52 protein-coding genes, 1 tRNA gene and 2 pseudogenes (1 of these 55 only partly in view) are annotated in these 55352 nt (G+C 71.8%); 28 read left to right on the top strand and 27 right to left on the bottom strand.

Annotated elements, in window-relative coordinates; all coding sequences use genetic code 11:
• From ACWCP0_RS29150 to ACWCP0_RS29125, 6 genes are all read left to right on the top strand, one after another.
• A protein-coding gene (locus ACWCP0_RS29150; RefSeq protein ID WP_451081749.1) for a CitMHS family transporter crosses the window boundary here: on the top strand, positions 1-290 show its 3' portion. The gene continues 1132 nt to the left of window position 1, outside the view; 290 of the gene's 1422 nt are visible here — the last part of the coding sequence; its start codon lies beyond the left edge, outside the window; the stop codon is at positions 288-290.
• Positions 291-306: 16 nt separating this feature from the next.
• A complete protein-coding gene (locus tag ACWCP0_RS29145) occupies positions 307-1551 on the top strand; it encodes an MFS transporter (protein ID WP_451081748.1) in 1245 nt (414 codons plus the stop codon).
• Positions 1552-1561: 10 nt separating this feature from the next.
• Positions 1562-1897, top strand: coding sequence for a hypothetical protein (locus ACWCP0_RS29140; RefSeq protein ID WP_451081747.1), 336 nt, complete (start codon positions 1562-1564; stop codon positions 1895-1897).
• Positions 1898-2290: 393 nt separating this feature from the next.
• Positions 2291-3682 carry an aldehyde dehydrogenase family protein gene (locus ACWCP0_RS29135; RefSeq protein ID WP_451081746.1) on the top strand — a complete coding sequence of 464 codons (1392 nt, stop codon included), beginning with the start codon at positions 2291-2293 and terminating at the stop codon, positions 3680-3682.
• 68 nt (positions 3683-3750) lie between these two features.
• On the top strand, positions 3751-4830 hold the full coding sequence (locus ACWCP0_RS29130) for a Zn-dependent alcohol dehydrogenase (protein ID WP_451081745.1): 1080 nt from the start codon (positions 3751-3753) through the stop codon (positions 4828-4830).
• A gap of 238 nt (positions 4831-5068) precedes the next feature.
• Positions 5069-6403 (top strand): MFS transporter, encoded by a 1335-nt coding sequence (locus ACWCP0_RS29125; protein WP_451081744.1) that lies wholly within the window; start codon positions 5069-5071, stop codon positions 6401-6403.
• Here ACWCP0_RS29125 and ACWCP0_RS29120 read toward each other — a convergent pair.
• The 4 genes from ACWCP0_RS29120 to ACWCP0_RS29105 form a co-directional block, all read right to left on the bottom strand.
• On the bottom strand, positions 6366-7325 hold the full coding sequence (locus ACWCP0_RS29120) for a DMT family transporter (protein ID WP_451081743.1): 960 nt from the start codon (positions 7323-7325) through the stop codon (positions 6366-6368). The genes ACWCP0_RS29125 and ACWCP0_RS29120 overlap by 38 nt on opposite strands.
• A 50-nt stretch (positions 7326-7375) precedes the next feature.
• Positions 7376-8065 carry an ArsR/SmtB family transcription factor gene (locus ACWCP0_RS29115; RefSeq protein WP_451081742.1) on the bottom strand — a complete coding sequence of 230 codons (690 nt, stop codon included), beginning with the start codon at positions 8063-8065 and terminating at the stop codon, positions 7376-7378.
• 18 nt (positions 8066-8083) lie between these two features.
• Positions 8084-8488, bottom strand: a complete 405-nt coding sequence (locus tag ACWCP0_RS29110) for a HEAT repeat domain-containing protein (protein ID WP_451081741.1) — start codon at positions 8486-8488, stop codon at positions 8084-8086.
• A 72-nt stretch (positions 8489-8560) separates the two neighbouring features.
• Entirely contained in the window at positions 8561-9250 is a 690-nt protein-coding gene (locus tag ACWCP0_RS29105; RefSeq protein WP_451081740.1) for a TetR/AcrR family transcriptional regulator, read from the bottom strand.
• A gap of 65 nt (positions 9251-9315) precedes the next feature.
• Here ACWCP0_RS29105 and ACWCP0_RS29100 point away from each other — a divergent pair, with 65 nt between their 5' ends.
• From ACWCP0_RS29100 to ACWCP0_RS29090, 3 genes are all read left to right on the top strand, one after another.
• The gene (locus ACWCP0_RS29100; RefSeq protein ID WP_451081760.1) at positions 9316-10467 is read left to right on the top strand and encodes an acyl-CoA dehydrogenase family protein; all 1152 of its coding nucleotides are present in this window, start codon (positions 9316-9318) and stop codon (positions 10465-10467) included.
• A gap of 60 nt (positions 10468-10527) precedes the next feature.
• A complete protein-coding gene (locus tag ACWCP0_RS29095; RefSeq protein WP_451081739.1) occupies positions 10528-10815 on the top strand; it encodes a YiaA/YiaB family inner membrane protein in 288 nt (95 codons plus the stop codon).
• A gap of 67 nt (positions 10816-10882) precedes the next feature.
• Complete coding sequence (locus tag ACWCP0_RS29090) at positions 10883-11518, top strand: TetR/AcrR family transcriptional regulator (RefSeq protein WP_451081738.1); 636 nt, start codon at positions 10883-10885, stop codon at positions 11516-11518.
• On the opposite strand, the gene ACWCP0_RS29085 is transcribed toward ACWCP0_RS29090, so the two are convergent.
• Positions 11506-11967, bottom strand: a complete 462-nt coding sequence (locus ACWCP0_RS29085) for a MaoC family dehydratase (protein WP_451081737.1) — start codon at positions 11965-11967, stop codon at positions 11506-11508. The two genes, ACWCP0_RS29090 and ACWCP0_RS29085, sit on opposite strands and share 13 nt — an antisense overlap.
• Before the next feature lie 116 nt (positions 11968-12083).
• On the opposite strand from ACWCP0_RS29085, the gene soxR reads away from it, so the two are divergent.
• On the top strand, positions 12084-12563 hold the full coding sequence (gene soxR, locus ACWCP0_RS29080) for a redox-sensitive transcriptional activator SoxR (protein ID WP_451081736.1): 480 nt from the start codon (positions 12084-12086) through the stop codon (positions 12561-12563).
• 17 nt (positions 12564-12580) lie between these two features.
• On the opposite strand, the gene ACWCP0_RS29075 is transcribed toward soxR, so the two are convergent.
• From ACWCP0_RS29075 to ACWCP0_RS29040, 8 genes are all read right to left on the bottom strand, one after another.
• Positions 12581-13294: a YoaK family protein gene (locus ACWCP0_RS29075; protein ID WP_451081735.1), complete on the bottom strand. Its 714-nt coding sequence runs from the start codon at positions 13292-13294 to the stop codon at positions 12581-12583.
• Between the two features lie 180 nt (positions 13295-13474).
• Positions 13475-14575, bottom strand: a complete 1101-nt coding sequence (locus ACWCP0_RS29070; RefSeq protein ID WP_451081734.1) for an RNA ligase (ATP) — start codon at positions 14573-14575, stop codon at positions 13475-13477.
• Between the two features lies 1 nt (position 14576).
• The gene (locus ACWCP0_RS29065) at positions 14577-15362 is read right to left on the bottom strand and encodes a 3-keto-5-aminohexanoate cleavage protein (RefSeq protein ID WP_451081733.1); all 786 of its coding nucleotides are present in this window, start codon (positions 15360-15362) and stop codon (positions 14577-14579) included.
• Positions 15363-15420: 58 nt separating this feature from the next.
• Complete coding sequence (locus ACWCP0_RS29060; protein ID WP_451081732.1) at positions 15421-16032, bottom strand: hypothetical protein; 612 nt, start codon at positions 16030-16032, stop codon at positions 15421-15423.
• 407 nt (positions 16033-16439) lie between these two features.
• Positions 16440-17645, bottom strand: coding sequence for a serine-threonine protein kinase (locus tag ACWCP0_RS29055; protein ID WP_451081759.1), 1206 nt, complete (start codon positions 17643-17645; stop codon positions 16440-16442).
• A 128-nt stretch (positions 17646-17773) separates the two neighbouring features.
• Positions 17774-18913 (bottom strand): ABC transporter substrate-binding protein, encoded by a 1140-nt coding sequence (locus tag ACWCP0_RS29050; RefSeq protein ID WP_451081731.1) that lies wholly within the window; start codon positions 18911-18913, stop codon positions 17774-17776.
• 242 nt (positions 18914-19155) lie between these two features.
• On the bottom strand, positions 19156-21960 hold the full coding sequence (locus ACWCP0_RS29045; protein ID WP_451081730.1) for a SpoIIE family protein phosphatase: 2805 nt from the start codon (positions 21958-21960) through the stop codon (positions 19156-19158).
• A gap of 227 nt (positions 21961-22187) precedes the next feature.
• The gene (locus tag ACWCP0_RS29040; RefSeq protein ID WP_451081729.1) at positions 22188-23429 is read right to left on the bottom strand and encodes an exo-beta-N-acetylmuramidase NamZ family protein; all 1242 of its coding nucleotides are present in this window, start codon (positions 23427-23429) and stop codon (positions 22188-22190) included.
• A 189-nt stretch (positions 23430-23618) separates the two neighbouring features.
• Between ACWCP0_RS29040 and ACWCP0_RS29035 the strand changes: the two genes are divergently transcribed.
• From ACWCP0_RS29035 to ACWCP0_RS29025, 3 genes are read left to right on the top strand one after another with little or no spacing between them, the layout of a single operon-like run.
• Positions 23619-24383: an SDR family oxidoreductase gene (locus ACWCP0_RS29035; protein ID WP_451081728.1), complete on the top strand. Its 765-nt coding sequence runs from the start codon at positions 23619-23621 to the stop codon at positions 24381-24383.
• Complete coding sequence (locus ACWCP0_RS29030) at positions 24380-26041, top strand: class I adenylate-forming enzyme family protein (protein ID WP_451081727.1); 1662 nt, start codon at positions 24380-24382, stop codon at positions 26039-26041. Before ACWCP0_RS29035 ends, ACWCP0_RS29030 begins: the two co-directional genes overlap by 4 nt.
• A gap of 47 nt (positions 26042-26088) precedes the next feature.
• Positions 26089-26682 (top strand): TetR/AcrR family transcriptional regulator, encoded by a 594-nt coding sequence (locus tag ACWCP0_RS29025; protein WP_351223837.1) that lies wholly within the window; start codon positions 26089-26091, stop codon positions 26680-26682.
• Between the two features lie 66 nt (positions 26683-26748).
• Here ACWCP0_RS29025 and ACWCP0_RS29020 read toward each other — a convergent pair whose 3' ends face one another.
• Positions 26749-27963: an acyl-CoA dehydrogenase family protein gene (locus ACWCP0_RS29020; RefSeq protein WP_451081726.1), complete on the bottom strand. Its 1215-nt coding sequence runs from the start codon at positions 27961-27963 to the stop codon at positions 26749-26751.
• 8 nt (positions 27964-27971) lie between these two features.
• On the bottom strand, positions 27972-28994 hold the full coding sequence (locus ACWCP0_RS29015) for a phosphotransferase family protein (protein ID WP_451081725.1): 1023 nt from the start codon (positions 28992-28994) through the stop codon (positions 27972-27974).
• A gap of 131 nt (positions 28995-29125) precedes the next feature.
• On the opposite strand from ACWCP0_RS29015, the gene ACWCP0_RS29010 reads away from it, so the two are divergent.
• The gene (locus ACWCP0_RS29010; protein WP_451081724.1) at positions 29126-30415 is read left to right on the top strand and encodes a glucarate dehydratase family protein; all 1290 of its coding nucleotides are present in this window, start codon (positions 29126-29128) and stop codon (positions 30413-30415) included.
• Positions 30416-30578: 163 nt separating this feature from the next.
• On the opposite strand, the gene ACWCP0_RS29005 is transcribed toward ACWCP0_RS29010, so the two are convergent.
• A complete protein-coding gene (locus ACWCP0_RS29005; protein ID WP_451081723.1) occupies positions 30579-31490 on the bottom strand; it encodes an MBL fold metallo-hydrolase in 912 nt (303 codons plus the stop codon).
• Between the two features lie 74 nt (positions 31491-31564).
• On the bottom strand, positions 31565-31861 hold the full coding sequence (locus ACWCP0_RS29000) for a hypothetical protein (RefSeq protein WP_451081722.1): 297 nt from the start codon (positions 31859-31861) through the stop codon (positions 31565-31567).
• 173 nt (positions 31862-32034) lie between these two features.
• Between ACWCP0_RS29000 and ACWCP0_RS28995 the strand changes: the two genes are divergently transcribed.
• Complete coding sequence (locus ACWCP0_RS28995; protein ID WP_451081721.1) at positions 32035-32970, top strand: NADP-dependent oxidoreductase; 936 nt, start codon at positions 32035-32037, stop codon at positions 32968-32970.
• Positions 32971-33003: 33 nt separating this feature from the next.
• Here ACWCP0_RS28995 and ACWCP0_RS28990 read toward each other — a convergent pair whose 3' ends face one another.
• Complete coding sequence (locus ACWCP0_RS28990; protein WP_451081720.1) at positions 33004-33324, bottom strand: DUF202 domain-containing protein; 321 nt, start codon at positions 33322-33324, stop codon at positions 33004-33006.
• Positions 33321-33710 carry a YidH family protein gene (locus ACWCP0_RS28985; RefSeq protein ID WP_451081719.1) on the bottom strand — a complete coding sequence of 130 codons (390 nt, stop codon included), beginning with the start codon at positions 33708-33710 and terminating at the stop codon, positions 33321-33323. Before ACWCP0_RS28985 ends, ACWCP0_RS28990 begins: the two co-directional genes overlap by 4 nt.
• Before the next feature lie 51 nt (positions 33711-33761).
• Between ACWCP0_RS28985 and ACWCP0_RS28980 the strand changes: the two genes are divergently transcribed.
• Positions 33762-34502 carry a hypothetical protein gene (locus ACWCP0_RS28980; protein ID WP_451081718.1) on the top strand — a complete coding sequence of 247 codons (741 nt, stop codon included), beginning with the start codon at positions 33762-33764 and terminating at the stop codon, positions 34500-34502.
• On the opposite strand, the gene ACWCP0_RS28975 is transcribed toward ACWCP0_RS28980, so the two are convergent.
• Positions 34472-35029, bottom strand: coding sequence for an NUDIX hydrolase (locus ACWCP0_RS28975; protein WP_451081717.1), 558 nt, complete (start codon positions 35027-35029; stop codon positions 34472-34474). The two genes, ACWCP0_RS28980 and ACWCP0_RS28975, sit on opposite strands and share 31 nt — an antisense overlap.
• A gap of 144 nt (positions 35030-35173) precedes the next feature.
• On the opposite strand from ACWCP0_RS28975, the gene ACWCP0_RS28970 reads away from it, so the two are divergent.
• From ACWCP0_RS28970 to ACWCP0_RS28950, 5 genes are all read left to right on the top strand, one after another.
• Positions 35174-36829 (top strand): FAD-binding dehydrogenase, encoded by a 1656-nt coding sequence (locus ACWCP0_RS28970; RefSeq protein WP_451081716.1) that lies wholly within the window; start codon positions 35174-35176, stop codon positions 36827-36829.
• Between the two features lie 1038 nt (positions 36830-37867).
• Positions 37868-38827 (top strand): hypothetical protein, encoded by a 960-nt coding sequence (locus ACWCP0_RS28965; RefSeq protein WP_451081715.1) that lies wholly within the window; start codon positions 37868-37870, stop codon positions 38825-38827.
• A gap of 23 nt (positions 38828-38850) precedes the next feature.
• Positions 38851-40422, top strand: a complete 1572-nt coding sequence (locus ACWCP0_RS28960; protein WP_451081714.1) for an APC family permease — start codon at positions 38851-38853, stop codon at positions 40420-40422.
• Between the two features lie 85 nt (positions 40423-40507).
• The gene (locus tag ACWCP0_RS28955; RefSeq protein ID WP_451081713.1) at positions 40508-41251 is read left to right on the top strand and encodes a molybdopterin-dependent oxidoreductase; all 744 of its coding nucleotides are present in this window, start codon (positions 40508-40510) and stop codon (positions 41249-41251) included.
• A complete protein-coding gene (locus ACWCP0_RS28950) occupies positions 41193-41858 on the top strand; it encodes a cytochrome b/b6 domain-containing protein (protein WP_451081712.1) in 666 nt (221 codons plus the stop codon). Before ACWCP0_RS28955 ends, ACWCP0_RS28950 begins: the two co-directional genes overlap by 59 nt.
• Before the next feature lie 3 nt (positions 41859-41861).
• Here the strand turns inward: ACWCP0_RS28950 and ACWCP0_RS28945 are convergent, their stop codons facing one another.
• The gene (locus tag ACWCP0_RS28945; protein WP_451081711.1) at positions 41862-43259 is read right to left on the bottom strand and encodes a GntP family permease; all 1398 of its coding nucleotides are present in this window, start codon (positions 43257-43259) and stop codon (positions 41862-41864) included.
• Between the two features lie 9 nt (positions 43260-43268).
• Entirely contained in the window at positions 43269-43778 is a 510-nt protein-coding gene (locus ACWCP0_RS28940) for a gluconokinase (RefSeq protein ID WP_451081710.1), read from the bottom strand.
• A gap of 161 nt (positions 43779-43939) precedes the next feature.
• On the opposite strand from ACWCP0_RS28940, the gene ACWCP0_RS28935 reads away from it, so the two are divergent.
• From ACWCP0_RS28935 to ACWCP0_RS28925, 3 genes and pseudogenes are all read left to right on the top strand, one after another.
• On the top strand, positions 43940-44641 hold the full coding sequence (locus ACWCP0_RS28935; RefSeq protein ID WP_451081709.1) for a FadR/GntR family transcriptional regulator: 702 nt from the start codon (positions 43940-43942) through the stop codon (positions 44639-44641).
• A gap of 41 nt (positions 44642-44682) precedes the next feature.
• Positions 44683-45714, top strand: a pseudogene (locus ACWCP0_RS28930) (amino acid permease); the annotation flags it as partial.
• A 119-nt stretch (positions 45715-45833) separates the two neighbouring features.
• A pseudogene (locus ACWCP0_RS28925) lies at positions 45834-46948 on the top strand (S-(hydroxymethyl)mycothiol dehydrogenase).
• Between the two features lies 1 nt (position 46949).
• Here ACWCP0_RS28925 and ACWCP0_RS28920 read toward each other — a convergent pair.
• A complete protein-coding gene (locus ACWCP0_RS28920) occupies positions 46950-47876 on the bottom strand; it encodes a pseudouridine synthase (RefSeq protein WP_451081708.1) in 927 nt (308 codons plus the stop codon).
• 79 nt (positions 47877-47955) lie between these two features.
• Positions 47956-48043 (bottom strand) — tRNA-Leu (locus tag ACWCP0_RS28915).
• A 207-nt stretch (positions 48044-48250) separates the two neighbouring features.
• Here ACWCP0_RS28915 and ACWCP0_RS28910 point away from each other — a divergent pair.
• From ACWCP0_RS28910 to ACWCP0_RS28900, 3 genes are all read left to right on the top strand, one after another.
• Entirely contained in the window at positions 48251-49576 is a 1326-nt protein-coding gene (locus ACWCP0_RS28910) for a M20/M25/M40 family metallo-hydrolase (RefSeq protein WP_451081707.1), read from the top strand.
• 176 nt (positions 49577-49752) lie between these two features.
• The gene (chpH, locus tag ACWCP0_RS28905; protein ID WP_351223877.1) at positions 49753-49986 is read left to right on the top strand and encodes a chaplin ChpH; all 234 of its coding nucleotides are present in this window, start codon (positions 49753-49755) and stop codon (positions 49984-49986) included.
• A gap of 136 nt (positions 49987-50122) precedes the next feature.
• Positions 50123-50914, top strand: a complete 792-nt coding sequence (locus ACWCP0_RS28900; protein WP_451081706.1) for a chaplin — start codon at positions 50123-50125, stop codon at positions 50912-50914.
• A gap of 67 nt (positions 50915-50981) precedes the next feature.
• Here the strand turns inward: ACWCP0_RS28900 and ACWCP0_RS28895 are convergent, their stop codons facing one another.
• Positions 50982-51170, bottom strand: coding sequence for a DUF5703 family protein (locus ACWCP0_RS28895; protein ID WP_451081705.1), 189 nt, complete (start codon positions 51168-51170; stop codon positions 50982-50984).
• 47 nt (positions 51171-51217) lie between these two features.
• Here ACWCP0_RS28895 and ACWCP0_RS28890 point away from each other — a divergent pair, with 47 nt between their 5' ends.
• Positions 51218-51889, top strand: a complete 672-nt coding sequence (locus ACWCP0_RS28890) for a hypothetical protein (protein ID WP_451081704.1) — start codon at positions 51218-51220, stop codon at positions 51887-51889.
• Between the two features lie 226 nt (positions 51890-52115).
• On the opposite strand, the gene ACWCP0_RS28885 is transcribed toward ACWCP0_RS28890, so the two are convergent.
• Positions 52116-54212 carry a helix-hairpin-helix domain-containing protein gene (locus tag ACWCP0_RS28885; RefSeq protein ID WP_451081758.1) on the bottom strand — a complete coding sequence of 699 codons (2097 nt, stop codon included), beginning with the start codon at positions 54210-54212 and terminating at the stop codon, positions 52116-52118.
• A 53-nt stretch (positions 54213-54265) separates the two neighbouring features.
• The gene (locus ACWCP0_RS28880) at positions 54266-55249 is read right to left on the bottom strand and encodes an aldo/keto reductase (protein WP_451081703.1); all 984 of its coding nucleotides are present in this window, start codon (positions 55247-55249) and stop codon (positions 54266-54268) included.
• Positions 55250-55352 lie beyond the last annotated feature (103 nt).

Genomic DNA, 55352 nt, shown 5'->3' with positions numbered 1-55352 from the left:
TGCTGAGCCTCCCGCTCACGTACTTCATGTCGAACGACGGCTTCTACTTCGGCGTCCTGCCCGTCCTCGCCGAAGCCGGCGCCGCCCACGGTGTTTCCCCGCTCGAGATCGCCCGCGCCTCGCTCGTCGGACAGGCCCTGCACATGTCGAGCCCGCTCGTCCCCGCCGTGTACGTCCTCGTCGGCATGGCCAAGGTCGAGTTCGGCGACCACACCAAGTTCACCGTCAAGTGGGCCGCGCTCACTTCGCTGGTGGTGCTGGGCGCCGGAATACTCTTCGGAATCATCTGAGCCGGAATCACCAGAGATGACCCGGAGTTGGCTGCTGCGCCTCGTCATCGCCTTCAGCTTCGCGCAGGGGGCGGTGTCGATGGCGCGTCCGGCCGTCTCGTACCGCGCCCTGGCCCTGGGCGCCGACGAGGGGGCCATCGGGGTCATCGCGGGTGTGTACGCGCTGCTTCCGCTCTTCGCCGCCGTACCGCTCGGGCGCCGCACCGACCACGGCAGGTGCGCCCCGCTCCTGCCCGTCGGCGTCGTCCTGATCTCCGGCGGCTGCGCGCTGAGCGGGCTCGCGGACTCCCTGCTCGCCATGGCGGTCTGGAGCGGGGTCATGGGCCTCGGCCACCTGTGCTTCGTGATCGGTGCGCAGTCGATCGTCGCCCGTCAGTCGGCCCCTGCCGAACAGGACCGCAACTTCGGACACTTCACCATCGGGGCCTCGCTCGGCCAGCTCGTCGGACCGGTCGCGGCGGGCGCGGTGATCGGCGGCGACATGGCCCGTACGAGCGCACTCGCCCTCCTCGTCTCGGCGGCCGTCGCCGCCGTCTCCCTCACGTCCCTCTGGCGCATCGAGCACCAGGTGCCACGGGCGGCGGCCAGGGCGAGGACGAAGGTGCCCGTCCACCGCATCCTGCGCACGCGCGGCGTGCCCGCCGGGATCTTCGTCAGCCTCGCGGTGCTGTCGGCGACGGACATCCTCACCGCATACCTCCCGGTGATCGGCCAGCACCGGGGAATCGCCCCGTCCGTCATCGGGCTGCTGCTGAGCCTGCGCGCCGCGGCGACGATCGCCTGCCGGCTGGTCATGACCCCGATGATCCGGGTCCTCGGCCGCACCGCTCTGCTCACGGTCACCTGTCTGCTCGCCGGACTGCTGTGCGCGGGCGTGGCGCTGCCCGTCCCGGTGTGGGCCCTCGCCGTGATGCTCGCGGTGCTCGGTTTCTGCCTCGGCGTGGGCCAGCCGCTGTCGATGACGACGGTCGTCAGGGCCGCCCCCGCCGAGGGCCGCTCCACCGCGCTCGCCCTGCGCCTCACCGGCAACCGTCTCGGCCAGGTCGCCGCACCGGCGTCGGCGGGTCTCGTCGCCGGGATCGCGGGAACGGCGGCGCCGTTCGTGATGCTGGGGGCCCTGCTGCTGGTCGCGGCGGGACTGGGGCTGCGGGCGGGCGGCTCTGAACGGGGCGTTGAACACGGGACGCGCACGGTACGTACTACTGGCCGTCCGGAGAAGCGTCCCTGCGTCAACGACAGGAGCGGCAATGAGCGAAGGTGACGGTCCGATCATGAAAGGCCTCCCGGACGGAGGCGCCGAACTGTCGGTGGTGCTGCGGCTGCGCTGGGACGATGTGGCCGCGCTCGGCCGCGAGGCGAGTCGGCTGGCCGAGCAGCGCGGGGCGCCCGTGAGTCTCGACGAGGCGGCCAGCCATCGGCTGCGCACGTGGTCGTCGGTGGCGAAGACCCCCGACGAACGGGGGCAGGCCCAGCCGGTGAACCCGCCCACCGCGGCCGCGCCCCACGCGATCGTGAGCACCCCGGCGGCGCGTGTCACGTCCATCTCTCCCCCCACGGTCCGCCCGGCCCAGCCGCCGACGACGGCCCTCGGCCAGGCGCCTGCCTGACCGGGGGCTTCTCCCCACCCCGCCTTCCCGGTCGTGTCGACTCGCGGCTCCGCCGCGTGGGGGCACGCTCCCGGACCCCCCGGGACGTGCCCGGTACCGCTGGAAATGGTTCCGGTACCGGCGAGTGGGCCCGGGTGGCCGTCCTGAAGCGCCGGGCGGGCCGGAAAGGGCCCCGGCGCCGATGTGCACCCGAGGGCGGAGCCCGGAGCGGGGTCCGGGGGCGAAGGCCTCCCGCCACGGGGCGGAGCCGCAAGTCGGGGCAGCCGGGAGGCGCGGGTGGGGGAAAATCCAGGGCCTCTGCACCCGGCCCGCCCTGGCGCGCAGGAAACTAACACCGCTAGTTTGGACGTGGACGACGGACGAGCACCGAGTCACGCCCGAAGGAGACAGCGGATGAAGGCCCACGACGGCATGTACATCGGCGGCACCTGGCAGCCCGCCGCCGGCGCCGACACCATCGCGGTGGTGAACCCCGCGGACGAGCAGGTCATCGCCCACGTCCCGGCCGGCACCCCGCAGGACGTGGACGCCGCGGTACGCGCCGCGCGCGCCGCCTTCCCCGGCTGGGCCGCCACCCCGCCCGCCGAGCGCGCCGCGAAGCTCGTCGCTCTCCGGGACGTCCTCGCCGCCCGCAAGGACGAGATCGCCGAGACCGTCACCGCCGAGCTCGGTGCGCCGCGGAAGCTCGCCGAGGCCGTCCACGCGGGCCTGCCCCTCCTCGTCGCGGGCTCGTACGCCGAGCTGGCCGCCGCGTACTCCTTCGAGGAGACGATCGGCAACTCCACCGTGCTGCTGGAGCCGGTCGGCGTCGTCGGCGCGATCACGCCCTGGAACTACCCGCTCCACCAGATCGTCGCCAAGGTCGCCCCCGCACTCGCCGCCGGCTGCACGGTCGTCCTCAAGCCCGCCGAGGACACCCCGCTGACCGCGCAGCTCTTCGCCGGTGCCGTGCACGAGGCCGGGCTGCCCGCGGGGGTGTTCAACCTGGTCACCGGCCTCGGACCGGTCGCGGGACAGGCACTCGCCGAGCACCCCGGCGTCGACCTCGTCTCCTTCACCGGCTCCACCGCCGTCGGCCGGCAGATCGGCGCGACCGCGGGCGCCGCCGTCAAGCGCGTGGCCCTCGAGCTCGGCGGCAAGTCCGCCAATGTGATCCTGCCGGGCGCCGATCTCGCCCGCGCGGTCAACGTCGGTATCGCCAACGTCATGTCCAACTCCGGCCAGACGTGCAGCGCCTGGACCCGGATGCTCGTGCACAGGGACCACTACGACGAGGCCGTGGCACTCGCCGCCGAGGCCGTCGCCAAGTACACGCCCGGCGAGCGGCTCGGCCCGCTCGTCAACGCCCAGCAGCAGCGGCGGGTCCGCGGCTACATCGAGCAGGGCATCGCGGAGGGTGCGCGGGTCGTGGCAGGCGGCCCCGAGGCGCCGCGCGAGACCGGCTACTACGTCGCGCCGACCGTCTTCGCCGACGTCACGCCCGAGATGACGATCGCGCAGGAGGAGATCTTCGGCCCGGTCGTCTCGATCCTGCGGTACGAGGACGAGGACGACGCCCTGCGGATCGCCAACGGCACGGTGTACGGCCTCGCGGGCGCGGTGTGGGGAGAGCGGGAGGAGGCCGTCGCATTCGCGCGGCGTATGGAGACCGGCCAGGTCGACATCAACGGCGGCCGCTTCAACCCGCTGGCTCCGTTCGGGGGTTACAAGCAGTCGGGTGTCGGGCGGGAGCTCGGGCCGCACGGCCTCGCCGAGTACCTCCAGACCAAGTCCCTGCAGTTCTGAGCCGTTCCGAACCGGCCCGATTCCAGCCGCCCCGTTCTGTCACGATCCGTTCCGAGGAGCCCGCAACCGTGGTCCGCGCCGCCGTACTTCCCGCCGTCGGTTCCCCGCTGGAGATCACCGGCATCGAACTTCCCGAGCCCGGCCCCGGCCGGGTGAGGGTCCGCCTCGCCGCCGCCGGGGTCTGTCACTCCGATCTGTCCCTGTCCAACGGGACGATGCGGGTGCCCGTGCCCGCCGTCCTCGGCCACGAGGGCGCGGGCACGGTCGTCTCCGTCGGCGAGGGCGTCACGCACGTCGCGCCCGGCGACGGCGTCGTGCTCAACTGGGCGCCGTCGTGCGGACAGTGCCACCACTGCTCGATCGGCGAGGTCTGGCTCTGCGCCGACGCCCTCACGGGTGCGGGCAGCGTGTACGCCGTCACGGAGGACGGCACGGAGCTGCACCCCGGCCTCAACGTGGCCGCGTTCGCCGAGGAGACCGTCGTCGCGGCCAACTGCGTCCTGCCGGTCCCGGACGGTGTCCCGCTCACCGATGCCGCGCTCCTCGGCTGCGCGGTCCTTACCGGCTACGGGGCCGTCCACCACTCGGCGCGCGTCCGCGAGGGCGAGTCGGTCGTCGTCCTCGGCGTCGGCGGGGTCGGCCTCGCCACGCTCCAGTCCGCGCGGATCGCGGGGGCCGGGCCGATTGTCGCGGTCGACGTGTCGCCGGAGAAGGAGGACCTCGCGCGCCGGGCCGGAGCGACGGAGTACGTCGTCGCCTCCGCCACCACGGCGAAGGAGATCCGCAAGCTGACCGGCGGTCACGGCGCGGACGTGGCCGTCGAGTGCGCGGGCCGCGCCGAGACGATCCGCACGGCCTGGGACTCGACCAGACGCGGCGGGCGTACGACGGTGGTCGGCATCGGCGGCAAGGACCAGCAGATCACCTTCAACGCGCTGGAGCTGTTCCACTGGGGCCGTACGCTCTCGGGCTGCGTGTACGGGAACTCCGATCCGGCGCGGGACCTGCCGGTGCTGGCGGAGCACGTCCGGGCGGGGCGGCTCGACCTGAGCGCGCTGGTCACCGAGCGGATCGGTCTGGACGGGATTCCGGCGGCCTTCGACAACATGCTGGCGGGCAGGGGCGGTCGGGCGCTGGTCGTGTTCTGACGCCGCCGACCGGGCCACGGCGCTCACCGGGCAGCGCCGACCGGGCCCCACCGCCTCACCGGTCACCCCGGCCGCACACCCTTGCGGCCGGGGTGCTCGTGCTGCTGTCCGACGCAACGGTTACCAGCGGGTAATGATCGAGCAAAAACTCCTGCTGCGCGACCCGTTGACCGTCATACCCACCGGTCGGTACGGTCCCCGCACTCCTCGTCCCCCGCACCCATCGGAGTGTGCACCCATGGACACGGCTCCCCCTTCCCCCGTCGCCGGTACGTCGCACGCGACCGCCCCCACCGACCGGCACCGCCGACGCGTGGCCACCGCGGCCGCCCTCGCGTCCGCCGTCGAGTGGTACGACTACTTCGTCTTCGGCATCGCCGCCGCCCTCGTCCTCGGGGATCTCTACTTCCCCGCGGGCAGCGCGTCGGCCGGAGTGCTCGCCGCCTTCGCCACCTTCGCGGTCGGCTTCCTCGCCCGCCCCGTCGGCGGCATCATCGCCGGCCAGCTCGGCGACAAGCGCGGCCGCAAGCCGATGCTCGTTCTCGCGCTCACCCTGATGGGTGTGGCCACCGCCGGTATCGGCCTCCTCCCGACGTACGAGACGATCGGCATCGCCGCGCCGGTCCTGCTCGTGCTGCTCCGCGTCATGCAGGGCATCGCCGTCGGCGCCCAGTGGGGCGGCGCGATGCTGATGGCCACCGAGTACGCCCCCGAGGGCAAGCGCGGGCTGTACGGCAGCCTCGTCCAGCTCGGTGTGCCCATCGGTGTGGTCACCGCGAACACCGTGTTCCTCGTCGCGGGTTCCCTCACCGACGACGCCACCTTCGCGTCCTGGGGCTGGCGGGTGCCGTTCTTCATCGGCTTCCTGGTCCTCGCTCTCGCCTGGTACATCCACACCCGCGTCGAGGAGACCCCCGAGTTCCGCCAGGCCGAACGCGCCCTGGCCGAACAGGAGAAGAGCGAGGCCCGCTCCCCGCTCCGGACGATCCTGCGCAAGCACCTCGGCACGGTGTTCCTCGCCGGCGGCTCCTTCGCCGTGAACACCGCGACGTTCTACATCATCATCACCGGGGTGCTGGACTACTCGACCCGCGAACTCGGCATGGAGCGCAGCGCGGTGCTGACCGTCTCGCTCGCCGTCAGCCTCACCCAGCTCGCGCTGATACCCGCGTCCGCCGCACTCTCGGACCGCATCGGACGGCTGAAGATCTACGCGTTCGGCGCGGTCGGCCTGCTGGTCTGGGCCGTTCCGCTCTTCCTGCTCATCGACACCAAGTCGCTGCTGTGGCTGGCCGTCGGCACCTTCGTCACCAGCTGTTTCCTCAGCATCATGTACGGGCCGCAGGCCGCGCTCTTCGCCGAGCTGTTCACGGCCGAGATGCGCTACACCGGCGCCTCGCTCGGCTACCAGATCGCCGCGGTCTTCGGCGGCGGCCTGGCGCCGTTCGTCATGGTGCTGCTGCTGGAGGCGACCGGCACCTCAATGGCCGTCTCCGGCTACATCATCGGCCTGGCCGTCATCGCACTCGTGTCGATCAGGGTTCTCGCGAAGCGGGCGGCTGCCCGCGAGTGATCCCTGCCGCCGAGGCGGCTTCCGTGGCGCCGGTCCGGTCCTCCCGGACCGGCCCGCGGGACCTCGAGCGCGACACGGCCACACCCGCCAGGCACACCACACCGCCCAGCAGGGTCAGCCGGCCCGGCACCTCGTCCAGGAACAGCCAGGACATCAGCACCACCAGCGCGGGCACGGCATACGTGGTCGCGCCCATCTTCCCCGCGGTCGTACGGGCCAGGGCGTACGCCCACGTCGTGAAGGCCAGCGCGGTCGGGAACACGCCCAGGTAGACCATGTTGAGCGTCGCGGACGCCGAGGCGTCGGCGGCCTCGCGGAGCAGCACCCCCGCGAACGGCAGACACGCCACCGCCCCGATCACACAGCCCCACGTCGTCACCTGGAGCGCGGACGCGTGCCGCAGCGCCGGCTTCTGGCCCACCACCCCGCCCGCGTACGACACCGCGGCCAGCAGGCACAGCACGACGCCGAGCACCGACGCCGAGCCCTCGCCCGACATCGACAGGCCGACCAACGCCGCGCCCGCGAACGACACGCCCATCCCGGCGAGCAGCCGCGGCGGCAGCCCTTCCTCGAGCAGCCACCCCGCGAGCAGCGCCATGACCAGCGGTCCGACATTGACCACGAGCGCCGCCGTGCCCGCGTCCACCTTCTGCTCACCCCAGTTCAGGGCCACCATGTACAGCCCGAACCAGAGCAGTCCGGAGACCGCGATCCCCGGCCAGGCGGCCCGGGGCGGCAGCCGTTCCCGGCGCACGGCACATATCGCTCCCAGCACCAGGGCCCCGGCGAGCAGCCGGCCGAGGGCGAGCGCGCCGGGGGAGTACTCCGCACCGGCGCTGCGGATCGAGACGAAGGCCGAGGCCCAGAGCACGACGGTGGTCCCGGCCGCCGCGAAGGCGCGCCACTGCGTGTTGGTCATGCGGCGACCGTACGCCGCCGACTCTTCGGTGCCCACCGGCACATGTCTCATCACAGCGCCGCCGCATCGATGCCGAGCAGCACGCCGAGGGCCTGCTCACCGTCGGCGGTGACCTTCACCGCCCGTTCGGAGCCGATGCGTACGCACCAGCCGGAGTCCAGCGCGTGCCGGCACAGCCGGGCGCCCGCGACCCCGGCCAGGTGGGGACGGCGCTCCGTCCAGTCCAGGCAGGAGCGCGCGAGCGGGCGGCGGCCTCCCGTCGGCAGCGGCATCCCGGCCTCCACGAACCAGCCGAGGCCTGTGTCGGTCAGCGCGAATCCGGTGTCCTGGCGCAGCAGGCCGCGGGCCTCCATGGCATCCGTGATCGCGATGCCGAGCCGCCCCGCGAGATGGTCGTAACACGTCCGGCCCCGGGCCATCGCACTGCGTGTGCTCGCCGCCCGAAGGCCGCGCGGCGGCTCGTCGGACGGGGCGGCGTGCGCGGCGAGGACTTCCACGAGACGCGCGGCCGGCTCCCCGGCGAGCCGTACGTACCGGTGCCTGCCCTGCCGCTCCTCGGCCAGCAGCCCGCCCGCGACGAGCTTGCCCAGATGCTCACTGGCCGTCGACGGCGCCACCCCCGCATGACGCGCGAGCTCACCGGCCGTCCAGGCCCGCCCGTCGAGCAGGGCGAGGCAGAAGGCGGCACGGGTCTCGTCGGCGAGCAGCGCCGCGAGGGCGGCGACATTCCTGGAAGCCATGTGTCCAGGGTCGCGCACTCACTGTTCGGCGGTGGCCGAACCATCCTCCCGCCGCCATCGCCACCGGAAGAGCTCGCCGGGCCGGTGGTCGTCCTCGAAGCCGCGACCGAGCGGTCCCACCCGCGCGAACGCCGCCTCGGTGCGCGGATCGTCGCGCCTTGTGAGGCCGAAGGCGGCCTCCGGACGGACCAGTTGGTCGTCCTCGTCGAGCGGCGCCGGCAGGGCCTCCGTCACGGCGCGCGTCCGGTCCGGGGACGCGGCGAGCACCTCCGCGGCTGCCCCCCGCACTCCGGCGTGCGGATCCCGGACCAGGGAGAGCAGCGCCGCGGAGACCTCGGGGGTGAGGTCGTACCACGTGCCGAGCGTCCTGCCCACGCTGCCGCGGACCTCGGGGTCGGGGTCGCGCACGAGGGCGAGCAGCACGGTCCTGGCCGTCGGTGGTGGCCCTCCTCGAGCAGGGCCGCCACCGCATCGGCGTCCCCGCCCGTACGGCCGCTACGAGCCGCCCTTCGAGTCCTTCGCCGCGTCCTTCTTCGCCCACGTCCCCCGTACCCCCGCCTCGTACTGCACCGCCAGCCCGTCCAGCAGCGCCCGCAGCCCCGTCTCGAACGCGCCCTCGTCCACCTGCTCCTGCCGGCCGGCGAGCAGATGGGCCTGGCCGAGGTGAGGGTAGTCGGCCGGGTCGTACGCGGTCTCGTCGTTCACGAAGCCGCGCGCGAAGGAGCCGAGCGCGGAGCCGGTGATGAAGTACCGCATGAGGGCGCCGATGTACGTGGCCTGGGCGGGCGGCCAGCCGGCCCGCACCATCGCGCCGAAGACGGCGTCGGCGACCTTCAGCCCGGCCGGGCGGCGGCCGGGGCCGCGGGCGAGGACCGGGACGATGTTGGGGTGGTCCGTGAGGGCCGCCCGGTAGGAGACGGCCCAGTCGTGCAGTGCGGTGCGCCAGTCACGTCCGTCGGTCTCGTCGAACATCGACAGATCGACCTTGGCGCTGACCGCGTCGGCGACCGCGTCCAGGATCTCGTCCTTGTTGCGGAAGTGGTTGTAGAGGGACGGGCCGCTGACGCCCAGTTCGGCGGCGAGGCGGCGGGTGGAGACCGCGTCGAGGCCCTCCGCGTCCACGAGCGCGCCCGCCGTCCCGACGATGCGGTCTCTGCTGAGGAGGGGCTTGCGCGGTCGGGCCATGCGGCACATAGTAGGCCCTGCCAACCAGAAACTAGCAGTGATAGTTAAAGGCGGGATGTCCAGTGGTGAACCTGGAGCTCGGCGAGGAGCAGAAGGCAGTCCGCCGCCTCGCACGCGACTTCGTCGACCGCGAGATCGCCCCGCACGTCGTCGACTGGGACCGGGCCGAGAATGTCGACAGGTCGATCGTGAAGAAGCTGGGCTCCGTCGGCTTCCTCGGGCTCACCGTCGACGAGGAGTACGGCGGCTCGGGCGGCGACCACCTCGCGTACTGCCTGGTCACGGAGGAGCTCGGGCGCGGCGACTCGTCGGTCAGGGGCATCGTGTCCGTGTCCCTCGGCCTGGTCACCAAGACCATCGCCGCCTGGGGGAGTGAGCCGCAGAAGCGGCACTGGCTGCCGCGCCTCACCGCGGGCGAGGCCCTCGGCTGCTTCGGGCTGACCGAACCGGGTACCGGCTCCGACGCGGGCAACCTCGCCACCAGGGCCGTGCGGGACGGGGACGGGTACGTCGTCAACGGCAGCAAGATGTTCATCACCAACGGCACCTGGGCCGATGTCGTCCTGCTCTTCGCCCGTACCGGCGACACGCCCGGGCGCCGAGGTGTCTCCGCCTTCCTCGTCCCCACCGACACGCCCGGGCTGACCCGGCGCACCATCCACGGCAAGCTCGGCCTGCGCGGCCAGGCGACCGCCGAGCTGGTCCTGGAGGACGTCCGGGTGCCGGCGGACGCGATGCTCGGGCCGGAGGGCAAGGGGTTCTCGATCGCCATGTCCGCGCTCGCCAAGGGACGGATGTCGGTGGCCGCGGGCTGCGTCGGCATCGCCCAGGCGGCGCTGGACGCCGCCGTCGGCTACGCGGGCGAGCGCGAGCAGTTCGGCAAGCCGATCGCCTCGTACCAGCTGGTGCAGGAGCTGATCAGCGACATCGCCGTGGACGTGGACGCCGCGCGCCTGCTGACCTGGCGGGTCGCCGATCTCATAGACCGCGGCGAGGACTTCGCCACCGCCGCGTCCAAGGCGAAGCTCTTCGCCTCCGAGGCCGCCGTGCGCGCCGCGAACAACGCACTGCAGGTCTTCGGCGGCTACGGCTACATCGACGAGTACCCGGTCGGCAAACTCCTGCGTGACGCACGGGTGATGACCCTGTACGAGGGCACCAGTCAGATCCAGAAGCTCATCATCGGCCGTGCGCTGACCGGCGTCTCGGCGTTCTGAGTACGCGGCTGAGTACGGGAGCGGATGTGGGCGACGGCACCTTCCGCGCATCCTTGCGGCATGAGTGAGACACCGGTCAAGCAGCAGAACACGGCGGCGTACTACGGCCAGGCCGTCGCCTCCTTCGCGGTCGCGCTCGCGGCCGTCGCCGTCGGAATCGTGAATCTGGAGGCCGACGCCTGGGTGCGCGCCTTCCTCGGCATCGCGGTCCTCTACCTCACGACCTCGGCGTTCACCCTGGCCAAGGTGGTGCGGGACAGGCAGGAGGCCGGGCAGATCGTGAGCCGCGTCGACCAGGCACGGCTGGAGAAGCTGCTCGCCGAGCACGACCCGTTCCAGAAGCTGTGACCATGCACTAAGCGCTTGCTCAGGTTCGAGGTATGGTGTTCGTCCTGCCGGATGGAAGGGGCGAGCGATGAGTACGGCGGAGGAAACGGCCGGCGTCGAGGACATGCCGTGGGGTGAGGTCACCCCGGAGGCGGCCAGGAGGCTGCTCGTCGCCGCCGTCGAGGCCTTCGCGGAGCGCGGCTACCACGCCACCACGACGCGCGACATCGCCGGCCGCGCGGGAATGAGCCCGGCCGCGCTCTACATCCACTACAAGACCAAGGAAGAGCTGCTCCACCGGATCAGCCGCATCGGCCACGACCGGGCGCTGGAGATCCTGGAGGGAGCTGCGGACGCCGAGGGAACGGCGGCCGAGCGGCTCGCCGTCGCCGTGCGCTCCTTCGTCCGCTGGCACGCCGGACACCACATGACCGCGCGCGTCGTGCAGTACGAGCTCGACGCGCTCGGCGACGAGCACCGGGCCGAGATCGTCGAGCTGCGCCGCAAGTCCGACGCCGCGGTGCGGCGGATCCTCAACGAGGGCGTGGCGGCGGGGGAGTTCGACGTCCCCGACGTCCCCGGCACGACCCTCGCCGTGCTGTCCCTCTGCATCGATGTGGCCCGCTGGTTCAACGTGCACGGGCGCCGGACGCCGGACGAGGTCGGCGCGCTCTACGCCGACCTCGTCCTGCGGATGGTGGGATCGGGCGCTCAGAAGAAGTAGCGGGAGACGGACTCGGCGACGCACACCGGCTTGTCGCCGCCCTCGCGCTCCACGGTGACGACGGCCGTCACCTGCACACCGCCGCCCGCTTCCTCGACGCTCTTGAGGGCGGCCGTCGCGCGCAGCCGGGAGCCGACGGGTACGGGGGAGGGGAAACGGACCTTGTTGGTCCCGTAGTTGAGGCCCATCCTCATGCCCTCGACCCGCATGATCTGGGGGACGAGGGTCGGCAGCAGCGACAGCGTGAGATAGCCGTGCGCGATCGTCTTCCCGAAGGGCCCGGCCGCGGCGCGCTCCGGGTCCACATGGATCCACTGGTGGTCGCCGGTGGCGTCGGCGAAGAGGTCGATCCGCTTCTGGTCGATCTCCAGCCAGTCGCTGTACCCCAGCTGCTCGCCGACCCCGGCGGTCAGCTCCTCGGCGGATGTGAAGATCCTCGGCTCGGCCATCCCTGTTCCCTGCCTCTCGCCCGGTCCCTGCTCGTTGTCTAAGCGACTGCTTAGCATGGTCGGGGTGAGGGGTTCTGTCAACGGTGGCGCAGCGCCCGTCACGTAGGCTCCGGCGAGTGCCGCAGATTCCCGGGAAGATCCACGAACTCACCGTCGGCCAGCTCTCCGCGCGCAGCGGAGCGGCCGTTTCCGCGCTGCACTTCTACGAGTCCAAGGGGCTGATCAGCAGCCGCAGGACCGCGGGCAACCAGCGCCGCTACGACCGGGACGCGCTCCGCCGGGTCGCCTTCGTCCGGGCGGCGCAGCGGGTCGGCATCCCGCTCGCCACGATCCGGGACGCGCTGGCCGAACTCCCCGAGGGGCGTACGCCGAACCGCGAGGACTGGGCGCGGCTCTCACAGACGTGGCGCGCGGAGCTCGACGCCCGCATCCAGCAGCTCGGGCGGCTGCGCGACCATCTCACCGACTGCATCGGCTGCGGTTGTCTTTCCCTGGAGACCTGTGTCCTGTCCAACCCGGACGATGTCTTCGGTGAACGCATGGCGGGCTCACGGCTGCTCCCGGAACGCCGCCGCGCGCAGGAGGACGGGGCCTGACGCCTCGGTGGGCCCGATCAGCCGGGCTCGGGTGCGGCCTCGCGCGGCGCGAACGCGAAAGCGAGTGCGACGGCCAGCACATAGGCGGCGATGACCAGCAGGACCACCGGCGGGGTGAGCCGGTCGTCGTGGATCATCCACGCCCCCAGCAGACCGCCCGCGAACATGGCCGTCACCGAGCCCGCGCGACGGACCTCGTTCCGCGCCCCAGGTGCGATCCGGGCGTCTAGCGCGAGGGGGGAACCGCCGATGAGGGCGGTGAACGCCCGGGTGGTGACGGTCGTGGGCATGCCCGCCACCTTCGCCCGCAGGGTGGTGACATTGCGGACCCCCATGGCCATCGCCACCAGTGCGGACACCAGGTGGTGCCGGCCGGCGAGCGGCTCACCGCCCCGCTCGATCCCCCAGGCCACCAGTGCGGCGCCTGCCAGCAGTGCGGCCTCGACGTACAGGGCGTGCGTGAACCACCGGCGGCCGCGCACCTGTGCGTGCGACTCGAAGCGCGCGGACAGCACAGCCCCCACGGTGAACCCCAAGAGCGAGGCAGCACACGCAGACACGGACAGGCCGCCGACGCCGGCGAGTGCGAAGGACATCAACAGCATGTTGCCTGTCTGGACAGCCGTGAAGACCGGGCCCAGCGCGAGAAAGCTGACCGCCTCGACCATCCCTGTCGTCATGGTGAGCGCCACCATGGCCCACGTCAGGGAGGGTTCACGTGTTGGCTTCACGCGATGAGTCTCGGCGTATCCGCCCGGCCGTAGGGCGGATTGCGCCGAGTGTGGGCCGGGCTGTCCCGGGCGCCGGGCGGTCCGCACCCCCGTGACGGGCCGCCCGGCACCCGGTCCGTGCCCCCGGGTCGTGGTGCCGGTGGTCCGCACCCCCGTGACGGGCCACCGTGCACCGAGCGGTCACTCGTACTCGGTGCCGCCCTTGCGGGTCAGATACGCCGGGCTGACCGATTTGGCTATCGCCCGGCCACCCACGATCGGGCTGTACCGCTCGGTGACGGGGCGGATCACGACGCCCTCGCGCAGATGCAGATCCCTGCCCGAGACCGTCTCGCGGCCGCTCGCGAACTCCAGGACCTTCTCCAGCACGTACGGTCCCTCGTACAGCCGTGGCACCAGCGGCAGTTCGCCTTCGAGCAGCCCGGCCGCGTCCAGCCAGCGGACCTGGCCGTCGATCTCGGCCGACACGTCGAACACCGCGAACCCGAGTTCCGTCGAGCGGGCGTTCGCGCCGTACGACAGGTCCTGCACGCCTGCCCCGTACACCTCGCCGAAGATGCCGACCCGGCTCGCCCCGAGCTTGCCGGCGAGACGCGCCGCGGCGTCCGCCACACCGTGGCCGTGCACCGCGCGCCAGTAGAGATTGCGCGGGTCCTCCTTGAGGGCGAGGCCCTTCGCGCCGAACCCCTTCGACGACACCAGCACCCTCCCCCGAGGCCCTGCGGGCACGGGAGCGACCCCCACGTCCTCGGCCACGTACGTGACCAGGCAGGCAGTGCCGTGCAGCTTCTCGGTCAGCACGACGGGCTCACCGGGCTCGAAGATGTCCGGATAGCGCTGCAGGTTCTCGATGTCGACCCAGGGGAGCAGGTCGGGGGCAGACTCCACGTCACCGCTCATCGTCGGCGGGATCGGGGGCGACCACTTCGTGACGCCGAGCAGCTCGGCGAAGTCCGTGCCGTCGGCCACGGCCCGCTCCAGGTCGGTGTCCGCGAGCGCCTTCGGCCGGCACACGATGCCCTGCGACAGCTCACCGCGCAGCCGCACCGCCTTGACCCGGTCGGACGCCTTCCCGGCAAGCCGCCCGGTCAGCCCGAGCTCCTCGATCAGCCCCGTCGGCAGCACGGCCTGCTCCGGGATGTAGACGGCGATGTCACCGCTGCGGTAAGCGCCCTTGGCGACGACCGCGCGGTAGAGGCCCACCTGGGCCAGCTCCAGGGCGTCGGCGTTCGGATGCTCATGGATCGTCAGCAGTTCGGCGGTGACGCGCAGCGTCGACATGTCAGGGCTCCTCGGGTGCGGTTCTCATCGCGTCAACTGTGGCCGCACGGAATTCCGGTGGGCCACCCGATTTCCGCTCTGGTACCGTCGCCGCCGCCCCGACCAGCTCGGCGTTGGACGTCGCGGGCCGCCCGTCGGGCAGGACCAGCACGTCCTCCAGGCCGATCCGCGTGTCCAGCCCCAACCGCCGCGCCAGCCGCAACACCGGCCAGGCCCCGCCGTCCTCGCCGTGCAGCAGCACCGGAAGGCCGGGCCATGCGCCGCCCAGCCCGTCCAGGAGCGCACGGGCCGAGTCCTCGGCGCTCGCGGGTTCCGGGTCCGTCACCTCGGCGAGCACCCGCAGCACCTGGGGCGCGAGGGGCGAGCGCAGGAAACGCTCAAGGCCGTCCGTCCCGGACCAGAGGCCCGCTTCCACGCCCACACCGCGCTCCAGCAGCGCCGCCGCGACCTGCTCCGCACCCTCTTCGTGCCAGTTGACGGAGGCGTGGTCGGGCAGCACCGTCCAGGAGCGGATGCGCTGCGCACGGCGCACCGGATCGGGCTCCGCCCACGCGCCGGTCGTCACCCCGACCGGAACGTCCACCGTGGCCCGTATCGCCATGAGCACGGGAGCGACCACGCGCGGCGACAGCGAGTCGCTCCCGCACGGCGTCTTCGGGTGCGCATGCACCTCTGCCGCACCGGCGGCGACCGCGGCAGCGGCCGACTCGGCCAGCGCGGCCGGTGACATGGGCACCGCGGCCGAATCCCCCGCGCCGCGGGCCCCGTTGAGGCAGACCTGAATCATGGCCCCGATGGTGCCAGGCACCACTGACAACGCGGCGGCCCCGGCCCTGCCGGGGGTGCTAGGCCACCGAGACCAGTTCCCTGCCCCGCGTGCGCCTGGCGGCCCTCAGGGCCTCGTCCGTCAGCACCGGCCGGGGCACGACGACCCCGCACCCCGTGCACACGGGACCGCACCACGGCTCGTGCTCCAGGTCCTGCCGCCACACGATCCGGCTCTCCGCACACACGGGGCAGACGGCCCCGGGGTCCGCGCCCAGCGCGGCGATCAGCCGCCGCAACACGTCTGCCAGCGGGTCCGTCGGATGCACCGACGGGTCGTCGCAGCGTGCGACGCCGTTGCCGCCCCAGGTCCGCCGGTGCCAGTCGTCGAACGCTCCCGGCCGCCGCAGCCCGTCGTGCTTCTCGCGCCTGCGGCGTTCCGCGAACTTCCTCTCGTACGCGAGCCATACGGCCCGCGCCTCCTCCAGTTCGCCGAGCGCGGCCACCAGCCGCGCCGGATCGGGCGCCCGGTCATCGGGCTCGATGCCGTGCCTGGCGCACAGATGGTTCCAGGTCGCCCGGTGCCCGTACGGGGCGAACCTCTCCAGGCACTTGCGCAATGAGTAACGCCGCAGCGCCAGATCACTTCGCGGGTCGCGCACCTGTCTCGCAAGACTCCGGAAACCGGCCATCGCACTGCCACCTCCGTCGCTCGAACTCCGTCGCTCGTACTTCCGCGTCGAGGAATGGACGTACGAGTACCCGATCCGGCTCCATCGAACATCCGTACAGCAGCCGATTGGTGCGACCGGGGCGCGGTGGGGCGGTGTGACGAGTCGGAGAAAGTGACGGTTGTTCATCCCACCGATGAGTCGTACCAGCGGTAACCTCCGCCGCACCCGCCATTCCGAGGAGCATCCATGCGACGACGCACCCGCCCCCCACCGGACGACTCAGGACCGCCTGCGCAGCCCTCGTACTCGGCACGGCCCTGCTGGCCCTGTCCGGTGTTCGAGGACGGACACGCGGGCCCACCGCACGGCACCGGGCCGCCCCGAAGGCCGCGCCCGCAGGGCGAAGAGGGGCCAGGGCGGAAGGGTCAGCGCCCCACCCGCCCCGCCGCCAGCACCACCCTCGCCAGCTCCGGGTGCAGGATGTCGCTGTGCGCCCCGGACGGGGGACCGCCGCGCCGCACCACCGAGGCCGCGTCGACATTGACGCAGCCGCCCGTGGGCAACCCGTCCCGCAGGGCCGCGTCCAGCGTCAGATGTCGCGTGCCCGCGACCGCCTGGATGCCGTCGTGTCCGACCGCCCACCAGCGCTTGTCCAGCCCGACCACGGTCGACGAGTCCCCTGCCATGCGGGACGCCAGCGGATAGATCACGCCGAGCGCGGTGTCATGTGGTGAGTAGCAGGCGACCACGGGCCCGTCGACACGTTGCTGCATGTCCCGGAGCGCCCCCGCACCGCTCTTCGCATGCGGCAGCGACGGTGCGAACGCGTAGTGCGAGAACGCCCCTTGGAGCAGCGTCACCGACTTCACCGGCCGCACACCGTCCGGCAGCCCGCGCAGCGCGAAGGCGACGAGCCGGGCACCCATGCTGTGCCCGACGAGATGCACCCGCAGGCCGGGGGAGGAGCGGGCCAGGCGCCCGAGCACCGGTCCGAGGCCCCGCTCGCCGACCGTTCCCGCGCGGCGTTTCATCGTGTAGTAGGTGGCCTGTCGCAGCACCTCCTTGGCGCCCTTCCACAGGTTCTTGAGCCCGCCGCCGATCGCGAGCGACGGCTCTGTCCCGTGGAGTGCCTCCGTGAACAGCCGGCAGACCTCGACCGGGTCCTCCTGCAGGAACGCCGGAAGGCCCTCCCCGGCCGCGTCCCCGGTCATGTCGCCGACGAGGCACTCCTCGGCTACCGCCACCAACTCCCGTACGAGAGAGCAGAATTCGACGAACGCCGCTCGCGACTCCGGTTCCTCCCCGAGCAGCGTCGCCAGCCGCCCCAGCACGGGCTCCCGCCCCGGGAAGACCCCGGCGAGCGCGCCGAAGTCCGGTATCGGCTCGTCCGTGAACATCATCGAGGGCCACACCACTCCCGTGTAGCCCACGCGTGCCCCGGGCGGGAGCAGCCCGGGGAAAGGTGCGAAGAAGCGCGCGTAGAAACGGGTGGCCACCGAACGGGAGTTGTTCCACCCATGGGCGAACATCACCAGATCCGTCACATCCAGCCGCCCGAGGGCCTCCCGCTGAGCGGCGTTCACATCGCCGTCCGCGTCGAAGGTGATCTCCCCGTACGGCTGCACGCTCATCTCGTTCACGGGCGCGTCCCTCCTCCCCCTGGGATTTTGTCCTGGGTGGACTCCCAGCGCGGACCGCTGCCCGCCCAGCATCCCGCGGCTGACGACGGACGGCCAGACCCGTGACGTGTGCCGGTGTGTCAGTCCGCGACGGCCTTCGCCCAGCCCCGGGCGACCGTCTCTCTCGCCTTTTCCCACTGTGCATCCGTGGGAAATTGCGGCGTCCCCTCAACCGTCGGCAACCGTGCGGCGGCGACTTCATCGAGGGTGCCTTCCTCCCTCATGACGTCCATCAGCACGGGGCGGGCGTATCCGTGGAGCCGGAGGTTCTGGCCCTCGGTGCTGAAGAGATACTCCTGCCACAGGCGGGCAGCCGCCGGGTGCGGGGCGTCCTTGTTGATCGCCAGCGCGAAGTACTGGGCGAAGCTGCTGTCGAAGGGGATCGAGACCCGCCAGTCCAGGCCCTTGCCGCGAAACCGGTCGGCGTAGGCGAGGTTGGAGTAGTCCCAGTCGATGCTGATGGGCGTCCGACGGTTCTCCACCGCGGTCGCGGTCGACTCGACGGGGTTGAAGTTGCCCGCCTTACTGAGCTTGCCGAAGAAGTCGATACCGGGCTGGATGTCGTCGAACGACCCGTTGTTCGCCAGGGCGGCCGCGTACACGCCGGCGAGGCCGGTGCCGGACCGGGTGGGGTTGCCGTACAGCGAAACCATGCCCTCGTACTGGGGTTTCAGCAGGTCGGCGAAGGTATGGGGACAGGTCTTGACGAGCTTGGCATCGCACCCGATGGAGATGTAGCCACCGTAGTTGTTGTACCAGCGGGCCTGAGGGTCCTTCTGGCTGCTCGGGATCGAGTCGAACGCGGCGACTCTGTACGGCGCGAGCAGGTTCTGCCGAGCCGCCGACCGTGCGAAGGCGTCCCCCAGGTCGAGCACGTCGGGGGCGTCGGCCCGCCCCCGGCGCTTCTTCATGGCGTCGATCTCGTCCTGACTGTGGCCCTCTGGATCGTCGACCGTCACTTCGATCCCGTACTTCTTCTCGAAGCCGTCCGTCAGACCGCCGTAGTTGGCCCAGCCGCTCGGAATCGCGATCGCGCGGAGCACGCCCTCCTTCTTCGCCGCGGCGATCAGCGAGGCCATGCCGCCCACGTCCTCGGCGGAGGTGGCCAGCGACGGCTTCTGGGGGGTCTCGGTCGCTGTGCCGCCGCAGGCGGCCATGACCAGCGCCACGACGGCGAGGCAACCGGAGACGGCCGCTGTTCGGGCACGAGGCGCAGTCACGACGACTCCCTCCGGCCGACCCACCGGCCGCCCGTCACGCCCTCCGTTGTGCCTCCCTGGTCCACCGGGTCGGCGCGGCGGCCGTCGAGGCCAGGGTACTCGGCCACCTCGACCCAGAGATCCGGCGGCCGACGAGGCCGACATCGGTGTCCTGTCCGCCGTGACCACCGGCCCGAAGCCGGGGCCGGGCCCGTGAGCCGGTTCCTTACGGCCGGCCGTGCGGCGACGGGGCAGGATCGCCGTCACAACTCCGTGTCGTCCCCCCGGCCGAGCAGCATCTCGCCGAGGCCTCCCGCCGTCGGCGTGGCGCCGTTGTGGAGCGACTGTTCGGTCCAGATGGCCTTGCCGGTGCGCGTGTGGCGCGTGCCCCAGCGCTCGGCGAGCTGGGCGACCAGGAAGAGCCCACGGCCGCCCTCGTCGGTGACCTTGGCCCGGCGCAGGCGGGGCGAGGTGCTGCTGCCGTCCGAGACCTCGCAGATCAGGGTGCGGTCGCGGAGCAGTCGGACGGTGATGGGCTCGGTGCCGTAGCGGATGGCGTTGGTGATCAGCTCACTGAGGATGAGCTCGGCGGTGAAGGCGATATGCCCCAGGCCCCAGTCCTCCAGCCGGCGGACGCAGGCGGTGCGAGCCGGGGCCACTGCCGCCGGGTCACAGGGCACGTCCCACTCGGCGACCTGTGCGCCGCCCAGTCGGCGCGTGCGTGCCACCAGGAGTGCGATGTCGTCCCTGGGCTGGGTGGGCTGCATGGCCTCGATCACCGCGGTGCAGGTGCCCTCCGGGGTGCGGTCGGGCCCGGCCAGGGCCCTGCGCAGGGCCTCCAGCCCGGCGTCTGGGCCGCGGACGCGGTCCTCGATCAGCCCGTTGGTGTAGAGCACCAGCCGGGACCCCTCGGGCACGGTCAGTTCGGCGCTCTGGAAGGGCAGGCCGGCACCCAGGCCCAGCGGTGGGGAGACGGGCACCCGGGGGAAGGCCGGCGTCTTGTCAGGGTGGATCACGGCGAGGCCCGGGTGGCCGGCGCTGGCGGCTGCCACCTGCCCGGAGGTGGGATCGTAGATGGCGTACTGGCAGGTGGCCCCGGTGATCCCCTGTCCGTTCTCCCCGGCGGCGGCCTCGTCGGCGTCGATAGCGGTCACCAGCTCGTCCAGACGGCTCAGCAGCTCCTCCGGAGGCATGTCCAGGGCGGAGAAGTTGTGAACGGCGGTGCGCAGCCGGCCCATGGTCGCCGCGGCGTGCAGGCCGTGGCCGACGACATCGCCGACCACCAGGGCCACCCGTGCACCGGACAGAGGGATGACATCGAACCAGTCCCCGCCCACCCCGGCCCTGGCCGGCAGGTAGCGGTAGGCCACCTCGAGGGCGGTCTGCTCGGGCAGCCCGCGGGGCAGCAGTCTGCGTTGCAGGGTGACGGCCATGGTGTGCTCGCGGGTGTAGCGGCGGGCGTTGTCGATGCAGACCGCTGCCCGGGCGGCGAGCTCCTCGGCGAAGGACACTTCCTCCTCCTCGAACGCCGGAGAAGCATTCGCCCGCCAGAAGTCCGCCGCCCCGAGCACCACCCCCCGCGCCCGCAGCGGGACCACGATCAGGGAGTGGATGCCGTGGTCAAGGACTCTCCGGGCATGTTCGAGGTCCTGGCCCCGCCAGTCGTCGGAGGAGCTCAGGTCGGCCACAAGGGCCGCTCGGCCGCTGTCCGCCCCCGCGGCGAAGGGGTTGGCGGCGACGAAGCGGACCAGCTCGCCGACGGGGTGGGCGGCGTGCTCCGCCTTCCGGCCGATGACGGCAGTGCGGCGCATCTCGGTGCTCGTACCGGACGGCTCCTCGCCGCGCAGGACCGGGTCCAGGAGCTCGACGGTCACGACGTCGGCGAATCGGGGGACCGCCACCTCCGCGAGCTCCTCGGCGGTGCGCGTGACATCCAGGGTGGTCCCGACCCGTCCCCCGGCGTCGTGGAGCAGCTTCAGGCGTTCGTGGGCCGTCTCGGCCCTCCCGGAGAGCGCGTGCAGCTCGGTGGTGTCCCGCAGCGTCACCACGCCGCTCGCCGGCCCGTGGGAGGCGGTGAGCCGCTTGCTGACCGCCAGCAGCCGGTCGGCCGCCAGGTGTACCTCGTCGGTGACCGGACGACCGGAGGCCAGCAGCTCGGCAAGGTCCGCCTCCAGCCCCAGATCGGTGATCCGGCGATGCTCCGCGTCCACCGGCACGTTCAGCAGCCGCCGGGCCTCGTCGTTGGCCAGCAGCAGCCGGCCGTCGCTTCCGATGATCAGCACCCCCTCCCGCACCGCGTGCAGGACCGCGTCATGGTGCTCGTACATCCGGGTCATCTCGGCCGGGCCCAGGCCATGGGTCTGCCGCAGCAACCGACGGCTCACGAGTCCGGCCCCACCTGCGGCGAGGGCCAGAGCCGCGGCCGCGCCCCCGAACAGGAGCGGCAGCTGCCGGTTCACCCGGTGCTCCACGTTCCCGACCGTGACGGGGGAGGAGACGACGGCGACGACCGAGCCGTCGGCGCCCTTCACAGGTACCGCCGAGACGACGGAAGGACCCAGTGACCCGTGGAAGGTTCTGGTGAAGGCCCTGCCGGCCGCCGCCTCTGCGTAGGGGCCGATGACGTGCTTCCCGATCTGAGTCGGGTCGCTGTGGGTGAGGGTGATCCCGTCCAGCCTGTACACGATGATCGCATCGACGCCTGCCGCCTTCCGGGCCGCCTCGGCGCCCGGCTGCAGCACCCCGGTCGGGTCGGGGCCGTGCAATGCCGCCAGGACCCCGGGGGAGTTCGCGAACGTCTCGGCCGCGGCAAGCGTTCGGTTACGGGCATCCGTCAGGCTGGCGTGCCGAGCCTGCACCACGAGAGCCGCCAGCGCGGCGCCGACGAGCAGCACCACGACCGGGAGCTGCAGGAGGAACACCTGGCCGGCGAGGCTGTGCACCCCCAGCAGCGAACGCACGCGCCGCAGCAGCCGCCACGGCCCTTCCCGACGGGGCCGGTCGTGCTCCTGGGGCCCTTGACGGCCATGTCCCGGACGACGAATCCGACCGGTTTCATGGTGGCGCATGGGTGAGCCGGGCAATGCACGCCAGACGCGACCCGAAAATCCGCGCATAAGCCATTTGTATCCCTTTCGGGTGCTGGTCACGGGGTGACCGGAGCAGGATCGGGCCAGGGGGCGGTCCAAGCACCCGGCCGTGCGCTGCACGGGATCGCCCGCACCGGTCGGCTCTGCGCGGAGGGCTCGCCCCCGGACGGCCGTGGTCCGGCCCGTCGTGCTCCGGTCCACCCGGCTCAGCGGTACAGCAAGTACCCCTTCCGCACGGCCCGGAAAGCGGCGAGGTCCTGCTGCCAGGCCCCGACGACCTCGTCCGTCCCCGCCCCCGCGTCGATCAGCGTGCGCACCCGCGTGGACCCGGTCAGCTTGTCGATCCAGTTGTCCGGCCGCCACGCGAAGCCGCTCCAGCTGTGCTTCGCCGTCACCAGCAGGCCGATTCCGGTGCGCACCGGGTCGTACTCCTCCCGGTCGTGGACGTGCACCTGGACGCCGCCGACCGTCTTCCCCTGGAACTTGGAGAAGGTCGGGGCGAAGTACGCCTCGCGGAACCGCACACCGGGCAGTTCCAGGGCGTTCGCCGCCTCCGCCCACGCGCGGTCGACGCCCTCCGCGCCGAGCAGCTCGAACGGGCGGGTCGTCCCGCGGCCCTCCGACAGGTTCGTGCCCTCGAACAGGCAGGTCCCGGAGTAGACGAGCGCCGTGTCGGGCGTCGGCATGTTCGGACTCGGTGGCACCCAGGGCAGCCCGGTCGCGTCGTAGAAGTCGTGGCGGCGCCACCCCGACATCCGGACGGTCTCCAGCTCCACCGGCTGTGCCAGGAACTCGCCGTTGAAGAGCCCGGCCAGCTCGGCGACCGTCATGCCGTGGGCCTGTGCGATGGGCTCGCGGCCGACGAAGGTCGCGAACGCCCGGTCCAGGACCGGGCCGAGCGCCGCCCGCCCCGTGACCGGGTTCGGCCGGTCCAGGACGACGAAGCGCTTCCCCGCGAGCGCGGCGGCCACCATGCAGTCGTACATCGTCCAGATGTACGTGTAGAAGCGGGCGCCCGCGTCCTGGATGTCGAACACGATCGTCTCCACGCCGGACGCGGTGAAGATGTCCGCGAGCGGCTGTCCGCTCTTCAGATACGTGTCGTGGACGGGCAGCCCGGTCGCCGGGTCGTCGTAGCGTCCCTCGGAGCCGCCTGCCTGGGCGGTGCCCCGGAAGCCGTGCTCGGGGCCGAAGACGGCCATCAGGTTCACCCGGTCGTCGGCGTGCATGACGTCCACGATGTGGCGGGTGTCGCGGGTGATCCCCGTCGGGTTGGTGACGACACCGACCCGTTGCCCGGCGAGCAGCCCGTATCCGTCGGCGGCGAGCCGCTCGAATCCGGTACGGACCCGGCTCCGGCCGTCCCGTGCCGCGGCCGGTGCGGCCACGGCCGCCAGGGCGCCGACCGCGCCTCCTGCCGCGAGCAGACCCCGTCTGGACAGGCTCATCGCACCACCTCCGTGATCGCTACATCTGTCATGGGCACGCACGCTAGCGTGCGTCCGGGCCGTGCGGAACGAGCCGGACGCGACGGTTCGCGCCGGCCCCTCCGCAGGTTCGCGCCGGCCCCTTCCGCACGAACATACCGACTGGTTAGTCTGCCGTCTGGAGTGAGCCGCGACGGAGAGGCAGGTCCCATGAGTACGGTGCAGGGCGCGCATGTGGTGGTCACGGGAGCGGGCGGAGGCATCGGGGCCGCGCTGGCCCGCCGGTTCGTCGCGGAGGGCGCGCGGGTCGTCGTCAACGACCTCGACCCCGGCAGGACCAAGGCGATCGCCGACGAGATCGGCGCCACCCCCGTCCCCGGCGACGCCTCCGCCGTCGTGGCCGAGGCCCGCGAGGCGCTCGACGGCACCGTCGACATCTACTGCGCCAACGCCGGTCTCGCCTCGCCCGGCGACGCGTTCGCCGACGAGGACGTCTGGGCGGCCGCCTGGGACGTCAACCTCATGGCCCACGTCCGTGCCGTGCGCGCCCTGCTCCCCGACTGGCTGGAGCGCGGCAGCGGCCGCTTCGTCTCCACGGTCTCCGCTGCCGGACTGCTCACCATGATCGGCGCCGCGCCGTACAGCGTCACGAAGCACGGGGCCGTCGCCTTCGCCGAGTGGCTGTCGCTGACGTACCGTCACCGCGGCCTCAAGGTCCACGCCATCTGCCCGCAGGGCGTCCGTACGGACATGCTCACCGCCGCCGGATCGGCCGGCGAACTCGTGCTCGGCCCCACCGCCATCGAGCCCGAGGACGTCGCCGACGCCCTCTTCGAGGGCATGGAGGCCGACCGCTTCCTGATCCTGCCGCACCGCGAGGTCGCCGGGTACTACCAGGCCCGCGCCACCGACACCGGCCGCTGGCTCGACGGGATGAACCACATCCAGCAGAAGTGGGAAGGGGCGCGCCGGTGACCGGACCGCGGTCGATCTACGCCGCCAAGCCCTGGCTCGCCCAGCTCACGGACGTCCAGCGCGCGCCCGTGTCCCCGCCGGAGACCGTCGTCCACTCCTTCCGCGCCGCCGTCGAACGGGCCCCGGAGCACACCGCCCTCGCCTACTTCGACGGCCGTCTGAGCTACGCCGAGACCGACGCGCTCTCCGACTCCGTCGCCGGTCACCTCGCCGCCCGCGGTATCGAGCGCGGCGACCGTGTCGCGCTCATGCTCCAGAACACGCCGCACTTCGTGCTCGCGCTGCTCGGCGCCTGGAAGGCCGGGGCGACCGTCGTCCCGCTCAACCCCATGTACAAGTCCGCCGAGGTCGCCCATGTGCTCCAGGACGCGGACGTGGCGGGGCTGATCTGCTCGGACCGTGCCTGGGACGCGTATCTGCGCAAGACCGCGGCCGGCTCGCCCGTGCGGTTCGCCGTCACCGCCTGCGAGCTGGACCTGCAGACCCGCGACGACGAGCGCGTCCTCGGCTTCGAACGGCTGCCGAAGCCGGACGACACCGACGACCTCCTCACCGTCGCGCGTGCGGGCCTCCCGGCACCCGGAGATCCTGAACCCACCGCCTCGGACGTGGCGTTGATCAGCTACACCTCCGGCACCAGCGGCAGGCCCAAGGGCGCCATGAATCCGCACGGCGCCCTCACGTACAACGCCGAGCGCCAGCGCACCGGCCACCCCGTCCCGGAGGGCGCCTGCTACTTCGCGCTCGCGCCCCTCTTCCACATCACCGGCATGGTCTGCGAGCTCGCCGCCTGCATCGCCAACGCCGGCACGCTCGCCCTCGCCTACCGCTTCGACGCGGGCGTCGTCCTCGACGCCTTCGCCGAGCACCGGCCCGCCTACACCGTGGGCCCGTCCACCGCCTTCATGGCGCTGGCCGCCCACCCGGGGGTCACCCCCGGCCACTTCGCGTCCTTCCAGGTGATCTCCTCGGGCGGCGCGCCCGTCCCGCCCGCCCTCGTCGAGAAGTTCCGCGCCGGCTTCGGCCCGTACATCCGCAACGGCTACGGACTCACCGAGTGCACCGCCCCGTGCGCCTCCGTTCCGCCCGAGAAGGAGGCCCCGGTCGACCCGGCCTCCGGCACCCTCTCCGTCGGCCTCCCCGGCCCCGACACCGTCGTCCGCATCATCGACGACAACGGCGACGACGTGCCCTTCGGCGAGCAGGGCGAGATAGCCGTCCGCGGGCCGCAGCTCGCGCTGGGCTACTGGCAGCTGCCCGACGCCACCGCAGCCGGCTTCCCCGACGGGGAGCTGCGCACCGGCGACATCGGCTTCATGGACGCCGACGGCTGGCTGTACGTCGTCGACCGCAAGAAGGACATGATCAACGCTTCCGGCTTCAAGGTCTGGCCGCGCGAGGTGGAGGACGTCCTCTACACCCACCCGGCGGTCCGCGAGGCGGCCGTCGTCGGCGTCCCCGACGAGTACCGCGGCGAGACCGTGAAGGCGTACGTCAGCCTCCGTCCGGGCGCCTCCGTGGACGCCGATGAGCTGGCCGGGTACTGCAAGGAGCGGTTGGCCGCGTACAAGTACCCACGTCAGGTCGAGGTCCTGGAGGAGCTCCCCAAGACGACAAGTGGGAAGATCCTCAGGCGGGAACTGCGTTCCCGGGCATGACGCGACTGCTCCAAGAACACGATCCGAGAGAAAGGCGGGTGGCGGCAATGGCCAGGACGACGGACGGGAACGGCACTCCCGTCCCCCAGAGGCTGCTGGCCGCCGCCACCCGGCTCTTCGCCGAGCAGGGGTACGACCGCACGTCCGTCCAGGAGATCGTCGAGGCGGCGGGCGTCACCAAGGGCGCGCTGTACCACTACTTCGGCTCCAAGGAGGATCTCCTCCAAGAGGTCTACTCCCGTGTGCTGAGACTGCAGCAGGAGCGCCTCGACGCCTTCGCCGAGGCGGACGCCCCGGTCGAGGAGCGGCTGCGGGACGCGGCCGCCGACGTCGTCGTGACCACCATCGAGAACCTGGACGACGCCGCGATCTTCTTCCGGTCCATGCACCATCTCAGCCCCGAGAAGAACAAGCAGGTCCGTGCCGAGCGCAGGCGCTATCACGAGCGCTTCCGGGCGCTCATCGAGGAGGGTCAGCGCAGCGGGGTGTTCTCCGACGCCACCCCCGCGGACCTGGTCGTGGACTACCACTTCGGCTCGGTCCACCATCTGTCCACCTGGTACCGCCCGGACGGGCCGCTCACGCCGCAGCAGGTCGCCGATCACCTCGCCGACCTGCTGCTGCGCGCTCTGCGTCCTTAGGCCTGTCCTCCGGATCCTGCCGGATCCCCGATCCGGCCTGATCCGGAGGACAGACCCTGGCCCCGGCTACAGGTACTTCTTCAGCTCCTGCCGTGCCAGCGACCGCTGGTGCACCTCGTCGGGGCCGTCCGCCAGCTTCAGCGTCCGCGCCGCCGCCCACAGTTCGGCCAGCGGGAAGTCCTGGCTGACGCCGCCGGCGCCGTGCACCTGCACCGCCTTGTCGAGGATGTCCACGACCGCGCGCGGCGTGGCGATCTTGATGGCCTGGATCTCGGTGTGTGCGCCGCGGTTGCCGACCGTGTCCATCAGCCACGCGGTCTTCAGCACGAGCAGCCGCAGCTGCTCGACGGCGACCCGGGCGTCCGCGATCCAGGCCTGCACCACGCCCTGCTGGGCGATCGGCTTGCCGAAGGCGGTACGCGACACGGCCCGGCGGCACATCAGCTCGATGGCCCGCTCGGCCATGCCGATCAGCCGCATGCAGTGGTGGATCCGGCCCGGGCCGAGGCGCGCCTGGGCGATCGCGAATCCGCCGCCCTCCTCGCCGATCAGGTGCGACGCCGGTACGCGGACGTTGTCGAAGACGACCTCGGCGTGGCCGCCGTGCAGATGGTCCTCGAAGCCGTACACCTGCATCGCGCGGCGGACCTCGAGTCCGGGCGTGTCGCGCGGGACGAGGATCATCGACTGCTGACGGCGGATGTCCGGGCCGTCCGGGTCGGTCTTGCCCATGACGATGAAGATCCTGCAGTTCGGGTTCATCGCCCCGGAGATGTACCACTTGCGGCCGTTGATGACGTACTCGTCGCCGTCCCTCTCGATCCGCGTCTCGATATTGGTCGCGTCGGACGAGGCCACCTCGGGCTCGGTCATCGCGAAGGCGGAGCGGATCTCACCGGCCAGCAGCGGCTCCAGCCACTGCTTCTTCTGCTCGTCGGAACCGAAGAGGGCGAGCACCTCCATGTTGCCGGTGTCCGGCGCCGCGCAGTTCAGCGCGGTGGGCGCCAGATGCGGGGAGCGGCCGGTGATCTCGGCGAGCGGCGCGTACTGGAGATTGGTCAGCCCGGCCCCGTACTCCGCGTCGGGGAGGAAGAGGTTCCACAGGCCCTGCCTGCGGGCCTCGGCCTTGAGGTCCTCGATCACCGCCGGGGTGTCCCACGGGGATGCGAGCCGGGCGTGCTGGTCGTGGGCGACCGCCTCGGCCGGGTACACGTACTCGTCCATGAAGGCGAGGAGCCTGTCCCGCAGCTCCTCGGTGCGCGCGTCGAATCCGAAGTCCATGGGTGTGATCAGCCTTCCTGCAGGGTGGTGAGGCCGTGCTCGATGAAGACGGGGACGAGCTCGCCGATGCGGTCGAAGCCGGCGCCGACGGTCTGCCCGAGTGTGTAGCGGTAGTGGATGCCCTCCAGGATCACGGCGAGCTTGAACCAGGCGAACGCCGTGTACCAGGAGATGGCGGAGATGTCGCGGCCGGAGCGGGCGGCGTAGCGCTCGATCAGCTCCTCCGGTTCCGGGTGGCCGGCGGCCCCGGCCGTCGTGCTGACCGGGGAGTCGGGGACCTCCAGCTTCTGGCTGTACATCACGAGCAGCCCGAGGTCGGTGAGCGGGTCGCCGAGCGTGGACATCTCCCAGTCGAGGACCGCCTTGATCCGGTCGTCGTCGCCGATCAGGACGTTGTCGAGGCGGTAGTCGCCGTGGATGACGGCGGGTGCCGGTGACTCCGGCAGTGCGCGGCCGAGGGTCGCGTGCAGCTCGTCGATGCCCGCCAGCTCGCGGCCCCGGGAGGCCGCGAGCTGCTTGCCCCAGCGGCGCAGCTGCCGGTCGAGGAAGCCCTCGGGCCGGCCGAAGTCGCCCAGGCCCACGGACCCGGGGTCCACGGCATGCAGCTCGACGAGCGTGTCGACGAGGCCGAGGACGGCGTTGCGGGTGCGCTCGGGGCCGAGCGGGGCGAGTTGTTCGGCCGTGCGGTACGGGGTGCCCTCGACGAACTCCATCACGTAGAAGGGCGCGCCGAGCACCGACTCGTCCTCGCACAGCAGCAGCGGCTGCGGCACCGGGACGGCCGTCGGGTGCAGCGCTTCGATGACCCGGTGCTCGCGCTTCATGTCGTGGGCGGTGGCGAGGACATGCCCGAGCGGGGGCCTGCGGACCACCCAGTGGCCCGCGCCGTCGGTGACGGTGTACGTGAGGTTGGACCGGCCGCCCTGGATCAGCCGGGCGCTGAGCGGTCCGTTCACCAGGCCCGGCCGCTCGCGGTCGAGGAAGCCGCGCAGCTGCTCGGGCTCGAGGCCTGGCGGGTGGACTGAGCTCATCGGGGGCACCTCCTGGGCGGCTGACGAATCCCGACCATGATGACCGACCAGTCGGTATGTCGTCCAGAGCGTGACCCGAAAGCCTGCTCCGCACTCTGGCCGTGGGTTGTATCCCTGAATAGAGTTCACGTATGGATACCGCGCTGCTCATCGACACGGTCCGGCTCACCCCGATCCTCATGGCCGATCCGCCGTTGCTCAACACCCAGGGCGTCCACCAGCCGTACACCCCGCGTCTCATCGTCGAGGTCGTGACCCGTGGCGGCGTGACGGGCGTGGGCGAAACGTACGGCGACGGGAAGTACCTCGACCTCGCCCGCCCCCTCGCCGATGCGCTGCCCGGCCACTCGGTCACGGATCTGAACGGGCTCTTCGGCCTCGCGGAGACGGTGTGCGGCGATTCACGGGCCGCCGACGAGAGCGTCGACGCGGGCGGACTGCGCGGCGTCCAGACCGCCGACAAGCTCCGGCTCTCGGTCGTCTCCGGTTTCGAGGTCGCCTGCCTGGACGCCCTCGGCAAGACGCTCGGGCTGCCCGTGCACGCCCTGCTGGGCGGCAAGGTCCGCGACTCCGTCGAGTACAGCGCGTATCTCTTCTACCGCTGGGCCGCCCATCCGGCGGGCGGCGAGGCGGACGACTGGGGCGCCGCGCTCGACCCCGCGGGTGTCGTCGCCCAGGCCCGCCGCTTCGAGCGCGAGCACGGCTTCACGTCCTTCAAACTCAAGGGCGGCGTCTTCGAGCCCGACGCGGAGATCGCGGCGGTCCGCGCGCTCGCCGAGGCCTTCCCCGGCCGGCCGCTGCGCCTCGACCCCAACGGCGCCTGGTCGGTGGAGACGTCCCTGTACGTCGCCGAACAGCTCAAGGACGTCCTCGAGTACCTGGAGGACCCGGCGAGCGGCACCGACCGCATGGCCGAGGTCGCGGCGGGCACCGATGTGCCGCTGGCGACCAACATGTGCGTGACGACCTTCCCCGAGATCCCGGACGCCTTCGCACGTGGCGCCGTGCGGATCGTGCTCTCCGACCACCACTACTGGGGCGGACTGCGCAGGACGCGCGAACTGGCCGCGATCTGCCGGACGTACGGTGTCGGCCTCTCGATGCACTCCAACACGCATCTGGGGATCAGCCTTGCCGCGATGACGCATGTCGCGGCGACCGTCCCGGACCTGCACCATGCCTGCGACAGCCACTACCCCTGGCAGACGGAGGACGTCCTCACCGCCCGCCACACCTTCGAGCACGGACGCCTGACCGTCTCCGACGCGCCGGGCCTCGGCGTCGAGCTCGACCGGGAACGGCTGGCCGTGCTGCACCGGCGGTGGCTGGAGGACGACGGCACGATGCGCGAACGCGACGACGCGGCGGCGATGCGCCACGTGGACCCGTCGTGGCGCACCCCACCGGTCCCGCGCTGGTAGCGGGGGCGGGGCGGGGGTGGGGACGAGGCCGGCAGCCGGTCGGGGCGTTCGAGGACGGACACGCGGGTCCACCCGGCGGTATCGGCTGATGGGAGCCCGTCCGGCGTTCGAGGACGGAATCCGGGCCGCCCGGACGGTGCCGGACGAACCCGGGACGGGAGCCTCACGCGTGGCATGCCACGGGCACGCCCCCGTTCATCACCGTCATGTCCCCGAGGACCGTGACGAGGTCCAGCGGCGAGCCCTCGGGCTCCCCGTCCAGCTCGGCGTACGCGCGGTGCAGATTGGCCACGAGCCGCTCGCTCTCGGGCAGTTCGGCGAACTCCCCGAGATCGGCGCCCCTGGCCGTCTCCAGGGGCGTCAGCCCCTTGGCCCTGCCGGTCTCGGCGAGTTCGGCGACGTACCGCAGGTAGCGCTCGGTCGCGTCGTAGGCCGACGGGTCGCCGACCGGGCCGTGGCCCGGGACGACGGTTCCGGCGTCCAGCGAACGCAGCAGTTCCAGCGCCCGCAGCGAGCCGCTGAGCGAGCCCATCAGGAGGAAGGGCGTACCGCCGTTGAAGATCAGGTCGCCGGTGAACACGATCCCGTGCTCCGGCAGATGGACGATCGTGTCGCCGACCGTGTGCGCCACGCCCGGGTGGATCAGCCGGACCTCCGTCCCGCCCGCGCGGAGGGTGAGGCGCTCGCTGTACGTCATGTCCGGCGCGGTGATCGTGATGTCGCCGAAGTCGGTGTCCGGCCAGATGAGGTGGAGCTGGTGCCCGGCGGCGAGCACCTCCTGGCGGCAGGCCTCATGGCCGAGGACGGTCGCCTCCGGCGCGAACAGGGCGTTGCCGTAGGTGTGGTCCCCGTGGTGGTGCGTGTTGACCAGCGTCCGCGGCAGCGGGGCGCCGGTCGCGAGGAGCGCCTCGCGCAGCAGCCGGGCGCGCCGCTCGGTGGCGGCGGTGTCGACGAGGAGCGTGGACTCCCCGTCACTGACGAATCCGGCGTTGTTCAGGCACCAGCCGCCGTCGGGCTGCACATACGCGTGCACGGTCGGCGCGAGCTGAACGGTGTACGGATCGGTGGCAGACACCGTGGCTCCCCCAGGAGAGTGGTCGAACTGACGAGGTCAGACTGCCAGTGGACCGCCTCCTGGGGGAAGCGCGGTCAGTGGTCGTCCCAGTGCCCGTCGTGGGCGGCGTGGCGGTGGCCGTCGTGGACGTAGTCGACGTGGTCCCCGTGGCGCACCGCGGTGTGCCCGCAGCCGTTGCCGTGCTGGTGGGTGTGCTCGCCGTGGGTGACATGCCCGCCCGGCTCGCACTCGTCCCAGTGCCCTTGGTGCGAGCGGTGCAGATGACCGTCGTGCGCGTAGTCGATGTGGTCGCCGTGCACGATCTCGGTGTGCCCGCAGGCCGGTCCGTGGGTGTGCTCGTGGGTGGAGTGCTCCTGGTGGAGAACGGTCATGACGCTCACCTTCGGGGTGTTCGGCGTGTTTTCCGACCTCGCTCAGGCTAGTCCGAAATAGCCGTTTCCTCACGGTTTCGGTGGCGTGCCGCGGTAAAGGTCTTCCCTCAGGCGTCCCCCCGGAGCGGCCCGTCCGGCTTGCGCGAGCCCCGGGCGCGCCGGAGGGTCGGAGCATGAAGGCGATCAGCTACCGCCGCTACGGCGGTCCCGAGGTCCTGGAGTACGGCGAACTCCCGGAGCCGAAGGTCGGCCCCGACCATGTCCTGGTCAAGGTGCGGGCAGCGGCCGTCAACCCGGTCGACTGGAAGTCCCGCGAGGGCCTCCTGGACGGGCTCGTCGACACCGTCTTCCCGGTGGTCCCCGGCTGGGACGTCTCCGGGGTCGTCGTCCAGCCCGGGCTGGCGGTGCCCGAGTTCGCCGTCGGGGACGAGGTCATGGGCTATGCCCGCGAGGACTTCCTCTGCCGCGGCACCTTCGCCGAGTACGTCGCGGCCCCGGTCCGCGCGCTCGCCCGCAAGCCCCGCAACCTGAGCTTCGAGGAGGCCGCCGGGCTGCCGCTGGCCGGACTCACGGCGTACCAGGTGCTCACACAGGCACTGGGCGTCGGGCAGGGCGACACGATCCTCGTGCACGCCGCGGCCGGCGGTGTCGGGTCCATGGCCGTACAGCTCGCCCACCACTTCGGCGCCCGCGTGATCGGCACCGCCAGTGAACCGTCGCACGAACATCTGCGCGACCTCGGCGTGGAGCCGGTGACGTACGGCGAGGGGCTCGTCGAGCGGGTACGGGCCCTGGCGCCCGACGGAGTCCAGGCGGTCTTCGACATGATCGGCGGCGACACGCTCGCGCTCTCCCCGGAGCTGCTTGCGCCGGGCGGCCGGCTCGCCTCCATCGCCGACCCGGCGGTGACCACGCTCGGCGGGCGCTACGTCTTCGTACGACCCAACACCGCGGACCTCTACCGGCTGAGCGAGCTCGCCGAGGAGGAGGTCATCGAGGTCCGTGTGGCCCGCAGCTTCCCGCTCGAGAAGACCGCGGACGCACAGCGGCTCAGCCAGGAGGGCCACACCCACGGAAAGATCGTCGTCACCGTCGACTGGGAGAGCTGACCAGCCCCCGGGCCCCGTGTCTCACGTCGGGCGTCACCACACGATCGCGACGCCGAACGCGGCGAGCGCGAGCGTGCACAGGGTGGCGCCGACGGCCTGCCCGGCCGGCATCGCGCCCGGCGGCCGTCCCGTGCTCATCGCCCCGATGCGCCAGTGGGCCACGAGCAGGAACCCCAGCCATACGAGCACGCTGAGCGCCAGGGCGACCAGGTCGTCCGAGGTGACGTCCTCGCGGTGCACGACCTGCCGTGCCGCCAGCACGGCGACCACCGTGAACGACAGCGTCGTACGCCGCCACGCCAGCCGGGTCCGTTCCGGCTGCAGCCCCGGATCCCGTGCCTCCGCCCGGCTCACCCTCGCCCCCGGGCCACGACCACCACCATGGCGACCGACACGGCCCCCACGACCAGCGCCAGCACCGTCGGGAAGCGCGACACGGGCAGATCCTCACCGTGCCGCATCGCCCGCTCGCACCGCACCCAGTGATTGACGGCCCGCAGCGCACAGAGCACGCCCGCCCCGATCAGCGCGAGCGACAGCCCCACGCGGACACCCCAGCGCAGGTCGGGCAGGAACTGGTCGACGGCGAAGCCGCCGCCGATGAGTGCGAGCGCGGTACGGATCCAGGCGAGGAAGGTGCGTTCGTTGGCGAGCGAGAAGCGATAGTCGGGGGTCTCGCCCTCGTCCCGGATCCGCCGCGGTGCGAACCAGAGCCGCAGGGTCTGCACGAAGTCGCTCACGCGTCGCACCCTACCGGCGGCGTTGTCGGTGCCGGTGGACAGCGTCCCGGCATGATCGATGAGGTGCGTGTCCCCGAATACCTGGAAGAGGCCGAGCTGACCGCGGGAGAGGAGCTCGCCACCGACCCGGCGTTCTGGCTCGCCCATCTGTGGATATCGGCGGCCGAGGTCGAAGAGGTGACGGACGCCGGGGACTTCGAGGAGATGCTGGACAGGCTCAGCGACGCGGACGCGCCCTGGCCGGTGCTGCGCGTGCCCTTCGGGCGCGGGCACACGGCCATGGTGGTGTTCCGCACCTTCGAGGACGAGGGCGGTGGTGTGGACTACTTCATCCACCACCCGGAGTGGGGGCGACTCGGCCACCTCGGCCAGTACGACGAGGAGCCCGCGGGCCCCGGGCTGTCCTGGTCCGAGCTGACCGCCATCGCCGCGGCGGACGCGGACGGCGGGGCCGGACTCACCGACCCGGCACAGCGACTGCTGCTCCTGCTTCCGATACTCGGCGACGCCGACATCCCCGACGAGGCCGTCGAGGTCGTCGAGCGGGCGCTCGTGTCCTGCGGCATACCGGCGGCGACCGCGCCGCAGCTGGCCGAGGTGCTGCGGAAGCACCACCTGGCGGACGGCCCGCGCTGGGTCCGCACGGACGCGAGCCCGATCGCCGTGTGCACGGGCGGCTTCAGCCCTCGTACGATCCCGCTCGCTCAGGGCATCACCGACGCCCAGGCCCGGACGCTCTCCGACGTCCTCGCCGGGCGGACTCAGTCGGTCGGGGCAGCGGACGCCCGGTAGGCGCGCAGCCTCTCGTACGCCTCGAGGCCGTCCGGCACCCACTCCCACTCGCCGAGACGCGCCTCCAGCTCCGCCTCCGGCACGAAGGCGTGCCAGGCGACCTCCTCGGCCTGCGGGTCCACCGGCAGTTCGCAGCGGACCTCGTACACGGCCGACCACCAGGTCTGCCAGATCTGCTCCGGATCGGATGCGGGGGCCTCGTACAGGAACGCGAAGAGCGGGACCGGCCGGGGGAGTCCCCAGACGCCCAGTTCCTCCTCGGCCTCGCGCAGGGCCGCGTCGTCGTACGACTCGCCCGCGCCCACGACTCCGCCGACCCACATGTCGTACAGGGAGGGGAAGACGAGCTTGGTCGCCGTCCTGCGATGGACGAAGATCCGGCCGTCGGCGTCGCGGGCCTGGACGAACACGCAGCGATGGCGCAGGCCTCGCGCGTAGGCCTCACCGCGCGGGGCCTGCCCGATGACCTCGTCGTTCTCGTCGACGATGTCGAGGATTTCGTCGGCGGGACTCGAATCGGCACTCATACCGCCATGAAATCACCGGCCCAGGACGTCCTTCACCGTCGGCCCGCCGTTCCGTCCGTCCCGAACGGTTGACGGGTTACTGCCGCGTACCGAAGATCGAAGCCACCGAAGCACCGGCCCGCCGCTCCGAGAGGGACACCACCCATGGTCTACGACGCTGATGTCATCGTGATCGGAGCGGGGCTCGCCGGGCTCGTGGCCACCGCCGAACTCGTCGACGCGGGCCGCCGCGTCATCCTGCTCGACCAGGAGCCCGAGCAGTCCATCGGCGGGCAGGCCCACTGGTCGTTCGGCGGCCTCTTCTTCGTCGACTCGCCCGAGCAGCGCCGTATGCGCATCAAGGACAGTCGCGAACTGGCGCTCCAGGACTGGCTCGGCACGGCCGGCTTCGACCGCGACGAGGACCACTGGCCGCGCCGCTGGGCCGAGGCGTACGTCGACTTCGCGGCCGGTGAGAAGCGGTCCTGGCTGCACGCGCAGGGCGTCCGCTTCTTCCCCGTCGTCGGCTGGGCCGAGCGCGGCGGGTACGACGCGAACGGGCATGGCAACTCGGTGCCGCGCTTCCACATCACCTGGGGGACAGGGCCGGGCATCGTCGCGCCGTTCGAACGGCGCGTCAGGGAGGGTGTCGCGCGCGGCCTCGTCGAACTGCGCTTCCGGCACCGGGTGACCGGACTCGGCCGTACCGGCGGAACCGTGGACACCGTGACCGGTGAGGTCCTGGAGCCGTCCTCGGTGGAGCGCGGCAGGGCGAGCAGCCGTGAGGTCGCCGGGACCTTCGAACTCCGCGCCCAGGCGGTGATCGTCACCTCCGGCGGCATCGGCGGGAACCACGATCTCGTACGCGCCCAGTGGCCGGAGCGGCTCGGCACGCCGCCCGAGAAGATGCTCTCCGGCGTCCCGGCGCATGTCGACGGACTGATGCTCGGCATCGCGGAGTCGGCAGGCGGGCACCACATCAACCGCGACCGCATGTGGCACTACACCGAGGGCATCGAGAACTGGAACCCCATCTGGGCCCGGCACGGTATCCGGATCCTGCCCGGACCGTCCTCGCTCTGGCTCGACGCACGCGGACGCCGGCTGCCCGTGCCGCTCTTCCCCGGCTTCGACACGCTCGGGACGCTGGAGCACATCATGGCGTCGGGGTACGACTACACCTGGTTCGTCCTCGACCAGCGCATCATCGGCAAGGAGTTCGCGCTGTCCGGCTCCGAGCAGAACCCCGACCTGACGGGCAAGTCGGTGCGCGACGTCATCGGGCGCGCGCGGGCCGACGTGCCGGGCCCGGTCAAGGCGTTCATGGACAACGGCGTGGACTTCGTCGTCGAGAAGGACCTCGGCGCGCTGGTGCGCGGCATGAACGCGCTCACCAAGGAGCCGCTCATCGACGAGGACGCGCTGCGCCGCGAAATCACCGCGCGCGACCGGGAGATCGCCAACCCCTTCACCAAGGACCTTCAGGTCACGGCGATCCGCGGCGCCCGCAAGTACCTCGGCGACAAGCTCATCCGCACGGCCTCCCCGCACCGCATCCTGGACCCCAAGGCCGGGCCCCTCATCGCCGTGCGCCTCAACATCCTGACCCGCAAGTCCCTCGGCGGCCTGGAGACCGACCTCTCCTCGCGCGTCCTCACGGCGGACGGCGAGCCGCTGCCGGGCGTGTACGCGGCGGGCGAGGCGGCGGGCTTCGGCGGGGGCGGCGTTCATGGCTACCGCTCCCTCGAAGGCACCTTCCTCGGCGGCTGCATCTTCTCGGGCCGAGCCGCGGGCCGCGCGGCCGCCAACGCGGTGGCGTAGCGCCCCCGGGTCCTCGCCCCGGCCCCGGGGCGCCAACGGGGGCTTGCCCCCTGCACCACCCTTCCTGAACCCGCTGGGAGCGCCCGGTGCCGTCCCGGGGGGCTCGGGGGTCTGTCCTCAAGCGTCGGACGGGCTTGTGTGTGCCCTGATACCGCCGGGTGGGCCGGAGGGGCTTGATGTGTGCGGTGCCGTCCGGGGCTCGACGGTTCGATGGGATCGTGTGCCGTCCCGGGGGGCTCGGGGGTCTGTCCTCAAGCGTCGGACGAGCTTGTGTGTGCCCCGATACCGCCGGGTGGGCCGGAGGGGCTTGATGTGTGCGGTGCCGTCCGGGGCTCGACGGTTCGATGGGATCGTGTGCCGTTCGCGGGGGGCCGGGGTGGCCGTCCTCAAGCGTCGGACGGGCCTGTGTGTGCGCCGATACCGCCGGGTGGGCCGGACGGGCTTGATGTGTGCGGTGCCGTCCGGGGCCCGACGGTTCGATGGGATCGTGTGCCGTTCGGGGGGCTCGGGGTCTGTCGTCAAGCGTCGGACGGGCTTGGGTGCCCTGATACCACCCGGTGGGCCGGGGTGTGCGTCCTCAGGTGTCGGGCGGGTTGGATGTGCCCGGTGTCGCAGGTGGGGCTCGGGTGTCCGTCCTCGAGTGCCAGACGGGCCGAAGGAGCAGCCCCACGCCCCAGCCCCACGCCCGCCAGGGCGTAGGGGGCGGGGTCCTGGCGGAGCCGCGGGAACTCAGCCCCGCCGGAGTCCGAGGCGCGAGGGTCCGAGGGCGGAGTCTCCGCGATCGGGTCCGGGGCGGAGCCCTGGTTCGGGAAGGGGCGGGGAGGGGACAAAGCCCGACGAAGGGCGCCCCCTCCGCGCCCCCTCCGCACCCCCGGGCGCCACCCGGACCGCTCAGGCCACCAGCCGCCCCAGCCAGGGGACTTGACCCCGCAAGACCGCTCTTGACTCGGAGCCTTCCGGACCGCTTTGCTGTGCGCGATCACTCGCTCACATCCCGCGCTCACACGCTCACATCGCAGCAGTAAGGAAGCCCCGCGGATGCCCCCACCTCCGCCCCCGCTCGGCCGAGGCCGACGTCGCGCCGCACGCTCCGGGCAGGCTTTCGACTCGGCGCTCGACGACGCCGAACTCATCACCGTACGCGCGAAGTTGGCGCAGGGGAGATGGACCGCGGCACGGTCGATGCTCGCCGCGACGGCGGACGACTGGGACCGCCGCGGACACCGGCTCGTCGTGCTCGGCGAAGCCCCGTCGACCGCCGCCTGGGCGCGCGACTGGCTGCTCGCCGAGCCCGGCAGCCCGGACGCCACCGCGCTCCTCGCCTGTGCGTCCGTCCATGCGGCACTGCGCGGCAAGGAGCGCCCGGATGACGCCCGTTCGGCATGCCGGGCCGCCGCGGACCTCGCCCCCGAGGACCCGACTCCGTGGCTCGCCCTGCTGCTCCTCGCCCGCACCCTGGGCACCGAGGAGGAGGTCGCCCGCCTCTTCGACGAGGTGCGCTTCCGGCACCCCGAGCACCACCACGCCCACCATCTGATGGCCGCCAGACTCGCCGAACGCCACCCCGGCGCCGGCCAGGACCCGCTCCACGAGGTGTACGACTTCGCCGCCTGGGCCGCCGAACAGGCCCCGGCGGACTCGCCGCTCGCCGTCCTGCCCGTCGTCGCGCACGCGGAGCGCTACCGGGTGCTGGCCGCCACCGGGATCGAGCCCGCCGACCTGCTCGCCTCCGGTCACTGGAGCGGCCGCCGTGCCCGGCAGGTCATGAAGACCGCCTTCGACTGGTGGCTGGAATGGGAGCGTGAGGACCACCCCCGCAATCGCGTGGACCTCAACTTCCTCGCCCACGCGAAGCACTGCGAGGGCAGGTCCGCGGAGGCCGCCGCGCTGTTCCACCGCATCGGCCCGCACGCCGCACCGGCCCCCTGGTCCTATCCGGACCGGGACCCGTACGACGCGTTCCATGCCGCGCGCAACGCCGCGCTCGGCACCGTCTGATCCGAGAGAGGACACACCCCGCCATGTCGCCGGGCAGTTCGAGTACGCGCGCCACCAGAACCGCTGTCACCGACAGCGAGATCAGCACCTACAAGGGACTGGAACGCGCCCTGTGCGCCGATCGCCTGGGCACCGCAGGCCTGCTCCTGTCCGTGCTCGCCGCCAGCGCGCCGCTGATGGTCGTCGCCGGAGTCATGCCCACCGTGTTCGGTGTGATGGGCATCGTCGGCCAGCCCCTGCTGTACGTCATCCTCGGCGTCGTCCTGATGCTGTTCAGCGTCGGCTACGCGGAGATGAGCCGTCACGTCCACAACGCCGGCGCCTTCTACGCGTACATAGCCCGCGGCCTCGGCTCCACCGCGGGCGCCGGGGCCTCGTTCGTCGCCCTCGTCGCGTACAGCGCGATGCAGGTCGGCATCTACGGCATTCTCGGCTTCGAGATCTCGGGCCTGTTCGCCACCTATCTGGAGATCACCGTCGCCTGGTGGGTGCCCGCCCTCGCCGCGGCCGCGCTCGTCGCCGCACTGGGCTGGCTGAAGATCGACCTCAACGCCAAGGTGCTCGGGGTCCTCCTCGTCGTCGAGTGCGCGCTCGTCGTCATCTTCGACGTCGCCGCCATCGCCGAGCCGGGCTCCGAGGGCGTCACCCTGGGAGCCTTCAACCCGGAGACCCTCACCGGCGCGGGCCTCGGCACCGCTCTCTGCTTCTGCATCGCCGCGTTCGTCGGCTTCGAGCAGTCCCCGGTGTATGCGGAGGAGACCAGCCGCCCCCACGTCGTCGTCTCGCGGGTGATGTTCCTCGCCGTCGGGTATGCGGCGCTGTTCCTCGCGTTCAGCGCCTGGGCGCTCACCGTCGCCACCGGACCGGGCGCCATCACCGGCCAGTCGGCCGAGCAGGGGCCCGGGCTGCTCTTCTCGCTCACCGAGGCCAGGCTCGGCAACACCTTCACGGACGTCCTGCACGTCCTCTTCGTCACCGGCATGTTCGCGGCGCTGCTGAGCTTCCACAACGTCGTCGCCCGCTACGCCTTCGCCATGGGCCGCGAAGGGCTGCTGCCGGCCGGCTTCGGCCGTACGAAGAAGTCCAGCGGCGCCCCCGCCACCGGCTCCGTGCTCCAGTCCGCGATCTCCGTGCTCGTGATCGCGGCCTTCGCGATCACCGACGACATGCCTGCGGGCGACCCCACCACCCCGGTGCTGCGGCTGTTCGCCTGGATGGGCAACGTGGGCGCGCTCGGCGTCATCCTGCTGATGGCCGCCGCCTCCTTCGCGGTGATCGCCTTCTTCGTCCGCCGCGGCGCGGCCGGGGCGCAGGCCTGGCGGCTGATCGCTTCCGCCCTCGCCGGCCTCGCGCTCATCGCGATCGCCGTCTACACGGTCAAGGACTTCGACCTCCTGATCGGCGCAGGACCCGGCTCCGCGCTCAACTGGATCCTGCCGGCCGTCATCGGCGTCACGCTGGTCGGCGGGCTGGTGTACGGCGCGGTGCTCAAGTCCACGCGGCCCGAGGTGCACGCGCGCATCGGCCTGGGCAACGAGGCGTTCCAGCTGGATCGCGCCGCCGAATCCGAGGAGCCGGCCGGCACGCGCGGGTGACGGAAGTCCGACAGAAGTCCGACGGAAGTCCGACGAACACCCGTGGCCACTGGAATCCGGCGGCCGCGGGTGTTCGAATCGTCATGTGAAGGACCCGACTCCCACCCCGCCCCGGGACCCGGACCCGGAGGGCACGCCCGTCGGTCGACGCGTCGTGCTCTCCGTGCTCGGCCTCGGCGCCGCCGGAGTGGCCACCGCCCCGTACCTCCAGCGCGGCTTCGAGGCCTTCCTCGGCTCGGTCGCCGACAAGGACCCCACCAAGCTCACCGGGCTGCTCCCCAACGGCGGCGGCTTCCGCTACTACTCGGTCGCCGCGTCCGTACCGCACAAGAACGCCACGAACTACCGCCTCACCGTCGGCGGACTGGTCGAGCGACCCGCGTCGTACACCCTGGACGCCCTGCGCGGGCTCCCGCAGACCCGCATCGTGCGGGACGTCCAGTGCGTCACCGGCTGGCGCGTCCCCGACACCCCGTTCGAGGGTGTGAAACTGTCCGTCCTGCTGGACGCGGCGGGGATACGGCCGGAGGCCCGGGCCATCCGCTTCACCTGCTTCGACGGGACGTACAGCGAGAGCCTCACCCTCGACCAGGCGCGCCGCTCGGACGTCCTGGTCTGCCTGCGCATGCAGGACGAGCCGCTCGGCCACGCGCACGGCGGCCCGGTGCGCCTCTACGTCGCGCCCATGTACTTCTACAAGTCCGCGAAGTGGCTCTCCGGAATCTCCCTGACCTCCGAAGTGCAGCCCGGGTACTGGGAGGAGCGAGGCTATGACGTCGACGCCTGGGTCGGCAGGTCGAACGGCCGCGACGACGCCCCCACCGTCTGAACCGCCCGTGCGGGTACGGAGGTTCAGCCGGGCCGAGCGCTGGGTGCACCGCACCACGGCAGCCCTGATGCTGCTGTGCGTCGCGACCGCCGCCGCCCTGTACGTACCCGAACTGGCCGAACTCGTCGGCCGCCGCCACCTCGTGGTCACCGTGCACGAGTGGTCGGGGCTGCTGCTGCCCGTGCCGTTCCTGCTGGGTCTGGCCTCGCGCGCCTTCCGGGCGGATCTGCGGCGCCTCAACCGCTTCGGGCCGCACGACCGGCAGTGGCTGCGGGCCGTACGCCGCCGGGACCACAGCCCCGGGGCGCGCCCGGCCGGGAAGTTCAACGCCGGGCAGAAGCTCTACGCCGCCTGGATCGCGGGTGCGGTGCTGGTGATGCTCGGCACCGGGCTGCTGATGTGGTTCACGCATCTCGCCCCGCTGGTGTGGCGCACGAGCGCGACCTTTGTGCACGACTGGCTGGCGCTCACCATCGGCCTCGTGCTCTTCGGCCATGTCGGAATGGCGCTCGCCGACCCGGAGGCACGCCGTGGCATGCGCACCGGGTCGGTCGAGCGCCCGTGGGTCCGGCGGGAACACCCGCTGTGGGACCCGGATGACGACTGACCGCTACAACACCAGGGACAGCAGCAGGACGAAGACGATGCCGACCACCGAGATGATGGTCTCCATCACCGACCAGGTCTTGATCGTCTGACCGACGTTCATCCCGAAGTACTCCTTCACCAGCCAGAACCCCGCGTCGTTGACGTGGCTGAAGAAGAGCGAACCGGCACCGATCGCCAGCACCAGCAGGGCGGCCTCGGCCGTGCCCATGTCGGCGGCGAGCGGGGCGACCAGACCTGCGGCGGAGATCGTCGCCACGGTCGCGGAGCCGGTGGCCAGCCGGATCGCCACCGCGATCAGCCAGGCGAGCAGGAGCGTCGGGATGGCCCAGTTCTTGGAGAAGTCCAGGATCATCTGGCCGACACCGATGTCGATCAGCGTCGTCTTGAAGCCGCCGCCCGCACCGACGATGAGCAGTACGCCCGCGATCGGGGCGAGGGACTTCTCCACGGTCGTGGCGATCCGGCCCTTGGTGAAGCCCGCGGCGCGGCCCAGCGTGAACATGCCGACGATCACGGCGGCGAGCAGGGCGATCAGCGGCGAGCCGATGACGTCGGTGACGCGCTGGACGGGGTTCTCGGGGTTGTCGACGATGATCTCGACGAGGGCGTTGGCCATCATGAGGACGACCGGCAGCAGCACGGTGGAGACGGTGGCGGCGAAGCTCGGCCGCTTGTCCGGGTCCTCGGAGGACCGCTGGGGGATCATGCCGTCCGGCGCCGGGATGTCGACCCAGCGGGCGGCGTACTTCGCGAACAGCGGACCCGCGATGATCACCGTGGGTATGGCGACGACCAGGCCGAGCGCCAGGGTGACGCCGAGGTTCGCGCCGATGGCGTCGATCGCGACGAGCGGGCCGGGGTGCGGCGGGATGAGGCCGTGCATCACGGACAGGCCCGCGAGGGCCGGGATGCCGATCCGCATCAGCGAGTAGTTGCCCCGCTTGGCGACCATCAGCACCACGGGGATCAGCAGGACGATGCCGACCTCGAAGAAGAGCGGCAGGCCGATGATCGACGCGATGAGCACCATCGCCCAGGGCATGGACCGCCCGCTCGCCTTCGCGAGGATCGTGTCCACGATCTGGTCCGCGCCGCCGGAGTCGGCGAGCAGCTTGCCGAGGATCGCGCCGAGCGCGATGAGTACGCCGACGCCCGCGACGGTGGTGCCGAGTCCCTTCGTGAAGGACTCGATGGTCTTGTCGAGCGGGGCTCCGGCGAAGGCACCCAGCGCCAGCGAGCCGATCGTCAGGGACAGAAAGGCGTGGAGCTTGAACTTCGTGATGAGTACGACGATGACGGCGATGCCCGCGAGGACCGCGATGCCGAGCTGTGCGTTGCCTGCCGAGGTGATCGGTTCGGTGGCGTCCGCTGCCAGCATCTCGACGCTGAGACTGGTCACGCTGATTCCTTAGTTCTCGAGCCGGCGCAGTGCGGCGACGGCACGCTCGGTGATTTCTTCGGGGGAGCCGGAGACGTCGACGGGAACGCCCGGCTCGTCCTCCTGAAGCGGCTGCAGGGTGGCGAACTGGGAGTCGAGCAGCGTGGTGGGCATGAAGTGCCCCTTGCGCTCGGCCATCCGCTGTTCGATCAGTGCACGGTTGCCGGTCAGGTGGAGGAAGACGGCGTCCGGGGCGGCCGCCCGAAGCCGGTCGCGGTACTTCCGCTTGAGCGCGGAGCTGGAGACCACACCGCCGAGCCCTGCCCGGCCGTGCGCCCACTGCCCGATCGCGTCGAGCCACGGCTCACGGTCCACGTCGTCCAGCGGGACACCGGCGGTCATCTTGGCGATGTTGTCCGCGGGATGGAAGTCGTCGCCCTCGGCGTACGGGACGCCCAGTGCGTCCGCGAGCAGGGGGCCGATCGTTGTCTTGCCGGTCCCTGCCACGCCCATCACGACAACCACGTGGGGAGTGCTCATTGGTGCCTCGCTGTCCTCATCGACATCGGTCCGACGCCTTCGGCATCGGTGCGACGTCGAGCCGTCGCGCTACTGAAACGCATTAGGTACGACGTATTCAAGAGGGTGAGACATAAACGTCATACTTTTAGTTCCCGAACCGTGCCCCGTACTCTTGCTCCATGAGCACAGAGGGCCACGGGCTGCACACACACGTCCTCGACAGCCTCGGCCTGGCGATCACCGCGGGCGAGTACGCGCCTGGCAGCGTGCTCCGCACCGATGAGGTGGCCCAGCGCTTCGACGTCTCGCGCACCGTCGTGCGCGAGGTGGTCCGCGTCCTGGAGTCGATGCATCTCGTCGAGTCCCGCCGCCGCGTGGGCGTGACCGTGCGCCCGACCCCGGAGTGGAACGTCTACGACCCGCGCGTCATCCGCTGGCGACTGGCCGGCGCCGACCGCCCCCGGCAGCTGCGCTCCCTGACCGTGCTGCGCTCCGCGATCGAGCCCGTGGCCGCCTCGCTCGCCGCCCGCAACGCGACGCCCGAGCAGTGCGCCGGCCTCACCGAGTGCGCCCTCGGCATGGTCGCCACCTCCCGCGGCCATCAGCTGGAGGGCTATCTGAAGCACGACATCGCCTTCCACCGGATCGTGCTCAACGCTTCCGGCAACGAGATGTTCGCCCGGCTCGGCGATGTCGTCGCCGAGGTCCTCACCGGTCGTACGCACCACGAGGTGATGTTCGAGGACCCCGACCCGGCCGCCGTCACCCTCCATGTGCAGGTCGCCGAAGCCGTTCGCGAAGGCGACGCCGACCGGGCCGAGCAACTGACGAGGGAGATCGCCGTCGGCGCCCTCCAGGAGCTCGACGTCCTCGCGCCCTGAGGGCGGTCTGCGCGCACTCTGAGTAATCTTGCGGGCGCGTCAGCGACATCCCGCCGTGGGTGCTCGCCCTCATCGCGCTCGCCGTGGTCCTCACCGCCAACCTCATCTCGGTGAAGTACTTCGGTGAGATGGAGTTCTGGTTCGCGATCATCAAGGTCGCCGCGCTGGTGATCTTCATGCTCGTCGGCATCTTCCTCGTCGTCACCCAGCACGAGGTCGGCGGCCACACCCCGGGCCTGTCCACGATCACCGACAACGGCGGCATCTTCCCCCTGGGCGTGATGCCGGTGCTCCTGCTGATCCAGGGTGTCGTCTTCGCCTACGCGTCCGTCGAGCTGTGCGGTGTCGCCGCAGGTGAGACCGAGAACCCCGAGAAGATCATGCCGAAGGCGATCAACTCGATCATGTGGCGCGTCGGCCTCTTCTACGTCGGCTCCGTGGTGCTGCTCGCCCTGCTGCTGCCGTACACCGCCTACTCCGGCGACCAGAGCCCCTTCGTCACCCTCTTCGACAAGCTCGGCATCCCGGGTGCGGCCGGCGTCATGAACCTGGTCGTGCTCACGGCCGCCCTCTCCCGCCTGAACTCCGGCCTGTACTCCACCGGCCGCATCCTGCGCTCGATGTCGATGTCCGGCTCCGCGCCCAGGTTCACCGGCGTGACGAACAAGGGCGGCGTGCCCTACGGCGGCATCCTGCTCACCGCGGGCTTCGGTGTCGTCGGCGTGTTCCTGAACCACGTCATGCCTGGCGACGCCTTCGAGCTGGTGCTGAACTTCGCCTCCATCGGCATCATCGGCACCTGGGGCATGATCATGGTCTGCTCGCTGCTGTTCTGGCACCGTTCCCGGGACGGCCGCGTCACCCGGCCGGGCTACCGGCTGCCCTGGGCTCCGTACACCCAGATCGTCACGCTGGTCTTCCTCGCCTCCGTCCTGGTCCTGATGTGGATGGACGACGGCATCAGCCGCACCACCGTGAACGTCCTGCCGCTGATCGCTCTCGCGCTGGTCGGTGGCTGGTACCTGGTCCGCAAGCGGGTCTGGACGATCGCCCCGGAGCGCCAGGACGCCTGACGCCCACGCCGTGGTACGGCGAGGCCCCCGCCGGACACGTCCGGCGGGGGCCTCGCCCATTGCGTCCGGTCGCGGCATCGTGGTGCCGTACACCTGTCCCGAGGAAGGGAAACACTGCGATGGCGCAGCAGGTCCAGGGGTCGTCGCCCCCGGCAGGAACGAGCCCGTCCAGGTCGTGGAGATCACCGTCCCCGATCCCGGACCCGGCGAGGCCGTGGTCGAGATCCAGGCGTGCGGGGTCTGCCACACCGATCTCCACTACAAGCAGGGCGGAATCAACGACGACTTCCCCTTCCTCCTGGGCCACGAGGCGGCGGGTGTCGTGGAGGCGACCGGCCCCGATGTCACCGATGTCGCCCCCGGCGACTTCGTCGTCCTCAACTGGAGAGCGGTCTGCGGCCGCTGCCGGGCCTGTCTGCGCGGCAGGCCGTGGTACTGCTTCGACACCCACAACGCCCGTCGGAAGATGACGACGAGTGGGGGTACCTCCCTGGCCGGAGGCTCAGGGGGAGGCACGGAACTCTCCCCGGCCCTCGGTATCGGCGCCTTCGCCGAGAAGACCCTGGTCGCCTCGGGCCAGTGCACCAAGGTCGACCCGTCCGTCTCCCCGGCCGTGGCGGGCCTGCTGGGCTGCGGGGTCATGGCGGGCATCGGCGCCGCCCTCAACACCGGCAACGTCGGCCGAGGCGACACCGTCGCCGTCATCGGTTGCGGCGGAGTCGGCGACGCGGCGATCGTCGGCTCCCGGCTCGCCGGAGCCGCCCGGGTCATCGCCGTCGACATCGACGACCGCAAGCTGGAGACCGCGCGCACCATGGGCGCCACGCACACCGTGAACTCCCGCACCACCGACCCCGTCGAGGCGATCCGCGACCTCACCGGCGGCTTCGGCGCGGACGTGGTCATCGAGGCCGTCGGCCGCCCCGAGACGTACAAGCAGGCCTTCTACGCCCGCGACCTGGCCGGCACCGTCGTGCTCGTCGGCGTCCCGACGCCCGAGATGAAGCTCGAGCTCCCGCTCCTCGACGTCTTCGGTCGCGGCGGAGCGCTGAAATCGTCCTGGTACGGCGACTGTCTGCCGTCCCGCGACTTCCCCATGCTCATCGACCTCCACCAGCAGGGCCGCATCGATCTGGGCGCCTTCGTCACCGAGACCATCGGCCTCGGCGATATCGAGAAGGCCTTCGCCCGCATGCACGAGGGCGACGTCCTGCGCTCGGTGGTGGTGTTCTGAGTCACCACGAGGAGAGCTGTAGGCGGCTCTCGAAGCGGCACTCCCTGCCGGTGAGCGGATCGGTGAACTCCAGAACCCGCGCGAGCAGTTGCAGCGGCCGCTCGTAGTCCGCCGGCTCGTCCTCGCGTACCACGGGGTACACCGGATCGTCGAGGATCGGCAGCCCGAGGCCGTTCATGTGCACCCGCAGCTGATGGGTACGGCCGGTGGCCGGCAGCAGCCGGTACCGGCCGAGCCTGTCCCTGTGCTCCAGCAGCTCGATCCGGCTCTCGCTGTTCGGCTCACCCGGCACCTCGCGGGCCGCGAGCACACCGCGCTCCTTCTCGATCCGGCTGCGTACCGTCACGGGGAGCGAGACGTCCGGGTCGTACGGGGCCACCGCCTCGTACTCCTTGCGCACCCGCCGGTCCCGGAACAGCGTCTGGTACGCGCCCCGGTCCTGCGGCCGTACGACGAACAGGGCGAGCCCGGCGGTCAGCCGGTCGAGCCGGTGCGCGGGCTGCAGCTCCGGAAGTCCCAGCTCACGGCGGAGCCGGGCCAGCGCGGTCTCGGTGATGTGCCTGCCGCGCGGCGTCGTGGCGAGGAAGTGCGGCTTGTCGGCGACGACCAGACGCTCGTCCCGGTGCACGATCCCGACCTCGAACGGCACACGCTCCTCGGCCGCGAAGTCCCGGTGGAACCAGAGGCACCGCCCCGGTGCGTACGGTTCGTTCGCAGCCACGGGCCCGTCCGTCCCGACGAACCGGCCCTCCCCGACCATCGCCTCCACCCGCTCCACCCCGACCGCCGTGCCGAACCGGTCGACGAGGTGGTCCCGTACGGTGTGCCAGGCCCCGTCCGGATCGGCGGGCAGCCGTACGCGTACGGGATCGATGCCGTCACGCTGCGGCAGCGGCGCCACGGGGGCAGCCCGTCGTCTGCGACCCATCGCTCCCGCACCTCCCGCACACATCGCACCGGCACCAGCCCACAATGCAAAAAACCCCAGCTCAGCTGGGGTTCTCTGGTGGTGTCCGAGGGGGGACTTGAACCCCCACGCCCGATAAAGGGCACTAGCACCTCAAGCTAGCGCGTCTGCCATTCCGCCACCCGGACCAGGTGTCTGTCTTCCGGCCCTGGGCCGTTCCGACGTGGAAAACCATAGCAAACATTCGGAGGTGCTCGATCACTCCCCCGGCCCGGCCGCGGTGCGACGGGTGTGACGGTGACGGGCATGTGCCGGGCGGCGGGCGCCCTTGGGAAGCGGGCAGGGCGCGGGGGAGGATGTGGGGGACCACCAGAGCGCCAGTGGGAGGAAACAGCGTGAGCCAGTCGGACACCGGCCGGACGATCTCCGGCGAGGACGAGGTCGTCGATCTGTGCCGTGATCTGATCAGGATCGACACCAGCAACTACGGCGATCACTCGGGACCTGGGGAGCGGGCGGCCGCGGAGTACGTGGCGGAGAAGCTCGCCGAGGTCGGCCTGGAGCCGAAGATCATCGAGTCCCACAAGGGCCGGGCCTCCACCGTGGCGCGGATCGAGGGCGAGGACCCCTCCCGGCCCGCGCTGCTCATCCACGGCCACACCGACGTCGTTCCGGCCAACGCCGGCGACTGGACCCACCACCCGTTCTCCGGGGAGATCGCCGACGGCTGCGTCTGGGGCCGGGGCGCGGTGGACATGAAGGACATGGACGCGATGACCCTCGCGGTCGTACGGGACCGGCTCCGCAGCGGCCGCAAGCCCCCGCGCGACGTCGTCCTGGCCTTCCTCGCGGACGAGGAGGCGGGCGGCACGTACGGGGCCCGGTATCTCGTCGACAAGCACCCGGACCTCTTCGAGGGCGTCACGGAAGCGATCGGCGAGGTGGGCGGCTTCTCCTTCACCGTGAACGAGAATCTCCGGCTCTACCTCGTCGAGACGGCCCAGAAGGGCATGCACTGGATGCGCCTCACGGTCGAGGGCACCGCGGGGCACGGCTCGATGACCAACAACGACAACGCGATCACCGAGCTGTGCGAGGCGGTCGGCCGACTGGGACGGCACACCTGGCCGGTGCGGGTCACCAAGACCGTACGGTCCTTCCTGGACGAGCTGTCGGACGCGCTCGGCACCCCGCTCGACCCGGAGGACATGGAGGCGACCCTCGCCAAGCTCGGCGGCATCGCCAAGATGGTCGGGGCCACGCTGCGGAACTCGGCCGCCCCGACGATGCTCGGCGCGGGCTACAAGGTGAACGTGATTCCGGGCCAGGCCACCGCCCATGTCGACGGCCGCTTCCTGCCGGGGTACGAGCAGGAGTTCCTGGCCGATCTCGACCGGATCCTCGGCCCTCGGGTGAAGCGCGAGGACGTGCACGCGGACAAGGCGCTGGAGACGAGCTTCGACGGCGGTCTCGTGGACGCGATGCAGTCGGCGCTGCGGGCCGAGGACCCGATCGCACGGGCCGTCCCGTACATGCTCTCCGGCGGCACCGACGCCAAGTCCTTCGACGATCTCGGCATCCGCTGCTTCGGCTTCGCGCCGTTGCAGCTGCCGCCGGAGCTGGACTTCGCCGGAATGTTCCACGGGGTCGACGAGCGGGTGCCGGTGGACGGACTGACGTTCGGCGTGCGGGTGCTGGACCGTTTCCTCGATGCGAGCTGAATCCGCGGCCGGACGAACCGCTCGATCTGCTGAAACGAAACTCCAAGTAATCGTCCACGCGTGCGCATTCGACTGAAAAGAGTGAATGGGACCATACGCTAGTAGCTCCATTACTCCCTCCTCGTTACAGGGTGTGCGGTCCGCGGCTGGGGCCGCATTGCCTACTAGGAGGAATAATGATCAAGAAGGTCGTCGCTGCTGCGGCTGCCACCGGTGGTCTGGTTCTCGCGGGTGCGGGGATGGCCGTCGCCGACTCGGGTGCCCAGGGTGCCGCCGTGCACTCCCCCGGTGTGCTCTCGGGCAACGTCATCCAGGCGCCCGTCCACATTCCGGTGAATGTCTGCGGCAACACGGTCTCCGTGATCGGCCTGCTGAACCCCGCCTTCGGCAACTACTGCCAGAACGCGTGACGTTGTGCCTCAACCCATGAGGGGCTGAGTCCGGCGGCCCCGGAGTGCGCGCCATGCACTCCGGGGCCGCTGACATTCCGCTCCCGGGCGACGGCGCGCGGGAGCATTCCGGAAGTGAGAAGGCAGGAAACCAGCTATGCGACAGGTCACGCGAAAAGGCCTGATCACCGTGGCGGCCGCGAGCGGCATGCTCGCACTCGGCGGCGGCTACGCCCACGCGCACGGGGGTGCGGGTGCCCACGGCGGCGCCTCGAATTCCCCGGGTGTGCTCTCCGGGAACACGGTCCAGGTTCCGGTACACGTCCCGGTCAACGTCTGCGGCAACACCGTGAACGTCGTCGGGGTGCTGAACCCCGCGTTCGGAAACGGCTGTGCGAACACGTCCACGCCGAACCAGGGCGGGGGCGCCCACGCCGAGGGCGGTACGGCGAAGTCTCCCGGGGTCGGCTCCGGCAACACGATCCAGGTGCCCGTCGACGTACCCGTGAACGCGTGCGGGAACAGTGTGACGATCGGCGGCCTGGGCAACGCCGCGGTAGGCAACGGCTGCGCCAACGGGCCGGACGGGAACAACCCGGGGGAACCCGGTGAGCCTGGTGAGCCTGGTGAGCCGGGGGAGCCGGGGGAGCCGGGAGAACCTGGAGAGCCGGGGGAGCCGGGGGAGCCGGGAGAACCCGGTGAACCGGGGGAGCCTGGGGAACCCGGGGAGCCGGGCGAGCCCGGTACGCCCGGGGAGCCGGGGACGCCGATCGAGCCGTCGGTCCCGAACACCCCGAACACCCCGGACACCAACACCGTCACCCCGCCCGAGGGCACGGACGAACTCGCGCAGACCGGTGCCGGCCCGCTCGGGCTCGTGATCCCCGCGGCCGCCGGCCTGCTGCTCGGCGGTGCGGTCCTCTACCGCAGGGCCCGCGCCTCCGCGTGATCGTGCCGTGACGCAACGGAACGGGCCCGCAACAGCGGGCCCGTTCCGTCCTTCGTGCAGCAGGAACTCACCACGTGGCGCGAACCTGACGGATGATGCGTCGGCGCAACCGGATCCTGCGGCTGCCGTCCCGGCGGAGACTCAGTCGGTCCAACTCCCAGTGTCCGTACTCGGCATGGTCGGTCAGCAGGCGGGTCGCCTCCTTGCGGGAGACCCCGCGTGGCACGTACACGTCGACAAATTCGTATTCCGGCATCGCATCTATTGTGCGGGCAGAGCCCCAGTACGGATAGCGTCTGCTCTATGTCTGATGCATCCGCTCCTGCGCAGCCCACAGCTGCCGAGGTTCGCGCCGCCGCCGAGGCGGTCAAAGCCGCGCTGGACCGTCACCTCGAAGCGGTCGAACGCCGCACGGGAGAGGACGACCCGGCGGTCTACGACGCCTTCAATGCTCTCGCCGCCGCGGCCGAGGCGTACGACGAGCGCCTCTACGACCGCTACGACGAGGTCACGCCCTTCGAGATCCCCGGAGCGGACGACTCCCTTCCGCCCTACGCGGGTCCCGACGAGCCGAACGCCCTGAGCGTCCTCATCCGCCGCGACTACGCCGTCGTCGAACCGCAGCGGCTGCTCGCCCAGGCCCAGCGCATCGCCGACGTGGACCGGGACGAGGCCGCGGACCAGACGTCGGCGGCAGTGGTCGGCACGAGCGTGCACGCAGCGCTGGGTGTGCTCTTCGGCGAGTACGAACCGGATGAAATCGCCTCCCGGCACAAGGAATTCGGCCTCGAGGAGGGCGACTCCACGCTCTGGGTGTCCGCGGCGGACGAGCTCCCGGAGCCGGGGGAGTGGCTGAGCACCCCGTTCGACCAGGCCGACCCGGAACGGATCGTGTGCCGCTTCGACGTCAGCTCGGTCTTCGACGAGGACGAGGTGGACGAGGACCTGGACGACCTCGACACAGCCGGTACGTAACGCCTTCCCGGGCGCTGACGTCCCTCGAGCCCCCGCCGCCGTCCCGGCCACCCGGCTTGCCCGGCGGCGGGGGCGCGTCTCGAGTCCACCGGGCTGCCGGGTCGCGCGACGGTGGGCGGCGCCTGGTGAGCCCGCCCGGCGCCCGCGGGCGAAGGACACTCGGGCCGCCCGGAGAAGGGCACCGCGCACGTCGCGGCGGCGCTCACCTCCCCGCGGGGCGGGCCGCCTACTCGCCCGGGGCGACCAGCAGCCCCTCCAGCAGCGCCCGCAGCCGTGTCGTCCGCTCCTGGGCGGGGACCTCCGCCACCGCCCGCGGCAGGGCCTGCTCCACGCCGTGGACGACGGACAGATGGCGCTCGCCGCGGCTGAAGGCGGTGTAGACCCAGGGCCGGCTCAGGCTCTGCGCCGCGTCGCCCGGCAGCACGACGACCACCGCGGGCCAGCGCATCCCGGCCGCCTGGTGCGCGGTGAGCGCCCAGCCGTGCCGGAGCGTGGAGTCGACCCGCTCCTTGGGTACGACGACCTGCGTGCCGTCGCAGTCGAGCTGCAGGCCCTCCGCGGCGGCAGAGACCACCGCGCCGGACACGGTCCGCCCGGCCGCCGGGACGTACGCGATCCGGTCGCCCGGGTCGAAACCGCCGAAACGGCCGGGGCCGGGGTTGAGCCGCTGCTTGAGCGCCGCGTTGAGCGCCCGGGTGCCGGCCGAGCCCCCGTGGCCGACCGTGATCACCTGGGTCTCGCCGGCCGGTACGCCGATCGCCCGCGGCACCGAGTCCGCGACCAGCTGGACCGTACGGTGCACGGCCTCGCCGGCGTCACGAACGGGGACGATCACGACCTCCTTGCCGGGCGCCTCCACGGCGCTCAGCTCGCCGACGCCGATGCCGGAGACCAGCTCCCCGATCGGGCCCGGGTCGGGCGTGCGCGACGCGATCTGCGGGCACACACGGGCGGCCAGCACATCGGCGAACACCCGCCCCGCACCCGCCGACCACAGCACCCCGGGATCGCCGCTGAGCAGCAGCCGGCTGCCGTCGGGCATCGACTCCACGAGCATCGCGGCGGCCTCGACGTCCAACTGCGGTGCGTCGAGGACCGCGAGCAGATCGAGGGCCAGCGCGCCGTCCTCGTCGCGGCCCGGGCCCTGGGTGCCGGAAAGCAGTCCATGCACGGTGACCGCCTCGGCGCCGAGCCTGCGGCGGCCGTTCTCACTGTGGACCGCGATCACTGCGCGCAGGCCGAGCGCACGGGCCGTTTCGACCGCGGCGACCGGCTCGGCGCGCGCCGCCTCGCCGCCCGTGTGCAGCACGAGCCCGTGGCCACCGACGGCCCGGTCCAGTTCCGGCCCGTCCCAGCTCTCGTCGGGCCCCGTTTTCACGAGCCGGGCCAGACCGTCCGCGAGGCTCTCCTCCGCGAGCGCGTACCGGTCGAGCCCCAGCAGCACGGGCACGGCCGGCTGCTCCTGCTCCTGTCCCTGCTCCTGTCCCTGCTCCGGCTCCTCGGTGCCCTCGCTCTCCTCCAGCCCGTCCTGGAACACCAGGACGGCGCCCTCGGAGATCGTGTGCTCCAGCGCCTCGTCCGGGTCGGGAACCGAACGCCCGTCGAGCGCCTTGCGCACGACCGACGACTCCAGGGCCGTGTGCCCCTGCAGCGCGGCCTGCTCCAGCAGCCAGGTCACCAGCGCTGCCGCCCGCCGCTCGTCGCCCGGTCCGCACCCCTCACCGAGCAGGGCCCTGGCGAACCCGTCGGCCTGCTCCGGCCGCACACCCGGCACGCCCAGCAGCCGCCACGGGTCCTCGCGCAGCGCCTCCGCGGCCTGTTCGCCGAGCACGCCTGCGACCCGCGCCGCGAGCTCCCCGGGTGCCCCGCCCGCCACCAGCACCTCCAGCACGGCCGCCACGGCGTCCGGGTCGGCCTGCTGCGGGGCGGGCTCCTGCTCCGGCACCCGCGACCGCGCCGGCACCGAGGACGCCGCTGGCCGCCGAGGCGCGGTGGGAGCTTCGAAGAACGTGCTCCCCGACTTTTCCCCGCTCTCCACGGCCCGCACGGCTGCCAGCAGATCGGCGGCCGTCCCGCTCAGCTTCGTGCCGGCCTCGATCGGACCGCTCTTCTCGGCCTTACGCTGCTCGATCCGAGCCCTCAGCTCCCGCTGCGCCGCCCGCTCGGCCTCGGCCTCGGAGACGTCGCCCGCCTCGCCGCCGCTCTCCGACGTGCGGGTGCCGCCCTCGTCCGGACCCGGGGCCGTCTCGGGCTCACCGTCCGCGGCCGTCTCGGGCTCACCGTCCGCGGGTGCGGGCCCGGACGACGTGGCGGTGTCCTCCATGCCCTCCGCGGGGACGTCGGCCGGGGATCCGGGGGTCGCCCCGGGAAGCGCAGTCACAGCGTGCTCCAGTCCTGGTCGGGATAGCGGTGCACGGGCGCCGACACGTCGTCGAGCGCCTGGCAGATCTCGTCAGGAAGACTAAGGGTCTCCACTGACAACGCCGCCGTGAGCTGCTGTGCCGTGCGCGCGCCGACGACGGGGGCCACCACGCCCGGACGGTCGCGGACCCACGCCAGCGCGACCTCCAGCGGAGTCGTCGCCAGGCCGTCCGCCGCCGTCGCCACCGCATCAACGATGCGGCTCGCCGTCTCGTCCAGATACGGCTCCACGAAGGCGGCCATCAGCTCCGACGCCCCGCGCGAGTCCCCCGGCGTCCCCGTCCGGTACTTGCCGGTGAGCACTCCGCGTCCCAGGGGCGAGGAAGGCAGCAGCCCCACGCCGAGGTCCAGCGCCGCGGGCAGCACCTCCCGCTCCACGCCGCGCTGCAGCAGTGAGTACTCCATCTGCGTGCTCGCCAGGCGCGTCCGTATGCCCGGGGCGGCCAGCTGCCAGGTCGCCGCCTTCGCCAGCTGCCAGCCGCAGAAGTTCGACACCCCCGCGTACCGCGCGCGACCGCTGCTCACCGCGAGGTCCAGGGCCTGGAGCGTCTCCTCCAGCGGCGTCAGCGGGTCGAACGCGTGGATCTGCCAGAGGTCGACATAGTCCGTCCCGAGCCGGTCCAGCGACGCGTCCAGCGCGGCGAGCAGGTGGGCACGCGAGCCGTCGAAGCGGCGGTCCGCCTCGAGGACGCTGCCCGCCTTCGTCGCGATGACCAGATCACGCCTCGGAACGAGCCGCTCAACGAGCCGCCCCAGCAGATACTCGGCCTCCCCGCCGCCGTACACATCAGCCGTGTCGACCAGCGTGCCGCCCGCCTCCCAGAAGACCTTCAACTGGTCGGCCGCGTCGTGCTCGTCGGTGTCCCGCCCCCACGTGAGGGTGCCGAGCCCGATCCGGGACACGCGCAGGCCGGTACGGCCGAGATGCCTCTGCTCCATGGCCGCGAGATTACTGGCCACGGCCCCACCCGGAGCGACCCTGTGGACAACTCGCCCCTGACGGATCCCGGAGACCCGCGCTAGAGTCCCGCGACAAGGACGT

The sequence above is a fragment of the Streptomyces sp. NPDC001970 genome, assembly GCF_053594115.1.
Note: the sequence above shows the minus strand (reverse complement) of the source record. Positions and strands in the feature narration are given on the sequence as shown.

What these genes read in the sequence shown, in the direction of transcription:
- ACWCP0_RS29025 (WP_351223837.1), top strand. Translation starts at nt 26,089, where the DNA reads ATGGCCAGGACGACGGACGGGAACGGCACTCCCGTCCCCCAGAGGCTG.
- ACWCP0_RS28895 (WP_451081705.1), bottom strand. Translation starts at nt 51,170, where the DNA reads ATGCCGGAATACGAATTTGTCGACGTGTACGTGCCACGCGGGGTCTCC.
- ACWCP0_RS29120 (WP_451081743.1), bottom strand. Translation starts at nt 7,325, where the DNA reads ATGACCAACACGCAGTGGCGCGCCTTCGCGGCGGCCGGGACCACCGTC.
- ACWCP0_RS29010 (WP_451081724.1), top strand. Translation starts at nt 29,126, where the DNA reads ATGGATACCGCGCTGCTCATCGACACGGTCCGGCTCACCCCGATCCTC.
- ACWCP0_RS29015 (WP_451081725.1), bottom strand. Translation starts at nt 28,994, where the DNA reads ATGAGCTCAGTCCACCCGCCAGGCCTCGAGCCCGAGCAGCTGCGCGGC.
- ACWCP0_RS29020 (WP_451081726.1), bottom strand. Translation starts at nt 27,963, where the DNA reads ATGGACTTCGGATTCGACGCGCGCACCGAGGAGCTGCGGGACAGGCTC.
- ACWCP0_RS28970 (WP_451081716.1), top strand. Translation starts at nt 35,174, where the DNA reads ATGGTCTACGACGCTGATGTCATCGTGATCGGAGCGGGGCTCGCCGGG.
- ACWCP0_RS29125 (WP_451081744.1), top strand. Translation starts at nt 5,069, where the DNA reads ATGGACACGGCTCCCCCTTCCCCCGTCGCCGGTACGTCGCACGCGACC.
- ACWCP0_RS29095 (WP_451081739.1), top strand. Translation starts at nt 10,528, where the DNA reads ATGAGTGAGACACCGGTCAAGCAGCAGAACACGGCGGCGTACTACGGC.
- ACWCP0_RS28940 (WP_451081710.1), bottom strand. Translation starts at nt 43,778, where the DNA reads ATGAGCACTCCCCACGTGGTTGTCGTGATGGGCGTGGCAGGGACCGGC.
- ACWCP0_RS28995 (WP_451081721.1), top strand. Translation starts at nt 32,035, where the DNA reads ATGAAGGCGATCAGCTACCGCCGCTACGGCGGTCCCGAGGTCCTGGAG.
- ACWCP0_RS28885 (WP_451081758.1), bottom strand. Translation starts at nt 54,212, where the DNA reads ATGGAGGACACCGCCACGTCGTCCGGGCCCGCACCCGCGGACGGTGAG.
- ACWCP0_RS28890 (WP_451081704.1), top strand. Translation starts at nt 51,218, where the DNA reads ATGTCTGATGCATCCGCTCCTGCGCAGCCCACAGCTGCCGAGGTTCGC.
- chpH (WP_351223877.1), top strand. Translation starts at nt 49,753, where the DNA reads ATGATCAAGAAGGTCGTCGCTGCTGCGGCTGCCACCGGTGGTCTGGTT.
- ACWCP0_RS29090 (WP_451081738.1), top strand. Translation starts at nt 10,883, where the DNA reads ATGAGTACGGCGGAGGAAACGGCCGGCGTCGAGGACATGCCGTGGGGT.
- ACWCP0_RS28900 (WP_451081706.1), top strand. Translation starts at nt 50,123, where the DNA reads ATGCGACAGGTCACGCGAAAAGGCCTGATCACCGTGGCGGCCGCGAGC.
- ACWCP0_RS29085 (WP_451081737.1), bottom strand. Translation starts at nt 11,967, where the DNA reads ATGGCCGAGCCGAGGATCTTCACATCCGCCGAGGAGCTGACCGCCGGG.
- ACWCP0_RS28880 (WP_451081703.1), bottom strand. Translation starts at nt 55,249, where the DNA reads ATGGAGCAGAGGCATCTCGGCCGTACCGGCCTGCGCGTGTCCCGGATC.
- ACWCP0_RS29060 (WP_451081732.1), bottom strand. Translation starts at nt 16,032, where the DNA reads ATGGCCGGTTTCCGGAGTCTTGCGAGACAGGTGCGCGACCCGCGAAGT.
- ACWCP0_RS28920 (WP_451081708.1), bottom strand. Translation starts at nt 47,876, where the DNA reads ATGGGTCGCAGACGACGGGCTGCCCCCGTGGCGCCGCTGCCGCAGCGT.
- ACWCP0_RS29065 (WP_451081733.1), bottom strand. Translation starts at nt 15,362, where the DNA reads ATGATTCAGGTCTGCCTCAACGGGGCCCGCGGCGCGGGGGATTCGGCC.
- ACWCP0_RS29000 (WP_451081722.1), bottom strand. Translation starts at nt 31,861, where the DNA reads ATGACCGTTCTCCACCAGGAGCACTCCACCCACGAGCACACCCACGGA.
- ACWCP0_RS29145 (WP_451081748.1), top strand. Translation starts at nt 307, where the DNA reads ATGACCCGGAGTTGGCTGCTGCGCCTCGTCATCGCCTTCAGCTTCGCG.
- ACWCP0_RS29055 (WP_451081759.1), bottom strand. Translation starts at nt 17,645, where the DNA reads ATGAGCGTGCAGCCGTACGGGGAGATCACCTTCGACGCGGACGGCGAT.
- ACWCP0_RS29040 (WP_451081729.1), bottom strand. Translation starts at nt 23,429, where the DNA reads ATGAGCCTGTCCAGACGGGGTCTGCTCGCGGCAGGAGGCGCGGTCGGC.
- ACWCP0_RS29105 (WP_451081740.1), bottom strand. Translation starts at nt 9,250, where the DNA reads ATGGCCCGACCGCGCAAGCCCCTCCTCAGCAGAGACCGCATCGTCGGG.
- ACWCP0_RS29140 (WP_451081747.1), top strand. Translation starts at nt 1,562, where the DNA reads ATGAAAGGCCTCCCGGACGGAGGCGCCGAACTGTCGGTGGTGCTGCGG.
- ACWCP0_RS29135 (WP_451081746.1), top strand. Translation starts at nt 2,291, where the DNA reads ATGAAGGCCCACGACGGCATGTACATCGGCGGCACCTGGCAGCCCGCC.
- ACWCP0_RS29035 (WP_451081728.1), top strand. Translation starts at nt 23,619, where the DNA reads ATGAGTACGGTGCAGGGCGCGCATGTGGTGGTCACGGGAGCGGGCGGA.
- ACWCP0_RS28935 (WP_451081709.1), top strand. Translation starts at nt 43,940, where the DNA reads ATGAGCACAGAGGGCCACGGGCTGCACACACACGTCCTCGACAGCCTC.
- ACWCP0_RS29045 (WP_451081730.1), bottom strand. Translation starts at nt 21,960, where the DNA reads ATGCGCCACCATGAAACCGGTCGGATTCGTCGTCCGGGACATGGCCGT.
- ACWCP0_RS28975 (WP_451081717.1), bottom strand. Translation starts at nt 35,029, where the DNA reads ATGAGTGCCGATTCGAGTCCCGCCGACGAAATCCTCGACATCGTCGAC.
- ACWCP0_RS28965 (WP_451081715.1), top strand. Translation starts at nt 37,868, where the DNA reads ATGCCCCCACCTCCGCCCCCGCTCGGCCGAGGCCGACGTCGCGCCGCA.
- ACWCP0_RS29070 (WP_451081734.1), bottom strand. Translation starts at nt 14,575, where the DNA reads ATGTCGACGCTGCGCGTCACCGCCGAACTGCTGACGATCCATGAGCAT.
- ACWCP0_RS28960 (WP_451081714.1), top strand. Translation starts at nt 38,851, where the DNA reads ATGTCGCCGGGCAGTTCGAGTACGCGCGCCACCAGAACCGCTGTCACC.
- ACWCP0_RS28980 (WP_451081718.1), top strand. Translation starts at nt 33,762, where the DNA reads ATGATCGATGAGGTGCGTGTCCCCGAATACCTGGAAGAGGCCGAGCTG.
- ACWCP0_RS29115 (WP_451081742.1), bottom strand. Translation starts at nt 8,065, where the DNA reads ATGGCTTCCAGGAATGTCGCCGCCCTCGCGGCGCTGCTCGCCGACGAG.
- ACWCP0_RS28950 (WP_451081712.1), top strand. Translation starts at nt 41,193, where the DNA reads ATGACGTCGACGCCTGGGTCGGCAGGTCGAACGGCCGCGACGACGCCC.